General features: G+C 70.0%; 50 protein-coding genes and 1 riboswitch (1 of these 51 running past the window's edge). Of the genes, 21 read left to right on the top strand and 29 right to left on the bottom strand.

Going from position 1 to position 57671, the window contains the following annotated elements; translation table 11 throughout:
- The first annotated feature begins 120 nt into the window (after positions 1–120).
- Positions 121–1698 carry an aminopeptidase P family protein gene (locus ABD164_RS16600; RefSeq protein WP_425545960.1) on the top strand — a complete coding sequence of 526 codons (1578 nt, stop codon included), beginning with the start codon at positions 121–123 and terminating at the stop codon, positions 1696–1698.
- A 21-nt stretch (positions 1699–1719) separates the two neighbouring features.
- On the opposite strand, the gene ABD164_RS16605 is transcribed toward ABD164_RS16600, so the two are convergent.
- Positions 1720–2070 (bottom strand): TIGR02611 family protein, encoded by a 351-nt coding sequence (locus ABD164_RS16605; protein WP_344297574.1) that lies wholly within the window; start codon positions 2068–2070, stop codon positions 1720–1722.
- A 212-nt stretch (positions 2071–2282) separates the two neighbouring features.
- Between ABD164_RS16605 and ABD164_RS16610 the strand changes: the two genes are divergently transcribed.
- A complete protein-coding gene (locus ABD164_RS16610) occupies positions 2283–3719 on the top strand; it encodes a M1 family metallopeptidase (RefSeq protein ID WP_344297576.1) in 1437 nt (478 codons plus the stop codon).
- A 24-nt stretch (positions 3720–3743) separates the two neighbouring features.
- On the opposite strand, the gene ABD164_RS16615 is transcribed toward ABD164_RS16610, so the two are convergent.
- The gene (locus ABD164_RS16615) at positions 3744–4448 is read right to left on the bottom strand and encodes a YflT domain-containing protein (protein WP_344297578.1); all 705 of its coding nucleotides are present in this window, start codon (positions 4446–4448) and stop codon (positions 3744–3746) included.
- Between the two features lie 80 nt (positions 4449–4528).
- On the opposite strand from ABD164_RS16615, the gene ABD164_RS16620 reads away from it, so the two are divergent.
- From ABD164_RS16620 to ABD164_RS16635, 4 genes are read left to right on the top strand one after another with little or no spacing between them, the layout of a single operon-like run.
- On the top strand, positions 4529–5857 hold the full coding sequence (locus ABD164_RS16620; RefSeq protein ID WP_344297580.1) for a magnesium transporter MgtE N-terminal domain-containing protein: 1329 nt from the start codon (positions 4529–4531) through the stop codon (positions 5855–5857).
- Positions 5844–6368, top strand: a complete 525-nt coding sequence (locus ABD164_RS16625) for a DUF1003 domain-containing protein (RefSeq protein WP_344297581.1) — start codon at positions 5844–5846, stop codon at positions 6366–6368. Before ABD164_RS16620 ends, ABD164_RS16625 begins: the two co-directional genes overlap by 14 nt.
- Complete coding sequence (locus tag ABD164_RS16630) at positions 6355–7533, top strand: Mrp/NBP35 family ATP-binding protein (RefSeq protein ID WP_344297582.1); 1179 nt, start codon at positions 6355–6357, stop codon at positions 7531–7533. The genes ABD164_RS16625 and ABD164_RS16630 overlap by 14 nt, the downstream gene beginning before the upstream one ends.
- Complete coding sequence (locus ABD164_RS16635; RefSeq protein WP_344297584.1) at positions 7530–8402, top strand: hypothetical protein; 873 nt, start codon at positions 7530–7532, stop codon at positions 8400–8402. Before ABD164_RS16630 ends, ABD164_RS16635 begins: the two co-directional genes overlap by 4 nt.
- Before the next feature lie 152 nt (positions 8403–8554).
- On the opposite strand, the gene ABD164_RS16640 is transcribed toward ABD164_RS16635, so the two are convergent.
- Together ABD164_RS16640 and ABD164_RS16645 are read right to left on the bottom strand one after the other, a co-directional pair.
- Positions 8555–10129: a pyridoxal phosphate-dependent decarboxylase family protein gene (locus tag ABD164_RS16640; RefSeq protein ID WP_344297586.1), complete on the bottom strand. Its 1575-nt coding sequence runs from the start codon at positions 10127–10129 to the stop codon at positions 8555–8557.
- Complete coding sequence (locus ABD164_RS16645) at positions 10126–11505, bottom strand: MFS transporter (protein WP_344297588.1); 1380 nt, start codon at positions 11503–11505, stop codon at positions 10126–10128. The genes ABD164_RS16640 and ABD164_RS16645 overlap by 4 nt, the downstream gene beginning before the upstream one ends.
- Positions 11506–11560: 55 nt before the next feature.
- Between ABD164_RS16645 and ABD164_RS16650 the strand changes: the two genes are divergently transcribed.
- Complete coding sequence (locus tag ABD164_RS16650) at positions 11561–13111, top strand: succinic semialdehyde dehydrogenase (protein WP_344297590.1); 1551 nt, start codon at positions 11561–11563, stop codon at positions 13109–13111.
- 113 nt (positions 13112–13224) lie between these two features.
- Here ABD164_RS16650 and ABD164_RS16655 read toward each other — a convergent pair whose 3' ends face one another.
- Positions 13225–13623, bottom strand: a complete 399-nt coding sequence (locus ABD164_RS16655; protein WP_344297592.1) for a twin-arginine translocase TatA/TatE family subunit — start codon at positions 13621–13623, stop codon at positions 13225–13227.
- Positions 13624–13716: 93 nt separating this feature from the next.
- Here ABD164_RS16655 and ABD164_RS16660 point away from each other — a divergent pair, with 93 nt between their 5' ends.
- A complete protein-coding gene (locus ABD164_RS16660) occupies positions 13717–14349 on the top strand; it encodes an O-methyltransferase (protein WP_344297593.1) in 633 nt (210 codons plus the stop codon).
- Between the two features lie 92 nt (positions 14350–14441).
- Here the strand turns inward: ABD164_RS16660 and ABD164_RS16665 are convergent, their stop codons facing one another.
- From ABD164_RS16665 to dapE, 3 genes are all read right to left on the bottom strand, one after another.
- A complete protein-coding gene (locus ABD164_RS16665; RefSeq protein WP_067875042.1) occupies positions 14442–14615 on the bottom strand; it encodes a DUF3117 domain-containing protein in 174 nt (57 codons plus the stop codon).
- Positions 14616–14754: 139 nt separating this feature from the next.
- Positions 14755–16002, bottom strand: a complete 1248-nt coding sequence (locus ABD164_RS16670) for a hypothetical protein (RefSeq protein ID WP_344297594.1) — start codon at positions 16000–16002, stop codon at positions 14755–14757.
- 13 nt (positions 16003–16015) lie between these two features.
- A complete protein-coding gene (gene dapE, locus ABD164_RS16675; RefSeq protein WP_344297595.1) occupies positions 16016–17113 on the bottom strand; it encodes a succinyl-diaminopimelate desuccinylase in 1098 nt (365 codons plus the stop codon).
- Between the two features lie 135 nt (positions 17114–17248).
- Here dapE and ABD164_RS16680 point away from each other — a divergent pair, with 135 nt between their 5' ends.
- From ABD164_RS16680 to ABD164_RS16690, 3 genes are all read left to right on the top strand, one after another.
- Positions 17249–18436: a carboxylate-amine ligase gene (locus ABD164_RS16680; RefSeq protein ID WP_344297596.1), complete on the top strand. Its 1188-nt coding sequence runs from the start codon at positions 17249–17251 to the stop codon at positions 18434–18436.
- Between the two features lie 66 nt (positions 18437–18502).
- Positions 18503–19468: a 2,3,4,5-tetrahydropyridine-2,6-dicarboxylate N-succinyltransferase gene (gene dapD / locus ABD164_RS16685; RefSeq protein WP_344297598.1), complete on the top strand. Its 966-nt coding sequence runs from the start codon at positions 18503–18505 to the stop codon at positions 19466–19468.
- 150 nt (positions 19469–19618) lie between these two features.
- Positions 19619–22198 carry a penicillin acylase family protein gene (locus tag ABD164_RS16690; protein ID WP_344297600.1) on the top strand — a complete coding sequence of 860 codons (2580 nt, stop codon included), beginning with the start codon at positions 19619–19621 and terminating at the stop codon, positions 22196–22198.
- 36 nt (positions 22199–22234) lie between these two features.
- Here ABD164_RS16690 and ABD164_RS16695 read toward each other — a convergent pair whose 3' ends face one another.
- Complete coding sequence (locus ABD164_RS16695; protein ID WP_344297602.1) at positions 22235–22666, bottom strand: Lrp/AsnC family transcriptional regulator; 432 nt, start codon at positions 22664–22666, stop codon at positions 22235–22237.
- Positions 22667–22788: 122 nt separating this feature from the next.
- Here ABD164_RS16695 and ABD164_RS16700 point away from each other — a divergent pair, with 122 nt between their 5' ends.
- Together ABD164_RS16700 and ctlX are read left to right on the top strand one after the other, a co-directional pair.
- Positions 22789–23817: an ornithine cyclodeaminase gene (locus ABD164_RS16700; protein WP_344297604.1), complete on the top strand. Its 1029-nt coding sequence runs from the start codon at positions 22789–22791 to the stop codon at positions 23815–23817.
- A 3-nt stretch (positions 23818–23820) separates the two neighbouring features.
- A complete protein-coding gene (ctlX, locus tag ABD164_RS16705) occupies positions 23821–24765 on the top strand; it encodes a citrulline utilization hydrolase CtlX (RefSeq protein ID WP_344297606.1) in 945 nt (314 codons plus the stop codon).
- Here ctlX and ABD164_RS16710 read toward each other — a convergent pair.
- The 4 genes from ABD164_RS16710 to ABD164_RS16725 form a co-directional block, all read right to left on the bottom strand.
- Positions 24750–26060: a citrate synthase gene (locus ABD164_RS16710; protein WP_425545961.1), complete on the bottom strand. Its 1311-nt coding sequence runs from the start codon at positions 26058–26060 to the stop codon at positions 24750–24752. The genes ctlX and ABD164_RS16710 overlap by 16 nt on opposite strands.
- Positions 26061–26238: 178 nt before the next feature.
- Positions 26239–27354: a succinyldiaminopimelate transaminase gene (gene dapC / locus ABD164_RS16715; protein WP_344297608.1), complete on the bottom strand. Its 1116-nt coding sequence runs from the start codon at positions 27352–27354 to the stop codon at positions 26239–26241.
- Positions 27355–27356: 2 nt separating this feature from the next.
- A complete protein-coding gene (gene fdxA / locus ABD164_RS16720) occupies positions 27357–27677 on the bottom strand; it encodes a ferredoxin (RefSeq protein WP_344297610.1) in 321 nt (106 codons plus the stop codon).
- A gap of 38 nt (positions 27678–27715) precedes the next feature.
- Positions 27716–28150: a hypothetical protein gene (locus ABD164_RS16725; protein ID WP_344297612.1), complete on the bottom strand. Its 435-nt coding sequence runs from the start codon at positions 28148–28150 to the stop codon at positions 27716–27718.
- A gap of 138 nt (positions 28151–28288) precedes the next feature.
- Between ABD164_RS16725 and ABD164_RS16730 the strand changes: the two genes are divergently transcribed.
- Entirely contained in the window at positions 28289–29104 is an 816-nt protein-coding gene (locus tag ABD164_RS16730; RefSeq protein ID WP_344297614.1) for an enoyl-CoA hydratase/isomerase family protein, read from the top strand.
- 220 nt (positions 29105–29324) lie between these two features.
- On the opposite strand, the gene ABD164_RS16735 is transcribed toward ABD164_RS16730, so the two are convergent.
- The 6 genes from ABD164_RS16735 to ABD164_RS16760 all read right to left on the bottom strand — a co-directional run bounded on the left by ABD164_RS16735 (position 29325) and on the right by ABD164_RS16760 (position 37839).
- The gene (locus ABD164_RS16735; RefSeq protein ID WP_344297615.1) at positions 29325–30029 is read right to left on the bottom strand and encodes a M23 family metallopeptidase; all 705 of its coding nucleotides are present in this window, start codon (positions 30027–30029) and stop codon (positions 29325–29327) included.
- Positions 30030–30342: 313 nt separating this feature from the next.
- Complete coding sequence (gene typA / locus ABD164_RS16740; RefSeq protein ID WP_344297617.1) at positions 30343–32247, bottom strand: translational GTPase TypA; 1905 nt, start codon at positions 32245–32247, stop codon at positions 30343–30345.
- 240 nt (positions 32248–32487) lie between these two features.
- Positions 32488–34206 (bottom strand): dipeptide ABC transporter ATP-binding protein, encoded by a 1719-nt coding sequence (locus tag ABD164_RS16745; protein ID WP_344297619.1) that lies wholly within the window; start codon positions 34204–34206, stop codon positions 32488–32490.
- The gene (locus ABD164_RS16750; RefSeq protein WP_344297621.1) at positions 34203–35168 is read right to left on the bottom strand and encodes an ABC transporter permease; all 966 of its coding nucleotides are present in this window, start codon (positions 35166–35168) and stop codon (positions 34203–34205) included. Before ABD164_RS16750 ends, ABD164_RS16745 begins: the two co-directional genes overlap by 4 nt.
- Positions 35161–36087: an ABC transporter permease gene (locus ABD164_RS16755; protein ID WP_344297623.1), complete on the bottom strand. Its 927-nt coding sequence runs from the start codon at positions 36085–36087 to the stop codon at positions 35161–35163. The genes ABD164_RS16750 and ABD164_RS16755 overlap by 8 nt, the downstream gene beginning before the upstream one ends.
- Before the next feature lie 132 nt (positions 36088–36219).
- The gene (locus ABD164_RS16760; RefSeq protein ID WP_344297624.1) at positions 36220–37839 is read right to left on the bottom strand and encodes a peptide ABC transporter substrate-binding protein; all 1620 of its coding nucleotides are present in this window, start codon (positions 37837–37839) and stop codon (positions 36220–36222) included.
- A 208-nt stretch (positions 37840–38047) separates the two neighbouring features.
- Between ABD164_RS16760 and ABD164_RS16765 the strand changes: the two genes are divergently transcribed.
- Positions 38048–38809, top strand: coding sequence for a CPBP family intramembrane glutamic endopeptidase (locus ABD164_RS16765; protein WP_344297625.1), 762 nt, complete (start codon positions 38048–38050; stop codon positions 38807–38809).
- On the opposite strand, the gene ABD164_RS16770 is transcribed toward ABD164_RS16765, so the two are convergent.
- The 9 genes from ABD164_RS16770 to ABD164_RS16810 all read right to left on the bottom strand — a co-directional run bounded on the left by ABD164_RS16770 (position 38751) and on the right by ABD164_RS16810 (position 49030).
- On the bottom strand, positions 38751–39194 hold the full coding sequence (locus ABD164_RS16770) for a hypothetical protein (protein WP_344297627.1): 444 nt from the start codon (positions 39192–39194) through the stop codon (positions 38751–38753). The two genes, ABD164_RS16765 and ABD164_RS16770, sit on opposite strands and share 59 nt — an antisense overlap.
- Before the next feature lie 130 nt (positions 39195–39324).
- Complete coding sequence (locus tag ABD164_RS16775) at positions 39325–39816, bottom strand: COG4315 family predicted lipoprotein (protein ID WP_344297630.1); 492 nt, start codon at positions 39814–39816, stop codon at positions 39325–39327.
- Positions 39817–39891: 75 nt separating this feature from the next.
- Positions 39892–40611, bottom strand: coding sequence for an anti-sigma factor family protein (locus tag ABD164_RS16780; RefSeq protein WP_344297632.1), 720 nt, complete (start codon positions 40609–40611; stop codon positions 39892–39894).
- Positions 40608–41114, bottom strand: coding sequence for a sigma-70 family RNA polymerase sigma factor (locus ABD164_RS16785; protein WP_344297634.1), 507 nt, complete (start codon positions 41112–41114; stop codon positions 40608–40610). Before ABD164_RS16785 ends, ABD164_RS16780 begins: the two co-directional genes overlap by 4 nt.
- A 646-nt stretch (positions 41115–41760) precedes the next feature.
- On the bottom strand, positions 41761–44646 hold the full coding sequence (gcvP, locus tag ABD164_RS16790; protein WP_344297636.1) for an aminomethyl-transferring glycine dehydrogenase: 2886 nt from the start codon (positions 44644–44646) through the stop codon (positions 41761–41763).
- Between the two features lie 16 nt (positions 44647–44662).
- Positions 44663–45034, bottom strand: coding sequence for a glycine cleavage system protein GcvH (gene gcvH, locus ABD164_RS16795; protein WP_344297638.1), 372 nt, complete (start codon positions 45032–45034; stop codon positions 44663–44665).
- Positions 45035–45084: 50 nt separating this feature from the next.
- Positions 45085–46275, bottom strand: coding sequence for a glycine cleavage system aminomethyltransferase GcvT (gcvT, locus tag ABD164_RS16800; RefSeq protein WP_344297639.1), 1191 nt, complete (start codon positions 46273–46275; stop codon positions 45085–45087).
- A gap of 142 nt (positions 46276–46417) precedes the next feature.
- Positions 46418–46522: riboswitch (glycine riboswitch) on the bottom strand.
- 45 nt (positions 46523–46567) lie between these two features.
- Positions 46568–48499, bottom strand: coding sequence for a multicopper oxidase domain-containing protein (locus ABD164_RS16805; RefSeq protein WP_344297641.1), 1932 nt, complete (start codon positions 48497–48499; stop codon positions 46568–46570).
- Positions 48500–48541: 42 nt separating this feature from the next.
- Positions 48542–49030 carry a DUF6220 domain-containing protein gene (locus ABD164_RS16810; protein WP_344297643.1) on the bottom strand — a complete coding sequence of 163 codons (489 nt, stop codon included), beginning with the start codon at positions 49028–49030 and terminating at the stop codon, positions 48542–48544.
- Between the two features lie 268 nt (positions 49031–49298).
- Here ABD164_RS16810 and ABD164_RS16815 point away from each other — a divergent pair, with 268 nt between their 5' ends.
- The 6 genes from ABD164_RS16815 to ABD164_RS16840 all read left to right on the top strand — a co-directional run bounded on the left by ABD164_RS16815 (position 49299) and on the right by ABD164_RS16840 (position 56668).
- A complete protein-coding gene (locus ABD164_RS16815) occupies positions 49299–50003 on the top strand; it encodes an NUDIX hydrolase (protein WP_344297645.1) in 705 nt (234 codons plus the stop codon).
- On the top strand, positions 50000–51334 hold the full coding sequence (nadA, locus tag ABD164_RS16820; RefSeq protein ID WP_344297647.1) for a quinolinate synthase NadA: 1335 nt from the start codon (positions 50000–50002) through the stop codon (positions 51332–51334). The genes ABD164_RS16815 and nadA overlap by 4 nt, the downstream gene beginning before the upstream one ends.
- A 1-nt stretch (position 51335) precedes the next feature.
- On the top strand, positions 51336–52931 hold the full coding sequence (gene nadB / locus ABD164_RS16825) for an L-aspartate oxidase (RefSeq protein ID WP_344297649.1): 1596 nt from the start codon (positions 51336–51338) through the stop codon (positions 52929–52931).
- Positions 52931–53803, top strand: coding sequence for a carboxylating nicotinate-nucleotide diphosphorylase (gene nadC, locus ABD164_RS16830; RefSeq protein ID WP_344297650.1), 873 nt, complete (start codon positions 52931–52933; stop codon positions 53801–53803). Before nadB ends, nadC begins: the two co-directional genes overlap by 1 nt.
- Complete coding sequence (locus tag ABD164_RS16835; protein ID WP_344297652.1) at positions 53800–54945, top strand: cysteine desulfurase family protein; 1146 nt, start codon at positions 53800–53802, stop codon at positions 54943–54945. The genes nadC and ABD164_RS16835 overlap by 4 nt, the downstream gene beginning before the upstream one ends.
- A 229-nt stretch (positions 54946–55174) precedes the next feature.
- Positions 55175–56668 carry a DHA2 family efflux MFS transporter permease subunit gene (locus tag ABD164_RS16840; protein WP_425545962.1) on the top strand — a complete coding sequence of 498 codons (1494 nt, stop codon included), beginning with the start codon at positions 55175–55177 and terminating at the stop codon, positions 56666–56668.
- 98 nt (positions 56669–56766) lie between these two features.
- Here ABD164_RS16840 and ABD164_RS16845 read toward each other — a convergent pair whose 3' ends face one another.
- Positions 56767–57671: the 3' portion of a VWA domain-containing protein gene (locus ABD164_RS16845; RefSeq protein WP_344297656.1), read on the bottom strand. Its footprint extends 808 nt past the window's final position; only the last 905 of its 1713 coding nucleotides appear in the window; its start codon lies beyond the right edge, outside the window; its stop codon occupies positions 56767–56769.

A 57671-nucleotide genomic window follows, 5' to 3' on the forward strand; every position in this document is an offset into this window, starting at 1 on the left:
CTCCTCCCCCTCCCCCTCCTCCCAATCCCGCGCCTCCCCCGTGATGTCGCGCGAACGGTCGTTTCACCCGTCGCATGCGGGCGATCTGCGCGACATCACGAGTGTGGCCGCGGTGCGAGAATGGGTGACATGGCGAATTCGAGCGACACCTCCACCACTGAGACCCGGGCTGCGGCCGTCACCGACGAAGAGGCGGGTCGCAACGCCAATCGCTCGACGACGCCGAGTTCCGAGGGGTTCAAGCGGTTCATCGGCAGCGGCTGGGCCGACCGCGACGAGACGCTGCCGTCGGCGCGCGAGCAGGCCTCGTTCGCCGCGGCCCGACGTGCGAAGGTCTCGGCGGCGTTCCCCGGGCAGCGTCTCATCGTGCCCGCCGGCGACATGAAGCAGCGCGCCAACGACACCGACTACCCGTTCCGCGCGCACTCGGCGTTCGCGCACCTCACCGGCTGGGGCTCCGATTCCGAGCCGGGGGCCGTGCTCGTCTTCGAGCCCACCGCCGACGGCCACGATGCCACCGTCTACTTCCGCGAGCGCGCAGGCCGCGACTCCGAGGAGTTCTACGCGAACCCCGCCATCGGCGAGTTCTGGATCGGCGCTCGCCCGTCGCTCGCGCACGTCGCGGCCGACCTCGCCGTGGCGACGCGCGGCCTCGACGAGTTCGACCACGTGGTCGACGCCGTCGACACCGCGACCCTCGTGCTGCGCGAGGCAGATGCATCCGTCACCGAGCGGGTCGACCATGCGCGCATCCGGTTCGCCGCCGAGCAGGCGCTGTCGACGAACGCGGCCGACGCGCCGTTCTCGATCGAGGTGGGCGCGTCGCACGAGCCCGACGGCGAGCTCGCCCGGGTCGTCTCCGAACTGCGGCTCGTGAAAGACGAGTTCGAGCAGGCCGAGATGCGCGCGGCGATCGATGCAACCCGGCGCGGCTTCACCGAGGTCATCGCCGAACTGCCGCGCATCACCGCCGAGGTCCGCGGCGAGCGGGTCATCGAGGGTGTGTTCGCGACCCGAGCCCGCCTCGACGGAAACGCCGTGGGCTACGACTCGATCGCCGCGGCCGGTCCGCACGCCACGATCCTGCACTGGACCCGCAACGACGGCCCCGTCGTGCCCGGCGACCTCGTGCTGCTCGACGCGGGTGTCGAGCTCGACAGTTACTACACGGCCGACATCACGCGCACGTTCCCGGTCAGCGGCACCTACTCGGCAGTGCAGCGACAGATCTACGACGCCGTGCTCGAGGCGGCCGACGCGGCATTCGCCATCGTGAAGCCCGGGGTGATCTTCCGCGAGGTGCATGCCGCGGCCATGCAGGTCATCGCCCGCAAGACCGCCGAGTGGGGCTTTCTGCCGGTCTCGGCTGAAGAGTCGCTCGAGCCCGACAACCAGTTCCACCGCCGCTACATGGTGCACGGCACGAGCCACCACCTCGGCCTCGACGTGCACGACTGCGCGCAGGCGCGACGCGACATGTACATGGACGGCGTGCTCGAGGCCGGAATGGTGTTCACGATCGAGCCCGGGCTCTACTTCCAGCCCGACGATCTCACCGTGCCCGAGGAGTTCCGCGGCATCGGCGTGCGCATCGAGGACGACATCCTCGTCACCGCCGACGGCGCCGAGAACCTCTCGGCGGGCATCCCGCGAACGGCCGACGAGGTCGAGGCCTGGGTGCGCGGCGCAGGTCACTGAGCCGCGCCACCGCCCACCGGGTCAGGTCGAGGCTGATGCGCCGCGATCGGCACGGCGGGCTCGCCACCACGCCCAGAATCGGGCGAGCTGGCGCTTGGTGAACGCGGCGAGGCGCTTCGCCCAGGCGAACTCGGTGCCGAGGATCGCGAGCCCGAGGAACACGACGAGCCACCCCGGTCCGGGCAGCGGCACGAGCAGCAGCCCGAGCGCGGCGATGGCACCGCCGAGCAGGGCCACAACCAGGCGGTACGCGCGCCGGAGTGCCGGCGTGCCCTCGATGCGACGACGGATGACCCGCAGGAGTCGTCGAATCGGCCGGTCGGGTCGCTCGCCCTCGGCGATCGCGTGCTGAATCTCCCGCTCGGTCACCATGCACGACACGATATATCGCGAGACTGGGAGTGCGCCGAAGCCGCCGCGAGAAATGCCGGCGCGTACGAGTCGAGAGTGCACTCGCCGCCCTGCCGGAGGGCGACGAGTGCACGCTCGACCCCGGTCGTGGTCGGGACGGATCTGGCGGATGCGATCGCCTCGGTCTACATTGTGCGCAGACCTGATCTGCACCACCCGACGCTGGAGAATCCATGTCGCACCGCAAACCCGCACTCCTCGCCCTCGGCGCCGTCGGCGTCGCTGCCGCGCTGCTCGCCGCCCCGTCGCTCGCAACCGCGGCGCCCGCCGACCCGGGCGCGCCACGGTACGGTGCGGGGGCCGACGGCGCCGGCGACCCGTACTTCCCGCTCGCCGGCAACGGCGGCATCGACGTACTGCACTACGACCTCGACCTCGACTACACGCCGGCACCACCCGAACCGGCACCGATCGAGGGGAACCTGAGCGCGGTCGCGACGATCGACCTGCTCGCCATGCAGGACCTCGATCAGTTCAACCTCGACCTGCGCGGCCTGACGGCCTCGGAGGTCACGGTCGGCGGCAAGCCGATGGCCTTCACGCAGAGTGCGAACGAGCTCATCATCACGCCGCGTCCGAAGCTCAAGGCCGGAGCCGAGGCGCAGGTCGTCGTGACCTACGGCGGCACGACGATCCGGCCGAGGGACATCGAGGACGCCCTCTACGGCTGGGTCACCACGCGCGACGGCGCGATGGTCGTGAGCGAACCCGACGGCTCGGCCACGTGGTTCCCGGTGAACGACCACCCCACCGACAAGTCGACGTACACGTTCGAGATCACCGTTCCCGAGGGACTCGTCGCGGTCGCGAACGGCCTGCCCGCCGGTGAGCCCGTCACCGAAGGCGGCACGACGACATGGTTCTGGGACGCGCCAGACCCGATGGCCGCCTACCTCGCGACCGCGAGCGTCGGCGACTACGTGGTCGACGAGTACACCGCCGCGAACGGCACGCCGATCTTCGACGCGGTCGACCCGACGCGCCTCGGCGCACCCTCGGCCGGCCTCGCCCTCACGAGCGACATGCTCGTCTTCTTCGAGGATCTCTACGGTCCCTATCCCTTCAACTCATATGGCGCGATCGTCGACGACGACTCGGTCGGCTACGCGCTCGAGACGCAGACGCGCTCGTTCTTCTCCCGCAACGCACGCGAGGGCACGGTCGCTCACGAGCTCGCCCACCAGTGGATGGGCGATCACGTGAGCCCCGAGCGCTGGGCCGACATCTGGCTGAACGAGGGCTGGGCGACATACTCCACCTGGATGTGGACCGAGCACCGTGGCGGCGACTCGGCGCAGACGTCGTTCGACGACTACTACGCGATCCCCGCCGACGATCCCGAGTGGGACCTCATCGTCGCCGACCCCGGCCCTTTCGGCCTCTTCCAGAACCCGGTCTACGACCGCGGCGCCTCAACACTGCACGCGCTGCGGGTGAAGATCGGCGACCACGCGTTCTTCGAGGTGGCGCAGACGTGGGTCGAGCGCTTCGGGGGCGGCACCGCCTCGACCGCCGACTTCATCGCACTCTCGGAGGAGGTGTCGGGGCAGGACCTCGAGACGTTCTTCGACGTGTGGCTGTACACGCCCGAGAAGCCGGTCAGCTGGTAGCCCCCGACTCACCTGGCACGGCGCTCAGTCGCCGGCGTTGCGGCGCTCGCGGGCGGCGCGGCGCGCGGCGTCCTGCGCCTCGCCGTAGGTGAGACCGCGCGGCTCGTCGTCGACGGCCTCGCCGGTGGCGGCATCGGATGTCGCGGACTCGGCGTCGCCCGCCGCAGCCTCGCTGTCGGCGTGGGGGGCCGGCGTGTCCACGGGCGGTGCAGAGGGTGACGCGACCGGCGGGGCCGGGGCATCCGTCGTACCGAGCACCTGACGTGCCCTGGTGACGTGCGCCGGTTCGGCGATGATCGCGTAGCGGGTGGCGAGCACCTGCATGGTCGAGGTGAAGTCGCGGCGCCGGCGGTTGACCGAGTACGACACGAGGCCGAAGATCATGCCGAAGCCGGCGCCGAGCAGGATCGCCGAGATGAGGATGCCGACCGACGTGCCGGTCGGCGAGAAGATGAAGAACAGCAGGCCGAGGAAGGTTCCGAACCACGCCCCCGAGATCGCCCCGGCGCCGCCCGCCCGGCCCCACGTGAGCTTGCCGGTGATGCGCTCGACCGTCGTCAGGTCGGTGCCGACGATCGCGAGCTCTTTCACCGGGAACTCGGCCTTGGCGAGCGTGTCGACCGCCGCCTGCGCCTCGGGATAGGTCTCGAAGGTCGCAACGGTCTCACCCTTCGGCAGGGTGGGGTACTGGCGGCCCATGCGGCCACCGAACGGCGATTGATTCGTCACCTCGTCATTCTCCCATGACGCGGGCGGCGGGCCGCCCGTGAAGGGGCCGGGTCGGGGCGTGCGGGGTCTAAGTTGGAAGCGTGAGCGCCACGAGAGTCTTCGTCGCCCGACTCGCCGGGTCATCCGTCTTCGACCCCAACGGCGAGCGGGTCGGCAAGGCGCGCGACGTGCTGGTCGTCTACCGCAAGAACGACCCGCCACGGGTCGTCGGCCTCATCGTCGAGATCCCGGGCAAACGCCGCGTGTTCGTCTCGATCGGGCGGGTCACGTCGATCAGCGGCGGCCAGATCATCACGACGGGCCTCATCAACCTGCGCCGCTTCGAGCAGCGCGGCGGCGAGGTGCGCGTCATCGCCGAGATGCTCGGGCGCAAGGTCGCCTTCAACGACGGCTCGGGAGTCGCGACCGTCGAAGACGTCGCGATCGAAGAGCAGGAGCCCGGCGAGTGGCAGGTCGACCAGCTCTTCGTGCGGCGACCCAAGGGCGCATCTCCGTTCTCGAAGGGGCAGTCGGCCTACGTCACGTGGCGCGAGGTGCGCGAGGCAAGCGCCCCGGGTGAGGCGCAGTCGGCCGAGCAGCTGATCGCCACCTACTCCGAGCTGAAGCCCGCCGACCTCGCCAACACCCTGCTCGACCTGCCTGCGCAGCGGCGGCAGGAGGTTGCTGAAGAACTGCCCGACGACCGGCTCGCCGACGTGCTCGAAGAGATGCCCGAGTCCGAGCAGGTGCACATCCTCGCCGGGCTCGGCGACGACCGCGCCGCCGACGTGCTCGACCACATGCAACCCGACGACGCCGCCGACCTCATCGCGCAGTTGCCCGACGAGCGCGGCGAGCACCTGCTCGAGCTCATGGAGCCCGAAGAGGCCGACGACGTGCGGTTCCTGCTCTCGTACGGCCCCGACACGGCGGGCGGCCTCATGACGCCCGAGCCCATCATCGTGTCGGCCGACGCGACCGTCGCCGAGGGACTCGCGCTCATCCGACGCCACGACCTGCCGCCCGCGCTCGGCGCGGCGGTGTGCGTGACCCTGCCGCCCTATGAGCCGCCGACCGGCCGCTTCCTCGGCATCGTGCACTTCCAGCGCATGCTGCGCTACCCGCCGCATGAGCGGCTCGGCACCCTCATCGACCAGGGCCTCGAGCCCGTCAGGGCCGACACGTCGGCAGCCGAGGTCAGCCGCATCCTCGCGAGCTACGACCTCGTGTCGGTGCCGGTCGTCGACGAGAAGCATCGACTCGTCGGGGTGGTGACGATTGACGACGTGCTCGACTACCTCCTGCCCGATGACTGGCGAAGTCATCCCGAGGATTCCGATATGGGCCGCCGCGCGGCGGCGCGCGCCCAGTTGATGACCGGAAGTATCCCGATCCCACCCGGAAGGAGGGCAGGAGATGGCACGCACTGACGTCGACGACCGGCGATTCGACACCCCGAAGGGCACCCGCCGATCCGTGTCCTTCCGCGGGTCGGGCGACAACGACCGGTTCGGTCGCTTCACCGAGTGGGTCGCACGCGGAATGGGAACCCCGGGGTTCCTGCTCGCCCTCTCGGTGTTCGCGATCGGCTGGATGGTGTGGAACACGTTCGCGCCCGAGAACCTGCGGTTCGATTCGATCGCGATCGGGTTCACCGCGCTCACCCTCGTGCTCTCGCTGCAGGCGTCCTACGCCGCACCGCTCATCCTGCTCGCGCAGAACCGGCAAGACGACCGCGACCGGGTGCAGATCGAGCAGGACCGCCAGCGCGCCGAGCGCAACCTCGCCGACACCGAATACCTCGCGCGCGAGGTCGTCGCGCTGCGGCTCGCCATGAAAGACCTGGCGTCGCGGGAGTTCATCCGCTCCGAGCTGCGCGCGGTGCTCGAGGAGCTCGACCGGCGTGACGAAGACGACGAGGCGGCGAATGTCCCGCGCTGACTCGACGGCACTGGCGGCGGCGGTGCGCGCCGCACTCACGAGTGTCATCGACCCCGAGATCCGCAAGCCCATCACCGAGCTCGACATGGTCGACCGGGTGGTCGCCGGCGAAGATGGGCGGGTCGAGGTCGGCATCCGGCTGACGATCGTCGGATGCCCCGCCTCCGACCGCATCGAACGTGATGTGCGTCAGGCGGCCGAGTCAGTGGCCGGTGCCGGCAACGCCGCCGTCGAGCTCTCGGTGATGACGCCCGAGCAGCGGGCGGCCCTCACAGAGCGCCTGCGCGGTGGGCGAGCCGCGCGCACGAATCCGTTCGGCCCGGGCACGCTCACGAAGGTGCTGGCCGTGACGAGCGGCAAGGGCGGCGTCGGCAAGTCGACGATCACGGCGAACCTCGCGGTCGCGCTCGCGGCGCGCGGGCTCGCCGTCGGGCTCGTCGACGCCGACGTGCACGGCTTCTCGATCCCCGGGCTGCTCGGGCTCGTCGACGACGCCGGTCTCGCGGCACGGCCGACCCGGGTCGACGAGATGATCCTGCCGCCCGTCGCGCACGGCGTGAAGGTGATCTCGATCGGCATGTTCGTCGAACCGAGCGAGGCCGGCGGGCGGGCGTCGTCGACCGCCGTCGCCTGGCGCGGGCCGATGCTGCACCGCACGCTGTCGCAGTTCCTCACCGACGTGTACTTCGGCGATCTCGACGTGCTGCTGGTCGACCTGCCACCCGGCACGGGTGACATCGCGATCTCGCTCGGCCAGCTGCTGCCCAATGCCGAGGTCGTCGTCGTGACGACGCCGCAGCCCGCCGCGGCCGACGTCGCCGAGCGCTCGGGGGTCGTCGCGCGGCAGACCGGCCAGCGCATCGTCGGGGTCATCGAAAACATGGCTGGGTTGGTGCAGCCCGGCGGCGAGGTGCTCGAGCTCTTCGGTGCCGGCGGCGGTGTGCTCGTGGCCGAGCGGCTCTCAGCGGGTCAGCCCGACTCGGTGCCGCTGCTCGCGAGCGTGCCGCTCAGCATGGCGTTGCGGCAGGGCGGCGACGCCGGTGTGCCCGTGGTCATCGCCGCGCCCGACGATCCCGCCGCCCGAGCCATCGAGTCGGCGGCCGCCCAGCTCGCCGCACTCCCCCGAGACCTCGCCGGCCGGCGGCTCGACGTCAGCCTGCGATGACTCCCACGCCGCGCGCCCGTCTGATGAGCCGGTTCACCGTCGGCGTCGTGGTCGCGATCGTCACGGTCGGTCTCGCGGCGTGCGCGGCACCGTCGGCGCCGGCAGGCGTGCCCGACGGCATCACCGCCGAACTGCGGCAGGGCCGCTTCGACGTCGAGGCCCGGCAGCTCGTCGTGCACGTCGAGAACGGCAGCCCATCGCCCTTGGACGTCGACCGCCTCACGGTCACGGCACCCGTGTTCGCCCAGCCGCTCGAGCACGACCGTTCGTTCGACCTTTCGGCCGGCCAGGGCATCGACATCCGCATCGACCTACCCGACCCGCAGTGCGGAAGCGGCGAGGGCGAACCGCGCGTCGACCTGCGGGGCCGCATCGGTGACCAGCCATTCATGGGCGTGGTCGCCCCGACCGACCCGTTCGACACCCTCGAGCGCATCGGCGCCACCGATTGCCTCACCGCGTCGGTCGACGCCGTCGCCGCGATCACGCTCCCCGAGCACCTGCGCACGACCGGAGACGGGGCGGCGAAACGCGCCTGGATCGACGTCGTGCTCACCCCCGAGCCGACCGGAGACGCGTCGTTCACCGTCGATGTCGTACATGGCACGACCCTGCTCAATGCCGAGGACGGCCCCGAATGGCCGCTCGCGCTCGACGTCGCCGCGGGCGGCGAGCCGATCACGGTGCCGCTCGCCGTGCGCCCGGCGCGGTGCGACGCGCACGCGATCGCCGACGACAAGCGCGGCACGATCCTGCCGTTCGAGATCACGACCAGCGACGGGCTCACGGGCCGCATCGACCGGTCGTCGGGCGACACGTTGCAGGCCGAGCTGTACGACTACGTCACCGAGCGCTGCGGCCTCGGGTGACGCCCGTCGGGTAGCCGCGCTCGCGCATTCCGTGGGTCGACGAGGGCCCAAGTCAGGAGAATGGGCACGATCCCCCCTTCACACGGCGCATCGAGTCCATTCTCCTGAGTCAGGTGGCCTGGCTTGGCCGAGTGGCCCGCGCACAGAGCCTGCTACAGGCGTGGCGGCTCGACCACGCGTGCCAGCAACTCGACGAGCAGCCGCTCGGTGAGCGGCCCCGGCAGTGCTTCGACCAGCGCGAGCACGGGCGCCATGCGATCGGGCAGGGCGCCGGCGCCGCCGGCGGTGCCGCCATCGCCATCCGAAGCGGCGTCACCGCCGAGCAGCCCCGCCGCCCGCAGCAGCCCGGCGGCGCTGTCGGAGTCGAGCATCACCGCTGCCGCCTCGAGTGCTTCGGCGCCCCCCGGCAGCGCCGCCGAAAGACCCGCAGCCACGACGGCACCATCGACCGGCGGCACCCCGCGCACAGCGTCGGCCGCGGCGTCGAGCGCCGCGGCGAGCTCGGGCACCACCGCCTCGGTGACCGGCGTCACGGTGAGGTGCGTGGTGTGCGGCAGCCGAGAACCGTCGGATTGAATGAGCCCAGGCTGCAGTTGCAGGTGCCATCCCGACGCACGAGCCGCATCGGCCCAGTGGTGCGGGTCGACCCGTCGTTCGACGGGCAGCGATTCGTCGGTCGCGACGGCGAGCAGCGGCCCGACGGGCGAGCCGACGACCCGCAGGCCCTCGATACGCTCGACGCACGAGCGCAGCGCGGCTGTCGCCCGTGCCGCGCGGCCGGTGAGCTCAGCGAACCCGGGCTCGCCGAGCGCCTCGACGATGGCCCAGGCCGCGGCGAGCGGCCCGGCGGGCTTCGAGCCGGTCATGGTCGGGTTCACGACGGGGTAGCCCGGCCAGCCGGTCGTGGCGAAGTACTGGTGCCGCTGCCGGTCGCGTCCGCGCGTGAGCAGCACCGAGACACCCTTCGGCGCGTAGCCGTACTTGTGCAGGTCGGCCGAGAGGCTCGTCACCCCGGGCACCGAGAAGTCCCAGGTGGGCAGCCGGTCGGGCCAGAATGCGAGTGCGAACCCGCCGATGCACGCGTCCACGTGCAGCGCGATGCCCCGCGGTGAGGTCATCGCCGCGACATCGGCTACCGGATCGAGGCTCGCGAACGGGTACGAGGGGGCGCTGACGACGACGAGCGCGACGTCGTCGCCGAGACGGTCTTCGATCTCGGCGAGCGCGGGCACCCCTGTCGCCGGGTCGACGGGCGCGAGGTCGAGTTCGAGACCGAAGTAGTGCGCGGCCTTGTGGAACGCGGCGTGCACGGTGACCGGTGCGACGATGCGCGGCACCCGGGGCGTGCCGAGCCTGGCGGCGCGCCACGCGTCGCGCGCGGACTTCACGGCGAGCAGGCAGCTCTCGGTGCCGCCCGACGTGACCGAGCCGACCACGTCGTCGTCGCCGCCGAACACGCTCCGCGCGAAGCCGACGACCGCGGCCTCCATCGCGGCGACCGAGGTGAACGTCGTCGGGTCGAGCCCGTTGACGGGCTGCACGAGCCGAGCCGCCGCCCCCGCGAGCTCGTCGAGCTCGGCGACCCCCGAGTCGTACACGTACGAGAGCACGCGGCCGCCGTGGGTGGGCGCATCGGCGGCGCGCAGCGCCTCGAGTTCGGCGATGATGTCGGATGCCTCGCGGCGCAGGTCGATTCGGCCGAAGTCGGTACGGCGCAGGTCGGTCATGGGGTGCTCCATTCGGGCGAGGCTGCGGCATCGGCGTTCACGTCGGCCCGGCGCAGCGGGTAGGCGCGCAGCACGACGACGCTGACGAGCACGAGCACCGCCGGGACGACGCTGAACGCGACCGCGATGCCGGCGATCGCGGCGGGCGACTGCGTGACGGACTCGGCGCCGGCCGACTCGATGTAGCCCGTGAGGGCGAGCACGATCGTCAGCAGCGTCGCGCCGAGCGCCATGCCGGCCGTCTCGCCCGCCGTCCACACGCCGCCGAAGCTGCCGGCGCGGTCGATACCGGTCTGGCGTGCGTCGTGCGAGATGACGTCGGGCAGCATCGCCATCGGCAGCGATTGCATGCCCGCGTACGCGGCACCCGCCACCGCGACGGGCAGGTAGACCCACGGCCCCGGTGCCCACACGAGCACGACCATGCTGAGGGCTGCGGCGGCGAACACGAGGCTCGCGATGCGGAATCCGCGCTCCTTGCCGATGCGGCCCGCAACACGCTGCCACACCGGCGCGAGCAGCACGGCGGGCGCGATGAGGGCGATGAAGAGCAGCGTCACCGCCGCCTCGGAGTCGAGCACCCAGGTCGCCACGAACTGCGCGCCCGCGAGCATCAGTCCGGTCGCGAGCCCCTGCAGCACGAACGCGCCCAGCAGCGTGCGGAACGGCGCGCTGCGCCGTAGCGCGCGAAAGCCCTCTGCATACCCGCCGCTGAGCTTCGACGCCGCGGGCGGGGCCGGCGGCGGGACATCCGCTCGCTTCGCAGTGCCCGCGCTCACGAACATGCCGATTCCGATCACGAGGCCGGCGACGACCGCCATCACCAGGTACCCGACGTACTCGTCGTCGAACGCGCGGCGCAGCTCGGGCCCGCCCGCGCCGAACAGCAGGATCGCGATCGTGAGCACCACGACGCGCCACGTCAGCAGCCGCGTGCGCTCGTCGTAGTCGGGCGTGAGCTCGGCCGGCAGGGCGATGTATGGCACCTGGAAGAGGCTGAACGCGGTGGCCGTCGCGAGGAACGCGACGAAGACCCAGATTCCGGATGCCCCGGGCCCGATGCCCGCCGGCACCGCGAAGGTCAGTGCGAACCCGACGGGCAGGGCGATCGCGCCGACGAGCATCCACGTGCGGCGGGTGCCGGTGCGGGCGAGGGCACGGTCGCTGCGGGCGCCGATCCACGGGTCGATCACGACGTCCCACACCTTCGCCGCGGTCACCACGAGACCGGCGATCAGCGCGGTCACTCCGAGGGTGTCGGTGAGGTAGTACACGAGCACGAGGCCGGGCAGGGTCGCGAAGCCGCCAGTGCCGATCGAACCGATCGCATATCGGGCGACGACCCCGCGCGCCAGAGGTCGCTGCACTGCGGTCATTCAGGCAGTGTACTCACTCGCCGGCGAAGTGGGTCAATTGACCTAGACTGTGCTGATGCGAGCCGCGATCGCCTCCCCCGCCCTCTTCCAGCGCCTCACCGACGATGTCGTCGCGTCGGGCGATGAGACCACCGCCGTGCCGACACCGTCGACCGGCGAGGTGCTGCACGAGCTGCCTCGCTCGAGCGCCGACGACGTGCGCGAGGCCGTGGCCCGGGCGCGCCTCGCGCAGCTCGCCTGGGCTCGCGCTGGATTCGCCGAGCGTCGCCGCGTGCTGCTCGCCGCGCACGACCTCATCCTCGAGCGTCGCGAGCTGCTGCTCGACCTCGTGCAGCTCGAGAGCGGCAAGACTCGCGGGCAGGCCTTCGAAGAGGTGTTCCAGGCGGCCGGCGTCACCCGCTACAACGCGCTCACGGCACGCCGCGTACTCGGTGGCCGCCGCAAGCGGTCGGGACTGCCCACCGTCTTCACCACCCGCATGCGCTTCCGCCCGAAGGGCGTCGCCGGGGTCATCACGCCGTGGAACTGGGCCCTGAGCCTCGCGGCGATGGACGTCGTGCCCGCCCTCGCCGCCGGCTGCGCCGTGGTGCAGAAGGCCGACGACCAGGGCGCCCTGTCGATCCTTGCACTGCGCCGCGCGTTCATCGACGCCGGCGTGCCCGAGGCGCTGTGGGCGGTCGTCACCGGGCCCGCGGCCGAGGTCGGCGAGGCCCTGACCGACGAGGCCGACTACATCTGCTTCACCGGGTCGACGGCCACCGGTCGCAAGATCGCCGAGAAGGCCGGACGACGCCTGGTCGGGGCATCCCTCGAACTCGGCGGCAAGAACGCGCTGCTCGTGCTCGACGACGTCGACCCGGCGCAGGCGGCGGAAAGCGCCGCGCATGCCGCCTTCTCGACGATGGGGCAGCTCTGCGTGTCGATCGAACGCATCTACGTCGACCAGAAGGTGGCCGCGCCCTTCCAGCGCGCGCTCATCGGCAGCCTCCGCGAGGCGAAGCTCGGCTCTGCCCTCGAGTACGACGCCGACTTCGGCTCGCTCGCGACCGCGGCGCAACTCGAGCGTGTCGAGGCGCACCTCGCCGACGCCGTCGCCAAGGGCGCGACCGTGCTCGTCGGCGGGCGTCACCGCCCAGACCTGGGGCCGTGGTTCTTCGAGCCGACCGTGCTCACCGGGGTCACTCCCGACATGAAGGTGTACGCCGAAGAGACCTTCGGCGCCATCGCGTCGCTCTACCTCGTGGGCGGCGACGACGAGGCCGTGCTCGCCGCGAACGCGAGCGACTACGGCCTGAACGCGGCGGTCTTCACGCGGTCTGCGGGCCGCGCACGGCGCATCGCCGACGCGCTCGAGGCCGGCAGCGTGAACATCAACGAGGGCTACCGAGGCTCGTTCTCATCGGTCGCGGCGCCCATGGGCGGCATCAAGCAGTCAGGCCTCGGGCGCCGCAACGGCGAGGCCGGCCTGCTGCGTTTCGTCGACCCCGTCACGGTCTCGTCGACGACCGGGCTCTTGCAGCTGCCGCGCACCGCCGCCGAGTACACCACGAAGGTCGGGCTGATGGTGCTGCTCGCTCGCGTGCTCAAGGCGATCCGCCGCGCCTGACGCGTGCCACGCGTCATCCGAGTCGTACGGCTCGCGCGCTCTGCGCCACTTTCGCACCCGCTGCGCCAGCCCAGCCGGCGCAGGGGCGCCGAAGTGGCGCAACGCTGCCCGCGTCAGGTCGCTTCGGAGTCGAACGGTGCCGGTTCTTCGGCCCCGAGTGCCTCGCGCTTGCGCTTGCGCTGCAGGTAGGCGGAGTTCTCATTCACCGCGGCCCGACCGACCACGGGTGCGGGCGTCTTCTCTTCGGCGAACGGGTCGACGTCGGTGAGGGCTTCGCGGATGATGCGGCGCGGGTCGTACTGGCGCGGGTCGAGCTTCTTCCAGTCCATGTCGTTGAAGTCGGGGCCCATCTCTTCGCGCACACGGTCTTTGGCGCCGCTGGCCATATCGCGAAGCGAGCGCACGAGACGCCCGAGCTGGGCCGCGTAGTGCGGCAGTCGTTCGGGCCCGAGCAGGAAGACGGCGATGACTCCTACGATGAGGAGCTTGTCGAACGTCAGTCCACCGAACATCCTTACAGGATAGTCGGCGGCGAGGCATCCGAACGCCACGCCGCCGCACCTTTAGGCTGGGGACTCCAGAGATTCATCCGGGAGCCGAGAAACGTGACCGATCACGACCTGAACTGGAAGTATGTCGACGAGTCCGTCGTCGAGTCCGAACCCATCGCGAAGGCCCGCCAGCAGTCCCTCGAACTCGGCGTCGAGCCGATCTCGCCGGCAGTCGGCGCGCAGCTCGCGGTCATCGCCGCGGCCACTCGGGCGGGTTCGATCATCGAGGTCGGCACGGGCGTCGGCGTCTCAGGTCTCTGGATGCTGCAGGCATCGCCGCGCGCGCAGCTCACGTCGATCGACACCGAGAACGAGTACCAGCAGCACGCGCGAGCGCATTTCGCCGACGCCGGCATCACCGCGGCGCGGGTGCGGCTCATCGCAGGGCGTGCGGGCGAGGTGCTCCCCCGCATGAACGAGAGCTCCTACGACATCGTGTTCGTCGATGCCGACGCACCGTCGGTGATCGAGTACGCCGAGCACGGGCTGCGCCTGGCCAAGCCCGGAGGCAGCGTGCTCGTGGCACGTGCGCTGTGGAAGGGCCGGGTCGCCGACCCGTCGAAGCGCGACGAGGCCGCCAGTGCCTTTCGCACGCTCATCGCCGAGCTGGCGTCGTCGTCGGCGGTGGCGACGGCGATCTCGCCCGCCGGAGACGGGCTGCTGCAGATCGTCAAGCTCGGCGCCTGACCTTCGCCGGTCGAGTGGCGAAGCGAATCGAGACCCCACCCAAAACGCCACGAGCCCCGAGTCTCCTCGGGGCTCGTTGACGTACGTGTGACTCAGGCAGGGTTCACGACGCCACCGAGGACGTCGTAGAGCTCCTTGGCCTCAGCGTCGTTCACCGAGACGACGAGACGGCCGCCACCCTCGAGCGGAACCCGCACGATGATGAGTCGACCCTCCTTCACAGCCTCCATAGGCCCGTCTCCGGTGCGTGGCTTCATGGCCGCCATTGAGCTCCCCTTTCGTGGCTGAGCTTCCATTATCGGTCATCAGCGCCGTGGCTGTGAAATCGCCGCGAGTCTTCGGCGCGCCGAATTTCTCTGGACTGGTCGCGCTCTCACGGGCGACGCCAGACGTTTTCCCCTGCGATCAGGGGGGCGTCCAGTCGATGCCGTCGATGCCCCACGCGATCATCAGCCAGCCGACCTGCAGCGCGATGAACACCATCACGATCGCCCACCGGTACCATCGGGCCCGCGGCACCGCGAGCGCCCCGACGACGGGGAACATCGGCGCGAGAATGCGGAACGTGCTCGATTGCGGAAAGAACACGGCCACCAGGTACAGCCCGTAGCTCGCGAGCCACAGCCTGATGTCGACGCCGAGTCGCTTCACCGCGGGCAGGAACAGCATCGCCGCGAAGCTCACGACGAGCACGACGAGGGCGGCGATGCCGAGCCATGCCGGCAGCCGCACCCATTCGGCCCACCACGCGGCGCCTTGGAACCACGCGGTGAACGGCACGAGTTCCTGATATCCGATGTAGGCCGACCGCCACGCGAGCTCGGTGTCGGTGTACCCGTGGAAGTCGCCGGTCACGAGCCACACGATGCCCGGCCACGCGAATCCCGCGACGACCGCGAAGGCGGTGACGGCTGCCGCGACCACCCGCTCGCGCATCGGGAACGGGTCGCGCTCGCGCTGCCACCACCGCCACACCCAGTGCAACCCGAGCGTGAGGGCGAATGCCAGCGCCCCGGGGCGGGTGAACGCCCACGCCGTGAGCACGGGCACGAGCCATCCGTATCTTCGGTCGACGAGCAGCAGCAGCGCGAGCGCGAGCCACAGGAATCCGAGCGATTCGGCGTACCCGAACTGCATGATCGGCGACACCGGCGCGACGGCGAACAGCACGACCGCGAACAGGGCGCGGTCGGGTTCGAGGAATCGAGACATGAGGCGGTGCAGCACGAGGGCCGCGCCGAGGCCTGCGAGCACCGCGATGGTGACGGATGCCGCGTTCCACGGCAACCCGAGCGACGTGAGCATTCCCGACAACACGGGGAACACGGGTAGGAACGCCCACGCGTTCTCGGCGACGTGGCCGGCGTCGGTGATCGGCAGCTCCCGCGGGTAGCCGCCGATCCAGATGATCTGGTACCACCGCGCATCCCACAGGTTGGCGTACTCGAAGTATCCCGGCCTGGGGCCGGTCCACGGATTGGGGCCCTGCAGGCTCGCGAGCATGAGCACGATCGTCGTGGTGATGAGTCGGGCGCCGAGGTAGATGGCGACGACCTTGGCCCACCACGGGGCGAGCCGCCATCGCACGCGCGGCGACCAGCGCGTCGCGCGGAAAGGGTCGCGCTCGCGCGTGGCAGGCTGCGACGTGCTCATGCGGCGCGACCGGTCAGCGGGCCACGCCCGTGAGCCAGGCCCGCAGCGCGTGCTCGGTCGAGCGGATCTGGTCGAGCGCCACGCGCTCGTCGTCGGCGTGCGCCTTCAGCGGGTCGCCCGGGCCGAAGTTCACGGCGGGCACGCCGAGCGCGCTGAATCGCGCGACGTCGGTCCACCCGTACTTCGGGCGTGCCTCGGCGCCGACCGCGCGCACGAACTGCTGCGCGAGCGGTGCGTCGAGGCCCGGTCGTGCGCCCTCGGCGCCGTCGACGACGGTCACCTCGTAGTCGTCGAAGAACTCGCGCACGAGCTCGGATGCCTCGGCCAGGCTGCGGCTCGGAGCGAAGCGGTAGTTCACGTCGAGCACGGCGTCGTCGGGGATGACGTTGCCCGCGACGCCGCCCCGCACCACGACGGCGTTGAGGCCCTCGCGGTAGGCGAGCCCGTCGACCTCGACGGTCTCGGCCTCGAACTCGACGAGGCGCGTGAGCGCGGGCGCGAGCTTGTGGATCGCGTTCTCGCCGACCCAGCTGCGCGCCGAGTGCGCCCGCAGCCCGGTGGTGCGCACCTCGGCGCGCAGAGTGCCGTTGCACCCGCCCTCGACGTGCCCGTTCGACGGCTCGCCGAGGATGGCGAAGTCCGCCTCGAACAGGTCGGGCCGGTTGCCCGCGAGCCGGCCGAGGCCGTTGAGCCCCGCGGCGACCTCTTCGTGGTCGTACCACATCCACGTGACGTCGACGATGGGCTCGGTGAGCTCTGCCGCGAGCTTCAGCTGCACTGCGACGCCGGCCTTCATGTCGACCGTGCCGCGCCCCCAGAGGTGGTCGACGCCGTCGACGGTCTCGAAACGGGTCGGCAGGTTCTCGTTGATCGGCACCGTGTCGAGGTGCCCCGCGATCACGACCCGGCGGTCGCGGCCGAGATTCGTGCGTGCGACGATCGTGTCGCCGTCGCGGATGATCTCGAGATGGGATGCCCGAGCGAGCGCCGACTCGACGAGGTCGGCCAGGATCGTCTCGTCGCCCGAGACGCTCGGCACGTCGCAGATCGCCCGCGTGAGCGCGACGGAGTCGGCGGAAAGATCGAGCGAGGTCGGGGTCTCGGCGGGCATCCCCCAAGTCTATGGGCGTTGATCGGGCGTGCCATGTGGCAGTCAACCTCTTCCCCCGCCGACACAGTGGTCGCACACTGGATGGGACAGATCACGTCGGCATGCCGTGATCACGTTGGCGAGGGGTTGCGGCGCATGAGGCGCTTCGGCATCGAAGAGGAGTTCATGGTGCTCGACCGCCACCGGCTGGCTCCGGTGGCGCTGGGAGAGCGCATGGTGCACACCCTGCGTCGCGGCGCGTATGGTGAGCGCGTCACGGGCGAGTTCCTGGCCGCTCAGGTCGAATACTCGACCGCGATCCACCGACATGTACGGCAGGCCTCAGCGGAGTTGCACGGCTTCAGGAGGGAGCTCGCCGCGGTCGCACAGGACCTCGATGTCGTCGCGGTCGGCAGCGGCACGCCGTTCGATGCGTGCGACTCGTCGACGATGGTCACCGAGAAGGAACGCTACCGGCGCATCGCCCGCAACTTCGGCGGTCTCGTGGTCGACCACCAGGTGAACGGGCTCCATGTGCACGTCGAGGTCGACGATCGCGAGGCGGGGGTGCGTGCGCTCAACGGCCTGCGGCACTGGCTGCCCTGCCTGCTTGCGCTCACCGGGAACTCTCCGTTCTGGCGCGGTCGCGACACCGGGTTCGCGAGCTGGCGCACGATGATCCAGCGTCGGCTGCCGACGATGGGATGCCCACCGCAGTTCGCCGATGCGGCGGATTACTCCGCTCGCTCGCGGGCCCTGGTCGCGACGGGCGCCATCACCGACCTGCAGTCGCTCGGCTGGACTGCAAGGCTGTCCGAGCGGTTCCCCACGATCGAGGTGCGCGTCTTCGACGCACAGCTGACGGTGGCTGAATCGCTGCTGGCGGGAGCACTCACGCGATCCATCGTGACGACCGTGCTCGAGACCCCGCCACTCGCGCACCTGCCGCAGGAGATCCTCGACGGCTCGCTCTGGCTGGCGGCACGCAACGGCATGGCCGCCGAACTCGCCGACCCGTTCACCGGCGATCCGGCGCCGGCGTGGTCGGTCGCGGCTGCGCTCGTCGACTACGTCGGCCCGGCGCTCGTCGGTCATGGTGATCTCGCGTTCGTCACCGAGTCGCTCGCACGCATCCGCGCACGCGGCACCGGTGCGCAACGACAGGTCGAGGTCTTCCGGCGAGACGGGCCGATCGCCCTGCGCCGGTGGTACGCCGACACGCTCACCGAGGGTACCGGTACGACGCGCGGCGCCGCCCCGGCCTCCGAGGCCCTCCGGCGTGCCCGGATCGACACCCGCCCTCGGCTCGCGCCAGCCGACGAGCAGAGCACGGTGGCGGGCTGAGCAGGTCCGCGAGCGGCGTGACGTCGCCCCGCGTCATACTCGAGCGGCCATCGCTACCCTTGACGTATGCCCGCGAACGATGCCGCCACCACTCCTGCCCGCACCGCCCACGGGGCCGGTCTCGCGACCGTCGCGGCCGACGGCACGGTGCTCGACGCGTGGTTCCCGAACCCCGCGCTTGTGAGCGAGGGCTCGGCCGAGCCATCCGTTCTCGCCCCTGAACACGCCGCGCTCGCCGGGCCCGACGAGCGACGCAACGTCACCGTCGAGGCCGTCGACCTCACGATCGACCTCGACACCGCCCCCGCCGGCACGGCCGACGCATACCTGCGGCTGCATCTGCTCTCGCACCTCGTCGTGCGCCCGAACACGATCAACCTCGACGGCATCTTCGCGCACCTGCCCTCGGTCGTGTGGACGAACGCGGGGCCGGTGCATCCCGACGACTTCACGCGTCTGCGGCCCGCCCTGCAGCGCGCTGGAATCCATGCTGAAGGGCTCGACAAGTTCCCGCGCCTGCTCGACTACGTCACACCCGACCGCGTGCGCATCGCCGACGCCGCCCGCGTGCGCCTCGGTGCGCACCTCGCACCCGGCACCACCGTCATGCACGAGGGCTTCGTGAACTTCAACGCCGGCACGCTCGGCGCCTCGATGGTCGAGGGACGCATCTCGCAGGGCGTCGTCGTCGGCGACGGCAGCGACATCGGCGGTGGCGCCTCGATCATGGGCACGCTCTCGGGCGGCGGCACGCAGCGCATCGAGATCGGCGAGCGGGCGCTGCTCGGCGCGAACTCGGGCATCGGCATCTCGATCGGCGACGACAGCGTCGTCGAGGCGGGCCTCTACGTCACGGCCGGAACCAAGGTCGTACTGCTCGGCGGCAAGGGCGAACGGCCGAGCACGGTCAAGGCCGTCGTGCTCTCGGGAGTGCCGAACCTGCTGTTCCGACGCAACTCGCTGAACGGCCAGGTCGAGGCGCTGTCGCGGTCGGGCGAGGGCGTCGCACTGAACGCGGCGCTGCACGCCTGAGGGTAGGCCTCGACCGACGGGTCTCGATACGGCGCTGGCGCGCCTACTCGACCGACGGAAGGAGGCGCTGGCGCGCCTACTCGACCGACGGAACCACCGCCGCTTCTCGGCTACAGTGGTGCTTCCGATCACGCATCACGAAGGAGTGACGTGGGTACCGACGCACCCAGAACCCGCAGGCACCGAGGGCTCAGCTTTCTCATCGGCCTGCTCGTCACCGTGCTCGTACTCGCCGTCGTCGCCGCGGGTTTCGGATGGTGGACCGTGCAGCGCTCGTTTCCCACGACGAGCGGTCGCGTCGACGTGCCTGGGCTCACCGCGTCGGTCACCGTGTACCGCGACGACGCTGGCATTCCGCAGCTGGTCGCCGAGACCGACCACGACCTCTTCTTCGCGCAGGGCTACGTGCACGCCCAGGATCGCTTCTGGGAGATGGACTTCCGTCGCCACGTCACCGCCGGTCGCCTCGCCGAGCTGTTCGGCCAGTCGCAGGTCGGCACCGACGCGTTCATCCGCACGCTCGACTGGCGCGGCATCGCCGAGCGCGAGTACGAGCTGCTCGACCCCGAGTCGAAGGCCTATTACGACGCCTACGCCGACGGCGTCAACGCCTACCTCGACGAGCGCGGGGGCGCCGACCTCTCGCTCGAGTACGCCGTGCTCGGGCTGCAGAATCCCGGCTACTCCCCCGAGCCGTGGTCGCCCATCGACTCGATCGCGTGGCTCAAAGCCATGGCCTGGGACCTGCGATCGAACCTCGGCGACGAGATCGACCGGGCGCTGCTCGCCACCGAGTTGACTCCAGAGCAGATCGACTTCCTGCACCCCGAGTACGCGTGGGGCGAGATGCCAACGATCGTCGGGGGGCCGCTCGCCGCGGCGCCCGCCGCGACGTCGATCGAGCCGCTCGCCGAGACAACGGCGACGGCGACGGCAACGGCAACGGCGGATGTCTCGTCCGACGGCGTCGCCGACGCCCTCACCTCGCTCAGCGCGGCGATCGACGGGGTGCCCGAACTGCTCGGCCCCGAGGGCGGCGACCTCGGGTCGAACTCGTGGGTGATCTCGGGGGCGCTCACCGAGTCGGGCCGGCCGCTGCTCGCGAACGACCCGCACCTCGGGCCCGCCATGCCCTCGATATGGACGCAGATGGGCCTGCACTGCGCCGAGGTGCGCGACGACTGCGCCTTCGACGTCGCGGGCTACACCTTCTCGGGACTGCCTGGCGTCATCATCGGGCACAACGACCGCATCGCCTGGGGGTTCACGAACCTCGGGCCCGACGTCGCCGACCTGTTCCTCGAGCGCGTCGACGGCGACACCTACGAACTCGACGGCACCCAGGTCCCTCTCACTGTGCGCGAAGAGACCATCGACGTCGCCGGCGGCGACCCCGTGACGATCACCGTTCGCTCCACCGGGCGCGGCCCGATCGTGACCGACATCCGCGACGATTTCGGTGACGTCGCGGCCGAGTACCCCGCGGCATCGGGCGCCCCCGAGGGTGAGTACGAGGTTTCGCTGCAGTGGACGGCGCTCACCGCCGGCACCACGCCGCAGGCGATCTTCGCGCTCAACAAGGCACGTGACTGGCAGGGTTTCCGCGACGCTGCCGCCCTCTTCGACGTTCCCTCGCAGAACCTCATCTACGCCGACGACTCGGGCAATATCGGCTACCAGGCGCCCGGCGACATCCCGGTTCGCCTCTCGGGCGACGGCACGGTGCCGCTGCCCGGGTGGACCAGCGCGAACGGCTGGTCGGGCAGCCTCGCCTTCGATGAGCTGCCGTCGGTGTTCAATCCCGCTGCCGGGTACATCGTGACCGCGAACAACCCCGCGGCCGGCCCCGACGGCCCGTTGCTCACCGAGGACTGGGACTACGGCTACCGCGCCGTGGGCATCGACCGCCTCATCCGCGAGCGCATCGCCGACGGCGGCAAGCTCACCGCCGACGACCTCGCGCAGATGCAGCTCGACACCGCAGACGCCAACGCCGCGATGTTCCTGCCGCTCATCGCCGAGCTCGACCTCGACGGCGACGCCGCCCGCGGCGCGGCACTGCTCGACGGCTGGAACGGCCACGCCGACGCCGACAGCGCCGAGGCGGCCTACTTCGCCGTGTTCTGGCGAACGTTGCTCGACGACCTGTTCGCATCGCTGCCCGAACCCACGCGACCGCAAGGCGGAGACCGCTGGTTCAACGTCGTCGGCACCCTGCTCGGCCAGCCCGATTCCCCATGGTGGAGCAGCACCGCCTCTGGCGCCACCGGCCGCGACGCCGTCGTCGCCGAGGCGCTCGCCGCCGCCTGGTCGGAGGCCTCCGAGCTCATGGGCGACGACTCCGACGCCTGGCGTTGGGGCGAGCTGCACACGCTCACCCTCACCAACGCGAGCTTCGGCGAGTCGGGCATCGGGCCGATCGAGTGGCTCTTCAACCGCGGGCCCTACGAGCTCGGCGGCGGATCGTCGATCGTGAACGCCATCGGGTGGGACGTGAGCCTCGGCTACGGCGTCGACTGGGTGCCGTCCATGCGCATGGTCATCGACCTCGACGATCTCGACGAATCACGCTGGATCAACCTGACCGGTGCCTCGGGTCACGCGTTCAACCCGCACTACGACGACCAGGCGCCCCTGTGGCAGCGCGGCGAACTGCGGCCCTGGCCGTTCACCGTCAAGGCCGTGCAGGAGGCCGCGAGCGACACCCTGCAACTGCGCCCCGCGGGCTGACGCCGGGCCACCCCGCGATGACGCCCAGCTGACCACTCAGCGCAGCACCGAACTCAGCAGCAGGCTGGTCTCGCTGTTGACGACGCCCTCGATCGACCTGATGCGCCCCAGCACACGGTCGAACTCGGCGAGACTCTCGGTTCGCAATTCGGCCACGAGGTCCCAGCCGCCGTTCGTCGTGTGCAGCGCAATCACCTCGGGCAGCCCGCGAAGCCCGCGGATGACGTCATCGGTCGTGCGCCCCTCGACCTCGATGAGCGAGATCGCGTGGATCGCGAGCGGTTCGAGTTCGTCGCGCACGCGCACCGAGAAGCCGACGATGATTCCGGATGACACGAGCCGATCGATGCGGCTGTTCACGGTCGCCCGGGCCACGCCGAGGGTGCGTGCGAGGCTCGCCACCGGTGCGCGCCCGTCTTCGCGCAGCGCAGCGAGCAGCCGCCGGTCGAGATCGTCGAGCACCGCCATGCACAGATCGTACATCGGGGCTCTACGTTCTGCGAGGTCCTATGACGATTCGTGCACGCTTCGGGCGTTGCCGTTGTATATCGCCGAAATCTAGGCTCGATGGCAACACCGAGAGGATCACGATGACGAGTTTCGTCGATGTACGCAGCATGGCCGCCTGGGTGGCGAGCACCGGGCCCGAGCATGTGATCGCCGGGCTCGTCGACGAACTCGACCGCGACTTCCGGCGCTGGGAGTCGTTCGACAAGTCGCCTCGCGTGGCGAGCCACACGCCGTTCGGCGTCATCGAGCTGATGCCCACGAGCGACCACGAGACCTACGGGTTCAAGTACGTGAACGGACATCCGTCGAACCCGGCACGCGGCTACCAGACGGTGACCGCGTTCGGCGTGCTCGCCGACGTGCACAACGGCTACCCGACCTTCCTCGCCGAGATGACGATCCTCACGGCGCTGCGCACCGCGGCCACGTCGGCGCTCGCCGCCCGCGCGCTCGCCCGCCCCGACTCGCAGGTGATGGCCATGATCGGTGCCGGCAGTCAAGCCGAGTTCCAAGCGCTGGCCTTCCGCACCGCGCTCGGCATCGATCGCCTGCGCGTGTTCGACGTCGACCCCGACGCGGTCGCCAAGTTCGCCCGCAACCTGCTGCCGCTCGGCTTCACGATCGAGGTGACCGGCAGTGTCGCCGAGGCCCTCGACGGCGCCGATATCGTCACCACGTGCACCGCCGACAAGGCTCGCGCCACGGTCCTCGCCGACGAACTCGTGCGGCCCGGCATGCACCTCAACGCGATCGGCGGCGACTGCCCCGGCAAGACAGAGCTCGACGCCGCGATCCTCGACCGCAGTGCCGTGTTCGTCGAGTACACCCCGCAGACCCGCATCGAGGGCGAAATCCAGCAGCGCGGCGACGACTTCGCGGTCACCGAGCTCTGGGAGGTGCTGACCGAGCGGGCGCCCGGCCGTGCCGGCGACGAACAGGTCACGGTGTTCGACTCGGTCGGCTTCGCCATCGAGGACTTCTCGGCGCTGCGCTACGTGCGCGACCGCGTGGTGGGTACGCAGTACGCACAGCAGATCGACCTTGTCGCCGACCCCGATGACCCGAAGGACCTCTTCGGACTCGTCGGCGCATTCTCGCCGGTCGGCTGACCCGTGGCGGTGCAGGCACCCGAGGCGGTCGTCATGGTGCGGCCGCACCGTTTCCGCCCCAACGAGGCGACGCTGGCCGACAACGGCTTCCAGACCGACGGCGGCGGCGTCGATCTCGCCCGTGTCGCTGCATGCGCATTCGACGAGGCCACGCGCGCCGCCGAAGCGCTCGAGGCGGCCGGTGTCACCGTGCACCTCTTCGAGGACGAGCGGGACGATCGGCCCGACAGCGTCTTTCCCAACAACTGGATGTCAACGCACTCGGGCGGGCACGTCGCGGTCTACCCGATGTTCACCCCGAACCGCCGCAGTGAGCGGCGCGGCGACATCATCGACACCTTGAAGGCGCGCTACCGGGTGCAGGACGTCATCGACTACTCGGGCCTCGAGTACGACGACGTGTTTCTCGAGGGCACCGGTGCGATGGTGCTCGACCACGAGTTCCGCATCGCCTATGCGACGCGGTCGAACCGCGCCGACCCCGTCGCGCTCGAGCGGTTCTGCACCAACTTCGGGTACGAGCCGATGGTGTTCGAGGCGTCCGACGCGCGCAGCATCCCGATCTACCACACCAACGTCATGATGTGCGTGGCCACCGAGTTCGCGCTCGTCGGCCTCGATGCGATCACCTCACCGATGCGCCGCAACGAGGTGGCCGAACGACTCGCGGGCCGCAACCGCCGCTCGGTCATCGAACTCAGCTCCGCGCAACTCGATGAATTCTGCGGCAACGCGATCGAGCTCGAAGCGCAAGACCGACGCGTGCTCGCGCTGTCGCGCCGCGCGTTCGATGCGCTCACCGGCGAGCAGCGTGCGGTCATCGAACGCAGCGCAGAACTGCTGCCGCTCGACGTGCCGACGATCGAGCTCGCCGGCGGATCGGTGCGGTGCATGCTCGCGGGCGTGCACCTCGACCCGCGACCGCAGCGGAGTCAGACGCCGGGGTAGTGCCGTTCGGGCTCGCCGATGTACAGCTGCTGCGGGCGACCGATCTTGGTGGCCGGGTCGAGATTCATCTCGCGCCAGTGCGCCATCCACCCCGGCAGGCGCCCGATGGCGAACAGCACCGTGAACATGCGGGTCGGAAAGCCCATTGCCTTGTAGATGACGCCGGTGTAGAAGTCGACGTTCGGGTACAGGCGCCGCTCTTTGAAGTAGTCGTCTTGCAGGGCGAACTGCTCGAGCTCCTGTGCAATGTCGAGCAGGGGGTCGCTGACGCCGAGCCCGGCGAGCACCTCGTTGGCCGACTGCTTGACGATCTTCGCGCGGGGGTCGTAGTTCTTGTAGACGCGGTGCCCGAAGCCCATGAGCTTCACGCCGTCTTCTTTGTTCTTCACGCGCTCGACGAACCTGCCGACACCCTCGCCCGAGTCGCGGATGCGTGCGAGCATCGAGAGCACGGCCTCGTTGGCGCCGCCGTGCAGGGGGCCTGAGAGTGCCTGGATGCCCGCCGAGATCGACGCATAGAGGTTGGCGCCCGTCGACCCCACGAGGCGCACCGTCGACGTCGACGCGTTCTGCTCGTGGTCTTCATGCAGGATGAGCAGCCGGTCGAGCGCGCGCGCGAGGGTGGGGTCTTCGACGTATCGTTCGGCCATGTTGCCGAAGTTCAGCCGCAGGAAGTTCGGCACGAAGTCGAGCGAATTGTCTGGGTACAGGAACGCCTGACCCACGCTCTTCTTGTGTGCGTAGGCAGCTATGACGGGAAGCTTGGCGAGCAGTCGCACCGTCGTGAGCTCGACGTGCTCGGGGTCGTGCGGGTCGCTCGAGTCTTCGTAGTAGGTCGACAGTGCCGACACCGCGCTCGACAGCACCGACATGGGGTGCGCCGTGTGCGGCAGCGCCGAGAAGAAGCGCTTGAGGTCTTCATGCAGCAGCGTGTGACGGCGCACCTTCTCGTCGAACTCGGCGAGCTCGTCGGCGGTGGGCAGCTCGCCGTAGATGAGCAGCCAGGCCACCTCGAGGAACGTCGAGTGCTCGGCGAGCTCTTCGATGGGGTAGCCGCGGTAGCGAAGGATGCCCTGTTCGCCATCGATGTAGGTGATCGCCGACCGCGTCGATGCGGTGTTCACGAAGCCGTAGTCGAGGGCGGTGAGCCCGGTCTGACGCGTCAGTGTGCCGAGGTCGAGACTCGAGTTGCCGTCGATCGCCGGCTGGATCGGGAACTCGGCACGCCCGCCGGGGAATGAGAGCGTTGCAGCTGCGGGGTTCTGCCCCTCTGCACTGTTCACGACGTCGCTCACGGCGCCTCCTGTGATCGTCACTTGCGCGGTCACCTGCCTTCTGGCGGCGCGCCGGTCGGCGCACGGCCCGGGTTACAGCCTAGACGTGCCATCGGCACACTGTTGCATCTGCCAAGACAATCGGCCATTCGTTGGAGACGTTCACAATCGGTGCCAGACGGCGGGCGACGAACGGATGCTACGCGGGTGCGGCGGCCCGCAGCCTCGAGGCCGCGGCCTGCACCCGCTCATCGGTCGCGGTGAGTGAGAGCCGCACGTGCTCGGGGAAGTGCACGCCGTAGAAGTGGCCCGGGCCGCCGACGATGCCGAGGTCGGCGAGACGCTCGATCGACTGCCACGCGTCGCGGCCCTCGGTCGCCCAGAGGTAGAGCCCCGCCTCACTGTGGTCGATGCGGAACCCCGCCGCCTCGAGCGCCGGCTTCAGCAGATCGCGGCGCGCGCGGTAGCGCTGCTTCTGCTCGGCGACGTGCGCGTCGTCGCGAAGCGCCGCGATCATGGCCTGCTGCAACGGCTGCGGCAGCATGAGCCCCGCGTGCTTGCGCACCGTGGTGAGCCGGGCGATCACGGTGCGACATCCGGCCACGAACGCCGTGCGGTACCCCGCCATGTTCGATTGCTTCGAGAGCGAATAGATGACGAGCGTGTCGCGGCGGCTGTCGCCGACGACGCGCGGATCGAGCAGGCTCGGCGCGGGAGCGTCGGCCCACTCGCCCTGCCAGCCGAGCTCGGCGTAGCACTCGTCGCCGACGATCACGGCGCCGAGCTCGCGCGCGCGCTCGCGCGCCGCGCGCAGCTCGTCGATGGTGAGCACACGCCCGTCGGGGTTGCCCGGGCTGTTGAGCCACACGAGCTTCGTGGCCGCGGGCCATGCCGCGGGGTCGTCGGATGCCATCGCGGTCGCACCGGTGAGCACGGCACCCATCTCGTAGCTCGGGTACGCTGCGCGGGGATGCACCACGACATCGCCCTCGCCGAGGCCGAGCAGGAAGGGCAGCAGCGCGACGAGCTCTTTCGAGCCGATGGTAGGCAGCACATGCGCCGGCGTCAGGCCCGTGACGCCGCGGCGCCGTGCGAACCACTCGACGATCGCCGCCCGAAGCTCATCGGTGCCGACGGTCTGCGGATAGGCGTGCGCGTCGGTGGCCGCGGCGAGCGCCTCGCGCACGATGGCCGGCGTCTGGTCGACCGGCGAACCTATCGACAGGTCGACCACGCCGCCGGGGTGCGCGGCGGCGCGCTCGCGGAAGGGCGCCATCAGATCCCATGGGTAGTCGGGAAGTGCCGCACGCCCCACGATCAGTGCGCCTGGGGCGGCAGGGCGGCGATGACCGGGTGGTCTTTGGCGATCACGCCGACCTTCGCCGCACCGCCCGGCGAGCCGATGTCGTCGAAGAACTCGACGTTGGCCTTGTAGTAGTCGGCCCACACGTCGGGAAGGTCGTCTTCGTAGTAGATGGCCTCGACCGGGCAGACCGGCTCGCACGCACCGCAGTCGACGCACTCGTCGGGGTGGATGTACAGCGAGCGTTCACCCTCGTAGATGCAGTCGACCGGACACTCGTCGATGCAGGCACGGTCTTTGACGTCGACACATGGGAGGGCGATCACATAGGTCACGGCAGTTCGACGCTCCTTCGGAAGGCTGGGATTCCAGTCTAGGCGCCTGCGCGACCGTCGGCGTCGGCCTGGCCCGCGCGGACGTCGACATCGCCGCGTCGCCGGGGCGGCAGCTCGGGCCAGGCCACCACGAGCACGGCGATGAGCGCGGGCGCGATGCTCCAGATCGTGCCCGAGAGGTCGCCGACGACGAGCACCGAGCCGCCGGGGCCAGGAAGGGTGAGCAGGGCGATGACGACCACGATGCCCGCGGCCGCCGCAGCCGCCGTCGCGCGGCCCGGCATGACCAGGCGGATGCCGACCAGCAGGGCTGTGACGCCCACGAGCGCCGCCGCAAGCCCCCACGGGATCGTCACCTCGCCGATGCGTAGCGTCGCGCGATGACCGATTGTCGCGAGCGCGCCGTAGACAGCACCGATGAAGAAGGCGACCAGGATCGTTCCGATGCGGGCGCCGAATGCGGTGGTTGGCATGCCTGCTCCCTCGTCGATCCCGGCTGCGGCTCCGAGCGATGCCGGCCCGCTGCCGATCCGAGTCTACCGACGTTGGGCGAGTTGAACTCATGCCGTAGCGTGGTGCCGACGCCCCGCCGACCGAGAGGATCGATGACGATGACCGAGGCCACGACCGATGGCACGACCGACTCGAACGACGTGCGCATCGAGCGCGACGGCGCGATCGCGACGGTGACCATCGACCGTCCGAACGCCCTCAACGCGCTCTCCCCCGCCGTGCTCACCTCACTTGCCGAGGCCTTCGAGTCGCTTGCCGCCGAGGGCCCGGCCGTGCGGGGCGTGTTGCTGGTCGGCGAGGGCGGGCGGGCGTTCGTCGCCGGCGCCGACATCCGCGAGCTCGCGGGCTTCACGCCCGAAGCGGGCGAGGCCACGGCGCTGCTCGGCCACCGTCTCGCCGCGCTCATCGAGGCGCTCCCGGCGCCCGTCATCGCGTGCGTCGACGGGTTCGCGCTCGGCGGCGGACTCGAGCTCGCGCTCGCCTGCGACTTCATCTACGCGACCGATGCCTCGGGTTTCGGCCAGCCCGAGGTGAAGCTCGGCCTCATTCCCGGCTTCGGTGGCACGGTGCGACTGCCCCGGGCGGTCGGCCTCGCCCGTGCGAAGGAGCTCATCTACACGGGGCGCCGCATCGGCATCGACGAAGCCGTCGACATCGGACTCGTGGTGCGCCGGTTCCCCGACCGTGAGTCATTGCTCGCCGGCGCGCGCGAGACCCTCGACCTCGTGGCCACGAACGCGGCACCGGCGGTGGGCCTGGCCAAGCGGGTGCTCGTCGCCGCGACGGGCACCCCGACCGAGGCCGCGAGCGCACTCGAGGTCGAGGGGTTCCGCGACGCGTTCCGCACCGATGACATGCACGAGGGAGTCGCCGCGTTCCTCGAGAAGCGCGAGCCCTCGTTCACCGGAAAGTAGGCCCGCCTCCGCCGGTCGAGTAGCGAGCGCAGCGAGCGTATCGAGACCCGGTCACCAGGTCTCGATACGCGTGCTCCTTCGTCGCCCACTACTCGACCGACGAGGAGTCACCAGGTCTCGATACGCGTGCTCCTTCGTCGCCCGCTACTCGACCGACGAGGAGTCACCAGGTCTCGATACGCATGGTCCTTCGTCGCTCGCTACTCGACCGACGAGGCGATCAGCCGATGCGTTCCGAGAGCCAGGCGAACCCGTCGAAGCGCACGCCGTCGCCGCGGAAGATCTCGAAGTGAAGGTGCGGTCCGGTCGACTGGCCGGTCGTGCCGACCAGGCCGAGCTGCTGGCCCGCGGTGACGCGCTGCCCGACCGACACCGCGAGCGATCCGTACTGCATGTGGCCGTACGAGGTCGTGATGAGCTCGCCGCCGATGTTGTGCTGCACCTCGACGTTCACGCCGAGGCCGCCGCCGTTCTCGGTCGAGAGCACCACGACGCCGTCGGCGATCGACATGACCGGGGTGCCGTCGCCGGGGTTGAAGTCGATGCCGTCGTGGAACGTCGAGCATCCGCCACAGGGGGCCTCTCGGGGACCGAAGCCCGAATAGCGCTTCTCCCAGGTGACCACGGGCCACACGATGGCGTCGCCCTCGGCGATCGACACGGAGCCGACGTTCGCCACTTCAGAGACGATGGGCGGCGGGGCTGCCTCGACGTCGTAGGTCTCGGCGGCGAGCGTCGAGATCACGGCCTCTTCGCTCACCTCGACGCTCTGCGGCGCGTAGGTCACGGTGTCTTCACCGGCCGGGGCATAGACCGAGGCGGTATCGACACCGTCGGTCGCGGTGACCGCGAGCGCGGGCACGCTCGTGGCAAGCATCATCGCGGCCACGAACGACATGGCGAGGGCCGAGAACTTCGGACGCACGGCGCGGCCGGAGCGAGCGGGGCGAGCGGAGCGGCGCTTGAGTCGGGGACGGGCAGGGGCGGGGGCGGCCGCGCGGCGGCCATGCAAGGGGGAAGTCATCACAGCGTTACGTATCTGAGTTTCGGGTTTCGGGGCAGGGAACTGTTACGAGATCGAGACAATCTCAGCTACCGTACGCAGTGATTCTGGGAGGTTCATCCGTGGAGCATGCGTTTTCCCCGTGCATCCGTGAGAGCGATCTCTGTCAGCAACGGCGCGGGAACAGCGAAGCGGATGTCGCGGGCTCGGCCCGCGACATCCGCTTCGAGGTTGCTCAGCCCTGCTTCTTGAGACGCGACGTCGCGCGCGCACGGGCCGTCGCGTCGAGCTCGACCTTGCGGATTCGGACCGCCGCCGGGGTGACCTCGACGCACTCGTCTTCGCGGGCGAACTCGAGGCACTCCTCGAGCGAGAGCTGGCGCGAGGGCGTCATCGACTCGAAGGTGTCGGCCGTCGAGGACCGCATGTTCGTGAGCTTCTTCTCTTTGGTGATGTTCACGTCCATGTCGTCGGCACGCGAGTTCTCGCCGATGACCATGCCCTCGTACACCTCTTCGGTCGGGTTCACGAAGAACGTCATGCGCTCTTGCAGGGCGATGATCGCGAAGGGGGTGACGACACCGGAACGGTCGGCGACGATCGAGCCGTTGTTGCGGGTGACGATCTGGCCGGCCCATGCGTCGTAGCCGTGCGAGATCGCGTTCGCGATGCCCGTGCCGCGGGTGGTGGTCATGAACTCGGTGCGGAAGCCGATGAGGCCGCGGCTCGGCACGATGAACTCCATGCGCACCCAGCCGGTGCCGTGGTTCGACATGTTGTCCATGCGACCCTTGCGCGAGGCGAGCAGCTGGGTGATCGCGCCCAGGTACTCCTCGGGCGCGTCGATCGTGAGGTGCTCGTAGGGCTCGTGCGTCTTGCCGTCGACCTGCTTCGTGACCACCTGCGGCTTGCCGACGGTCAGCTCGAAGCCCTCACGGCGCATCTGCTCGACGAGGATCGCGAGCGCGAGCTCGCCGCGGCCCTGCACCTCCCAGGCGTCGGGACGGCCGATGTCGAGCACCTTGAGCGACACGTTGCCGACGAGCTCGCGGTCGAGGCGATCTTTCACCATGCGCGCCGTGAGCTTGTGTCCCTTGACCTTGCCGACGAGGGGCGAGGTGTTCGTGCCGATGGTCATCGAGATCGCCGGCTCGTCGACCGCGATGATCGGCAGAGGGCGCACGTCGTCGGCATCGGCGAGGGTGTCGCCGATCATGATGTCTTCAAAACCTGCGACCACCGCGATATCACCGGGGCCGGCACTCTCGGCGGGGTACCGGTCGAGCGCCTTCGTGAGGAAGAGCTCGGTGACACGCACGTTCTGCACGGAGCCGTCGTGCTTGACCCACGCGACCGTCTGGCCCTTCTTGATGCTGCCGTGGAAGACGCGCAGCAGCGCAAGCCGGCCGAGGAACGGCGACGCATCGAGGTTGGTCACGTGCGCCTGCAGGGGGTGCTCGTCGTCATATGTCGGCGCGGGGATGTGCTGCAGGATCGCCTCGAACAGAGGCTCGAGGTCGTCGTTGTCGGGCAGCTCGCCGTTCTCGGGCTTGTGGTGGCTCGCGGCCCCGTTACGGCCCGAGGCGTAGACGACGGGAACGTCGAGGATCGCGTCGAGGTCGAGGTCGGGCACATCGTCGGCGAGGTCGGATGCGAGGCCGAGCAGCAGGTCTTGGCTCTCGGCCACGACCTCGTCGATGCGCGCGTCTGGACGGTCGGTCTTGTTGACCAACAGGATCACGGGCATGCGCGCTTCGAGCGCCTTGCGCAGCACGAACCGGGTCTGCGGCAGCGGGCCCTCGCTCGCGTCGACGAGCAGCACGACGCCGTCGACCATCGAGAGACCGCGCTCGACCTCGCCGCCGAAGTCGGCGTGACCGGGGGTGTCGATGACGTTGATCGTGATCGGGCTGCCGTTCGAGTGCACGCCGTTGTACGAGATCGCCGTGTTCTTGGCGAGGATCGTGATGCCCTTCTCGCGCTCGAGCTCGTTGGAGTCCATCGCACGCTCTTCGACGTGCGCGTGTTCGGCGAACGAGTGCGTCTGGTTGAGCATCGCGTCGACGAGCGTGGTCTTTCCGTGGTCGACGTGAGCGACGATCGCGACGTTGCGCAGGTCGTTGCGGGTGGCGTTCGCCATGGTTCGGTCCTCTGGGCTGGTGGGCTTCGCGCGACGCCCCGGTGGCCGCGAATGGCGGCACGACGGGAGCGCTGGAAGCGCTGTGGGTGAAGGTCTGTGGGAGAGCGCGAGACGCCGAATCGACGGCGCGCGCCGGTACAGCCTACCGTGCCATCGGGTGAGAAGCCTGCGAACGCCGAACGCCCGGCATCCGAAATGATCGGATGCCGGGCGTTCGTGCGCGAGCTGATGCGCCGAGAACTACGCCCCGAGCGGGATGTTCGCGCCCGGAATGGCCGCGAGCAGGTCTCGGGTGTACTGCTCTTTCGGGTTGTCGAACACCTCGTCGGTGGTCGCCGCCTCGACGACGCGCCCCCGCTGCATCACGCAGACGTTGTCGGCGATGACGCGCACGACCGCGAGGTCGTGGGTGATGAAGAGGTACGTCAGGTTGAGCTCGGCCTGCAGGTCGGCGAGCAGGCGCAGGATCTGCGCCTGCACGAGCACGTCGAGCGCCGAGACCGCCTCGTCGAGGATGACGATCTCGGGCTTCAGGGCGAGCGCACGCGCGATCGCGATGCGCTGACGCTGGCCGCCCGAAAGCTCGTTCGGGTAGCGGCTCACGAGCGTGCGCGGCAGCGACACCTGGTCGAGCAGCTCGAACACCCGCTCACGACGCGACGCCTTGGTGCCGACCTTGTGCGTCGACATCGGCTCGGCGATGGTGTTGCCGATGTTGCGCAACGGGTTGAGCGAGCCGTAGGGGTCTTGGAAGACCGGCTGCATGCGGCTGCGCAGCGCGAACATCTCTTGGCTGCTCACCGACGACAGGTCGTTTCCGCCGACGACGATCTTGCCGCTGGTGGCATCTTCGAGCTTCAGCAGCATCTTGGCCACGGTCGACTTGCCCGAGCCCGACTCGCCCACGAGCGCCGTGGTGGTGCCCTTGGCGATCTGGAACGAGACATCGTCGACCGCCGTGAAGTCGCCCGCACCACGGATCTTGTAGACCTTGGTGAGATTCTCGACGACGATGGCCGGCGGCTGGGCCGCGGCGGCCTCGAGCGCCTCGGCGCGCGCCTCGGCGGTCGCGATCAGGTCGATCGTGTCGCCGGCCGCGGTTGCCGCACCGCTCGACATCGCCGTCTCGGCGGCGGCGATGCTGCCCGACGCCTGGATGCGACGCGAGGCGAGGCTCGGAGCCGCGGCGACGAGCCGCTGCGTGTACGGGTGCTGCGGGTTCTGGAGGATCTCGACCGACGGGCCGGCCTCGACGACCTGGCCCTTGTACATGACGAGCAGCTGCTCGGCACGCTCGGCCGCGAGGCCGAGGTCGTGCGTGATGAACAGCAGCGTCGTGCCGAGTTCGCGGGTGAGCGATTCGAGGTGGTCGAGGATGACCCGCTGCACGGTGACGTCGAGCGCCGAGGTGGGCTCGTCGGCGATGAGCAGCTGCGGGTTCGCCGCGAGGCCCATGCCGATGAGCACGCGCTGGCGCATGCCGCCCGAGAACTGGTGCGGGAACTGCTTCAGGCGGCGGTCTGCGTCGTGCAGTCCCGCCTCTTTCAGCACCTCGATGGCCCGCTTCTTGACGGCCTTCCTGCCGGTGGCGATGCCGTTCGCGCGGATCGCCTCTTCGACCTGGAAGCCGATCGACCACACCGGGTTGAGGTTCGACATCGGGTCTTGTGGGACGAACCCGATCTTGCGACCGCGGATCGACTCCATCTCGTGCTCATTGGCCTTGGTGAGATCTTGCCCGTCGAGCAGGATCTGGCCGCCGGAGATGAAGCCGGTGCCGGGCAGCAGGTTGATGATCGCGTGCGCGGTCGTCGACTTGCCCGAGCCCGATTCGCCCACGATCGCGAGGCTCGAACCACGCTCGAGGCTGAAGCTCACGCCGCGCACGGCCTGCACGAGGCCGTCTTGGGTGCGGAACGCGACTTCGAGGTCTTTGACTTCGAGAAGTGGGGTGCTCATCGCTGTGCCCTCGCCTTCGGGTCGAGGGCGTCACGGATGACTTCGCCCATCATGATGAACGAGAACACCGTCAGCGAAAGCGCGATCGACGGGTAGAGCAGCACCTGGGGTGCCGTTCGCAGCGTCGTCTGCGCCTGCGCGATGTCGTTGCCCCACGACATGAACGTCGAGGGCAGGCCGACACCCAGGAACGAGAGCGTCGCCTCGGCGACGATCGCACCCGCGAGCGCGATCGTGGTGATGACGATGACCGGCGCGATCGAGTTCGGCACGACGTGTGCCCACATGATCTTGAACCGGGGAACGCCGATCGCCGTGGCCGCGGTCACGTAGTCGGATTGCTTCACCCGCAAGATCTCGGATCTGAGCACGCGAGCCGTGACCGGCCATGCGAAGAGGCCGATCGCAAGCGAGATGACCCACACGTTCCGGTAGTCCGCGAGGACCGACATGATGACGACGGCCGCGAGGATGTAGGGGATGGCGAAGAAGATGTCGCCGATGCGCGAGAGCAGGCCGTCGACCCATCCGCCGTAGAATCCGGCGAATGCACCGAAGAGCACTCCGAGGGTGAACACCAGGATGGTCACGATGATGCCGACACTCAGCGACGTGGCGGCACCGTGCACGATGCGCGACCAGACGTCGCAGCCCTGACGGGTGAACCCGAGCGGGTGCCCGTCGGTGGGCGCGCCGTTGCTGTTGGCGAGCTGGCAGTTCGAGTTCGGCGGCTCGCTCGTGAACAGGCCGGGGAACAGGGCGACGAACACGATGATGAGGATCATCGCCGCCGAGATCCAGAACATCGGCCGACGACGCAGGTCGGCCCACGCGTCGATCCAGAGGTTCGACGGCTTGCCCTCGGCCTTGATGGTGTCGATCGCGTCGAGCGGCGTCTCTTCGAGCGGAGCGACGTAGTGCCCGGGCTGGGGCTTCGATGTGGTGGTGTCGATATCAGGCATAACGGATCCTCGGATCGAGTACGGCGTAGAGAAGATCGACCAGGAGGTTCACGATGAGGTACAGCAGCACCATGACCGTGACGAACGACACGATCGTGGGCCCCTCACCGCGAAGGATCGCCTGGAAGAGCGTGCGACCGACCCCGGGCACGTTGAAGATGCCCTCGGTGACGGTGGCTCCCACGAGCAACGTGCCGAAGTCGGTGCCCAGGTAGGTGACGACGGGGATCAGCGAGTTGCGCAGAATGTGCACGGGGACGATGCGTCGTCGCGTGAGCCCCTTGCTGTATGCCGTGCGCACGAAGTCGAGGCCCGCGGTCTCGATGACCGACGAACGGGTCAGTCGCACGATCTGCGCGAAGCTGATGCTCGCCAGCACGAGGGCCGGCAGGATCAGGTCTTCGAGCGGGGCGCCCGCGCCGACCGTGGGGCTGAACCAGCCGAGCTGGATGGCCAGGAAGTACTGCGCCACGAAACCGATGACGAAGATCGGCAGCGAGATGAGCACGAGGCTCACGCCGAGGCCGGTCGCATCGAAGATGCCGCCCTTGCGAAGTCCGCTGATGAGGCCGACGAAGATGCCGGCGACCATCTCTATGAAGATCGCGAGCAGTGCGAGGCGAATGGTCACCGGGAAGGTGCGAGCCAGGACATCGTTGACTGACTGACCCGAGTAGGTGACACCGAAATCGCCTTGGAAGATGCCGATGAGGTAGTGGAAGTACTGCACGATGAACGGATCGTTCAGGTGGTACTGCTCACGGATCTGTTCGATCACACCGGGCGCCGGCGGGCGGTCACCGTAGAGCGCCGCGATCGGGTCGCCCGGCATGGCGAAGACCATGAAGTAGATGAGGAAGGTTGCTCCGAGGAGCACAGGGATGACTTGGAGGAGACGCTTACCGGTGTACCAGAGCATCAGCTCTCCTCAGTTGTTGTCGCTGAGAGCATTAGAACCGCAATCACAAGAATCGAGCATAGATCAGCAAGATGTCCGGGGCGTCACCGCCCCGGACATCTTGCCTCAGGGATTATTCAGACGGGTCGCGTCTCAGCCCTTGGTGATCTGGTGGTACAGCGGGACCGAGTCCCAGCCGAACACCACGTTGTCGACCGTGTCGGCCGATGCGCCGGTCACGTTCGAGTACCACAGCGGGATGGCGGGGAGGTCCTTGAGGAGCACCTCTTCAGCCTGCTGGTACTTGGCGGTCGCCTCTTCGACGGTCTGGGCGACAGCGCCCTCGTCGAGCAGCGTCTCGAACTCTTCGCTCGAGTAGCCCTCGTAGTTCGACCCGGCGCCGGTGCGGTACAGCGGTGCGAGGAAGTTGTACATCGAGGGGTAGTCGCCCTGCCAGCCGGCGCGGGTGGCACCGGTCAGCTTCTCGTTCTCGCGGTCGTCGAGGGCCGCAGCGAACGTCGGGTACGGCTTGCCGACAGCCTGGATACCCAGGGTGTTGGCGATGCTGTTCGCGACTGCGTCGACCCAGGCCTGGTGGCCGCCGTCGGCGTTGTAGGCGATGTCGAAGACGGTGTCGCCGTAAGGAGCGATCGCCTCGGCCTCGGCCCACTTGGCCTGCGCCTCTTCGGGGTTGTACGCGAGGACCTCGGCGCCTTCGAGGCTGTCCGACCAGCCGGCGATGACCGGCGAGGTGAAGTCGGAGGCCGGGGTGCGCGTGCCCTGGAAGATCACGTCGGTGATCTCGTCGCGGTTGATCGCCATCGAGATGGCGGCGCGGCGGAGTTCGCCCTCTTCACCGCTCCAGTGAGGGAGGTAGTACGGCATGTTGAAGCCCTGGAAGATGGCTGCCGGCTGGTTGACCGCGCGGTCGCCGAACTCGTCTTCGAAGGTCGCGAGCGCCGAGTCGGGCACAGCGTCGAGCACGTCGAGGTTACCCGCCTGCAGGTCGGCGTACGCCGTGTCCTGCGAGGTGTAGAAGACGATCGTGAGGCCGCCGTTGGCGGGCGTGCGAACACCGTCGTAGTCGGGGTTCGTCACGAGGTCGATCTTCTCTTCATGCGTCCAGGCGTCTTCGCCGGCGAACATGTAGGGACCGTTGCCGACCGGGTTCTGGCCGAACGCCTCGATGTCTTCGAAGGCGACCTCGGGCAGCGGGAAGTAGGCCGTGTAGCCGAGGCGCAGCGGCCAGTCGGCCTCGGGCGCGACCAGGTCGACCGTGAAGGTCAGGTCGTCGACCACGTTGAGGCCGGTGAGCTCGCTGTCTTCGGTGTAGCTGAAGCCCTCGATGTTGTCGAAGAAGTACGAGGCGCTCTGGGCGTTGCTGTACAGCGCGCCGTAGTTCCACGCGTCGACGAACGAGTTCGCGGTGACGTCGGTGCCGTCGGTGAAGGTCTGGCCTTCCTTGAGCTTGACGGTCCAGTGCTGCGAGTCGTCGGACTCGATCGAATCGGCGACGTCGAGCTCGATGTCGCCCTCGGCGTTGTACGAGACGAGGCCCGCGAAGAGCGACGTCACGATCTTGCCGCCACCGGTCTCGGTGGTGTTCGTCGGGATCAGCGGGTTCTGCGGCTCGGAGCCATTGGTCGTGATGATCGCCTCAGGGTCGCCGGCCGGTGCCGAGGGCTCCGATCCACCGCTCGTGCAGCCGGTGAGCACAAGCGCGCCCGCAGCGGCAAGAGCAATGGCGGCAACGCCGTATCTCTTGGTCTTCAATGTTCCTCCTGTGAGATGTGCGCGAGAGCAGAACGGCTCGTGGCCGCCTGAGCGCTTAGTGCCTACGACAATACGAACCGATCCTGAGACTTGCCAACTCGAGTCGGAAACCGTTACCGATGCGCAACCTTGCCGCAGCACGCCCGGCGGATTCCGTCGCCGAAACGCACGATTGTTGCGTTCTGAGCCGCCGTGCGATGATTGCGGCATGCGATCCGACCGTCGACTGCGGCTCGAGGTGGGCATCATGCTCGGCCTGTCGCTCGGGGCATCCGCGGTGTACTCGATCGTCTCGATCGTGGCTCGTGTCACCGACGAACGTCCGCTCGCCGAGCAGTCGGCCGCCATCAACCAGTCGCGATCGAGCCGCGAGTGGCTCGACTTCACATACCAGTTGCTCGACGTGTTCTTCGGGCTGTTCGTGGTCGCGCTCGCACTCTACCTGCTCTGGCAGCCGGGGCGCAGCCCGTTCCGCCGCATCGGCCTCGACTTCACGCGACCGGGCCGTGACGCGGCATCCGCTCTCGCGCTCGTCGCCGTCATCGGCATCCCCGGAATCGCGCTCTACGCCATCGGCCGGCTCGCCGGCTGGACGGTCGCGGTGGTCGCCTCACCCCTCGACGCGCACTGGTGGACCGTGCCGATCCTGGTGCTCGCGGCGCTGAAGGCGGCGCTCACCGAAGAGGTCATCGTGGTGGGCTACCTGTTCACGAGGCTGCGGGAACTCGGTGTCGGCCCGTGGTCGACCATTCTCTCGAGCGCGCTCCTGCGCGGCACGTACCACCTCTACCAGGGCTTCGGGCCGTTCGCCGGCAACGTCGCGATGGGAATCGTCTTCGGCTGGTGCTACCAGCGCTGGGGGCGCACGATGCCGCTCGTCGTCGCGCACTGGATGCTCGACATGATCTCATTCATCGGATACCCGCTGGCGGTCGGCTGGTGGCCCGAGCTGTTCGCGCCGCCCGAGTAGTCAACAGGCGTCGGATGCCCCGGGCGAGGCGCCGTGGCGGTCGCGCGCCGCGCGCGACGACGTGACGGCCCTGTGGCGTGGACGCGACGGCCACGGTCGGCACTGGCCGCGCGTTCACGGGTTCGACGTACTCCTCGTCGCCGCTGAGGTGCAGATTGCGGCGCGAGGGCGTGCACACGATCGCCATCGACTCGAGCCCGAAGAACCCGCCGCGGGCGAGGTCGGTGACAGCTTGAGCACGACGCACCGCGTCGGCGGTGGCGGGGTCGCCCCGGTCGAGGCTCCGAAGGCGTTTCTCGATGCCGGTGACGTCGGCCGTGGCGGCGCTCACGCCGATGAAGGCCGCGACGAATCCGATGACCGTGAGGACGTCGAGGGTGAGCATGCGGCACCTCCCTGTGCGAATGATCCTCAGTTTATCGCGCGAGGGCGTGCGGCGACATGGGTTCGGGCTCGCGTGGCCCGGCGCGTGCCGCGCCGCGCCGGGCCTCACGAGCGGTCAGCCGTTGAGCCGGTCAGGGCCCGATCTTCTCACCGGCAGGGCTCAGCACCCACCAGACGTCCTGCACGCCCTGGCCGTTCGTGTCGCCGGCGGCCTCGTCGCCGATGTACGAGTAGAGCGGCCATCCGTTGAGCGTGAGCTGGGCGGAACCGTCGACGCCGGTGATGGTGCCGACCTCGCCGGTCACCCCTTCGACCTCGGGGCTGTCGGAATCCGTGGTCACCGCCGGCCAGTTCGTCGCGCACTCGCCCTCGCAGACGCTCGCATCGGCTCCCTGGGTGTCGTTGTCGAACATGTAGACCGTCATGCCCTCACCGTCGACGACGATCTCGCCGAGCGACGACTGGGCCGTGGTGAGGGCTGCCGACATCGACTCGGCCGGCGCCTCTGTCTCGGTCGCGGTCGGTGCTTCGGCAGGCGGTTGCTCGGCCGCTGGTGTCGTACAGCCCGTGAGTGCTACGGCGAGTGCCGCGACGGCGAGTCCGGCTGCAATGCGCAGTTTCATGCGAAGATCCTTCTCTCGTGCTCGCGACCGCCGTGCGCGGCCACGTCGGGTACACGAGAGGACGGCTCGAATGGTTCACCGGCGCTGCAGCTCGTCCGAGACGCCGCGCATGAGCACCTCGCCGCTGGCGATCGCCCGGATCTCGAGGGAGGCGATATCGTCGAGGTCGGCGGCGGTAGCTGCAGAGAGGCGTGCCCCCGTACCGGGACTCGCCCGCCAGCTCGAGACCTCGCTGCGCGTGCCATCGCGTTCGATGACGACGAGCGAGTACGGCCACCCGCCGGGCGGCACGTCGGCGTCGGCGTCGGCATCGCCGTAGCGGCAATCGAGTTCGATCCGGGTTCCCCACCCGACCTGGGTGAGCATGGCCGTGGCGGTGAGCGGAACGTCGACGACCGCCTCGAACGCGACCGCCTCCCGCGCCGTGGCGGGTTGGCCCATGCTCAGCGGCAGCACGACCGCGAGCACGGCGACCGCCGCCGCCGCGGCCACCGCGCCCCACCAGTACCGCGTGCGCCGCGTGCGGCGACGTCGGTCGGCGAGGCGCACCGCGTCGAGCAGGTCGTCGCGAGGTGCCGGTGCGGATGCCCCGTCGGGGTCCTCTGCGATAGCGCTCGCCCGCTCGGGCGCGAGCCGGGCGAGCAGCCCGGGCATGGCGGCGAGCTCTGCGACCGCCCGCGAACACAGTTCGCAGGACTCGAGATGCTCCTCGAACTCGCGCCGTTCGACGGGTGACAGCGCCCCGAGTACATAGGCCGAGTCCCATTCCGCGAAGCGCGCGTGATTCGGGTTCATCGCGTCACTCCCTTCTCTTGCAGCGCGAGCCGCAGGGCGCGAAGACCGTAGTGAAGCCTCGACTTGACCGTGCCCTCGGGAATGCCGAGGCGCCGCGCGACCTCGGCCACGCTGCATCCGCCGTAGTAGGCGTGCACGATCACCGCACGATGCTCCACCGACAGCGTCACCAGCGCCTCCTCCACCAACAGGCTCTCGAACAGGGCGTCGGTTGCGTCGTCCTGTACGCGTTCGGGCAATTCGGCAACTCCGATCTCGTGGCGGCGACGGGCGCTTCGCACCTCGTCGATCACGAGATTGCGGGCGACCGTGAACATCCACGACCTGGTCGACGTAGGCTCCTGGGCGAGGATTCGGGGGCTCCTCCACGCCCGCAGCAGGGTCTCCTGCACAATGTCGTCTGCGCCGGCCGGGTCACCGGTCAGGTGCACGACGTACCGCCACACCGACGGGCCGTGCGCGTCGTACAACGCGGTCAGGCGGCTGTCGTCGTCGGGCGGCATCCGTCACCTCCTGTCTTTCACAACGAGGTAGGGCTGCGATCGGTTCACCGATGCCCGATCGGCCTGCCGGTGAGCCGAGAGCGGGTCGAGCATCGTGTCGGTTCGGATGCCGCGGACCTCGGCCTGGTCGTCGTGCTTACACCGCTCACGGTACTCGCCCTGCTGCTCGGCACGTTCTGGCCGGCCACGCGACGCCGTCTCGGCATCGTGACGGCGCTCGGGGCGTTGCTCGTGCTCGTGATGGTGCCGGTGACGGTCGCGGCCGGAAAGTGGCTCGCCCCCGTGCTCGGACCCATCCCCACGGTCGAGCGGCACGAGGCCTCGGCGAGAAGCTGCCGTCGTCGAGGATCGGCCTGTTCGTCGTGGCCGCGGCCCAGTGGGCGTGGCCCGGTCCACCCGCGACGTCCGGACTTCCCGGGGCACGCAGCCGTGGGCCGCCGGCGACCCCCGAGGACCCAGGTGACCCCCGAGGACCCAGGTGACTCCCGAAGATTCGGGTGACTCCTGAAAACAAGGACGCCGCCCGGTCGAAGGAGTGTCCTTGTTTTCAGGAGTCAACAGCCCGAGGACCCGCGTCGCGGCACTCAGCGGGGCTGGGTAGGGCAGCAGGCGGCTGTGCCTCGTCGAGGGTTCGCGGGGTGCTCGGTCACGCGAACGCCTCCACCGGCGGGCAGGCGCACACGAGGTTGCGGTCGCCGTAGGCCTGGTCGATGCGTCGCACGGGCGCCCAGTACTTGTTGCGCACGAGCGAGTGCACCGGGTACACCGCCTGCTCACGCGTGTACGGGTGCGTCCACTCCCCCGCGATGACCGACTCGGCGGTGTGCGGGGCGCCCCGCAGCGGGTTGTCGTCGACGGGCCACTCGCCGCGCCCGACCGCGTCGGCCTCGGCCTTGATGGCGATCATCGCCTCGACGAATCGCTCGAGCTCGGCGAGGTCTTCGGACTCGGTCGGCTCGACCATGAGGGTGCCCGCGACGGGGAACGACATCGTGGGCGCGTGGAACCCGTAGTCGATGAGACGCTTCGCGACGTCGTCGACCGTGACCCCGGTCTCGGCGGTGAGCGGGCGCAGGTCGAGGATGCACTCGTGCGCGACGAGCCCGTTGTCGCCGGTGTACAGCACCGGGAAGTGGTCGCGCAGGCGCGACGCGACGAAGTTCGCCGAGAGCACCGCGGCCGCAGTCGCCTGCTTGAGGCCCTCGGCGCCCATCATGCGCACGTACGCCCACGAGATCGGCAGGATCGACGGACTGCCATAGGGCGCAGCCGAGACGGGACCGCCGTCGTGCGTGACTCCGCCCGAGTGGTCGGCGCGCTGGGCCATCGGGTGCCCGGGCAGGTAGGGCGCGAGGTGCGCCTTCGCCGCGACCGGTCCGACGCCGGGGCCGCCGCCACCGTGCGGGATGCAGAACGTCTTGTGCAGGTTCAGGTGCGACACGTCGCCGCCGAAGTCGCCGAAGCGCGCGAAGCCGAGCAGCGCGTTGAGGTTGGCGCCGTCGACGTAGACCTGGCCGCCCGCGTCGTGCACGGCCTGCGTGATCTGCTTCACCTCGTGCTCGTAGACGCCGTGCGTCGACGGGTACGTGATCATGAGCGCGGCGACGCGGTCGGCGTGCTCGGCGATCTTCGCCCGCAGGTCGTCGAGGTCGACGTTGCCGAGCTCGTCGGTCGCGACGACCACGACGCGCAGCCCCGCGAGCACCGCCGATGCGGCGTTCGTGCCGTGTGCGCTCGACGGAATGAGGCAGATGTCGCGCTCGGCCTCGTCGTTGGCGAGGTGGTAGCCGCGAATCGCGAGCAGGCCGGCGAGCTCGCCCTGGCTGCCCGCGTTCGGCTGCAGCGACACGGTGTCGTAGCCGGTGACCTCGGCGAGCCAGGTCTCGAGCTGCTCGATGAGCGCGAGCGATCCGACGACGTCGGCCTCGGGCGCGAACGGGTGCAGGTTCGCGAAGGCGGGCCACGTGACCGCCTGCATCTCGGTGGCGGCGTTGAGCTTCATCGTGCACGACCCGAGCGGAATCATGCCGCGGTCGAGCGCGTAGTCGCGGTCGGCGAGCTGCTTGAGGTAGCGCATCATCTGCGTCTCGGAGTGGTGCGTGTTGAACACCGGGTGCTCGAGGTACGGCGACGTGCGACGCAGCGCCTCGGGGATGGCGTTCTGCGTGATCGGACCGTCGAGGTCGCGCTCCTCGGGGCCGCCGAAGGCGCGGGTCACGAGGTGCAGGTGCTCGATCGTGGTGGTCTCGTCGACCGAGACCAGCACCGTGGCCTCGTCGGCCTCCCAGAGCAGCACGCCGAGTTCGCGTCCGCGCGCGACGACGTTCTTCGCGAGGCCCGGCACGTGCACCGCGAGGGTGTCGAAGTACGCGTCGTGGGCGACGTGCTGGCCGAGGTCTTCGAGCCAGCCGGCGAGCAGCCTCGCCTTTCCGGCCGCCTGCGTCGCGATCGCGCGGATGCCCCGTGGCCCGTGATAGACGGCGTACATCGACGCCATCACGGCGAGCAGCACCTGCGCGGTGCAGATGTTCGACGTCGCCTTCTCGCGGCGGATGTGCTGCTCGCGTGCCTGCAGGCTGAGGCGGTAGGCGGGGTGGCCGGCGGCGTCCTGCGAGACGCCCACGAGGCGTCCGGGGAGCTGCCGTTCGAGTCCGGCGCGCACGGCCATGTAGCCGGCGTGCGGACCGCCGAAGCCCATGGGCACGCCGAAGCGCTGCGACGTGCCCACGGCGACGTCGGCGCCGAGTTCGCCCGGGCTCGTGATGAGGGCGAGGGCGAGCAGGTCGGCGGCGGCCACGACGAGGGCACCCTGCGCCTTCGACGCGGCGATGACCGACGACGGGTTCCAGACCCGGCCCGAAGCGCCGGGGTACTGCACGAAGAGACCGAAGTGCTCGCCGAGTGCGGCGACGTCAGTGGTCTCATCCAGCTCGGCGACCACGAGCTCGATGCCGACGGCCGCCGCCCGCGACTCGAGTAGCGCGTGCGTCTGCGGCAGCGCGTCGGCGTCGACGACGAAGCGGTTCGAGGCCGACTTCGACGCACGACGCGTCAGCAGCATGCCCTCGACGACGGCGGTCGACTCGTCGAGCATCGACGAGTTGGCGGTGTCGAGCCCCGTGAGGTCTGAGACCATCGTCTGGAAATTGATGAGCGCCTCGAGCCGCCCCTGGCTGATCTCGGGCTGGTACGGCGTGTACGCGGTGTACCAGCTGGGGTTCTCGAGCACGTTCCGCTGGATCACGGCGGGCGTCACGGTGCCGTAGTACCCGAGGCCGATCATGGGCGTGCGCACGGTGTTCTGCGAGGCGAGCGCGGCGAGTTCGTCGAGCGCCTCGCGCTCGGTGGCCGCGGCGGGGATGGCCGAGTTCAGCACCTCGTGCATGCGGATCGAGGTCGGCACGGCCGCCGCCATGAGGGCGTCGAGCGAGTCGTAGCCGAGCGCGGCGAGCATGAGCCCGTGGTCGTCGGGGGTGGTGCCGATGTGGCGGCGCCCGAAGGCGTCCACGTCGAAGGCGGAGGAGACGGTCATGTGGTTCTGTGGTTCCTTACTCGCCGACGAAGGCGCGGTATTCGTCGTGCGTGAGCAGCTTGGGCATGCTCGACGTGCGCACCTTGAGCAGCCAGCCCTCGCCGAACGGGTCGCTGTTCACGAGCTCGGGCGTGTCGACGACGGCCTGGTTGGCCTCGACGACCTCGCCGTTGACCGGCGCGAACAGCTCGCCGACCGACTTGGTGGACTCGATCTCGCCGACGACGGTGCCCTCGGTGACGGTCGTGCCGGCGGCCGGCAGGTCGACGTAGACGACATCGCCGAGCTTCTCGGCGGCGTAGTCGGTGATGCCGACGGTGGCGACGTCTCCGTCGACGTCGATCCACTCGTGTTCTTCGGTGTACTGCAGTGCGCTGGGCTCGGTCACGGTGTGCTCCTCGAGGTCGGTGATGCGTTGGTGGCGGTCGTGGGAATCGGTCAGGCGTCGCGTTTGTAGAACGGCGGCTTCACGACGGATGCGGCGATACGCGTGCCGCGCACGTCGACGAAGAGCTCGCGCCCGAGCTCCGAGGCCTCGGGCGACACGTAGGCCATCGCCACGGGGTGTCCGAGCGTCGGCGACAGCGCGCCGCTCGTGATCTCGCCGATCTTGGCCGCATCGGCGCCGTCGCCGTCGTACACGTCGTAGTGCGCCCGGGCGGCTCGCCGGCCCTCGGCTGCGAGGCCGACGAGCACCGGCGCATCGGCCGCTTGTCCGGCCTCGATCGCGGCGCGGCCGACGAAGTCTCCCTCTTTCGCGAGTGCGACGACGCGACCGAGACCCGCCTGGGCGGGTCGGATTTCGCGGCTCAGCTCGTTGCCGTAGAGCGGCATTCCCGCCTCGAGGCGCAGGGTGTCGCGGCTCGCGAGCCCGCATGGCACGACGCGGGATCCGCCGGTCTCGCGCAGGGCCTCCCAGAGGCGGCCGGCCCGTTCGGGGGCGAGGTAGAGCTCGAAGCCGTCTTCGCCGGTATAGCCGGTGCGGGCCACGAGCACCGGCTCGCCCTCAAAGGTCGCGGGGAACGCGCGGTAGTACTTGAGCGCGCCGATGGCCGTGTCGAAGTCGTCGGCATCGTTGCCGGGCCCGTCGACGCCGAAGCCTGGCGTCTCGAGCAGCACGGCGCGCGCGTCGGGACCCTGAAGCGCGATGAGCGCGACGTCGTCGCTCTCGTCGGAGACGATCGTGTCGAACGCGGCGGCGCGGGAGCGCAGCTCGGCCGCGACGACGCCGGCGTTCGATGCGTTCGCGACCACCATGTACCGGTCGTCACCGGTGCGATAGACCACGAGGTCGTCGATGATGCCACCGTCTTCGGCGAGCAGCAGCGAGTACTTCGCCTGGCCGACCTCGATCGCCGAGAGTTTGCCGGCGAGCGCGTAGTCGAGCGCCGCGGCGGCCTCGGGCCCGATGAGCACGATCTCGCCCATGTGCGACAGGTCGAAGAGACCCGACGTGGTGCGCACGGCGTGGTGCTCGGCGAGGTCGCTCGAGTACCGCACCGGCATCTGCCATCCGGCGAAGTCGGTGAAGCTCGCGCCGGCGGCGCGGTGCACGGCATCGAGCGGGCTGAGCCGCTCGACCGCCGCGGCGGATGCCTCAGGGGTGGTGGTACCGGGTTCGGGGGTCACGAGTTCTCCAGACGTGCCTGTCGTGCGGCGGGCGCCGCATGAGAACTCCCCCTCTGTCATGAGCCTGAGAGTTTCACGCGATGGGTCGCGCTTTCACCTTGGGCGGAGTGTCGCTCACGCGACGCTCGCTTTTCAGAGCGGCCTCGTCGTCGCGGTGTGAGACCTGAGAGATTGGCAGGGAGGCTTGCTCCTTCGGTGCCGGCCAGTGCTCAACTCGAGTACTGGCCGGCTCTCCCGCGACGCGTCGATGGCCCGGTATGAGGTTGTACGCCGATCCTAGCAGCGCCGATTGCTACTCTGGACGGTTGCCGTGGGCGCCGGCGTGCTCGAACGGGGTCGTGACGCCGTCGTACGCGAGCGTCATCATCATGCCCTGCGCGGCGTGTTCGAGGTCGTGGCAGTGGTCCATCCAGATGCCGGGATTGTCGGCGACGAGCGCGAGCTCCCACACCTCGCCGGGGCGCACGTCGACCGTGTCGAGCCAGAGCGGCGCACCGGTCGCAGCCACGCCGTCGCGCGAGAGCACGAGCACATGGTGGCCGTGCACGTGCATGGGGTGCACGTCGAATCCGCGGTTCGCGACGGTGACCTTCACGACGTCGCCCTCACGCACCTCAATCGGCGCGACGTGCGGGAACACCGCGCCGTTCACGGTGTACGCGTACGACGGGGCGCCGCCGAGGAACCGCGGCATGCGGTCGAGCACGAGCGTGCCCTCGGCCGTGAACGGGCCGAGTTCGGGCCGTTCGCCGCCGCCGTATGCGAGCAGGTCGAGCTCCGGGACATCCGTCACCGCACGCGGCAGATCGCCGACCGACGCACCGGCGGGCGCGATGGCGACGACGGATGCCTCGGACAGGTCGGTCTCGAATCGCGCGCCGTTCAGCGGCACCGTGAACACGAGGTCGGCGCGCGCGCCCGCGCCGAGTCGTACCGAGCGACGTTCGATCTCGGTCGCGCCCTCGAGGGAACGCCCATCGACCGCGGCGACCGTGAACGGCGCACCCGCGACGGTCACCCGCACCGGCGTCTGCTCGGTGTTCGCAACCCGAAGGCGCACGACCTCGCCCTCGGCGGCCTCGAACGACTGGGGCCCATCGGTCGCGCCGATCACGACCTCGCCGCCGATGCGGTGCACGGGCAGCGCGAGGTCGAGCGACTCGGCCACGCCGCCCTCCGGCTCGACGACGAGCATGCCGTAGAGCCCCCGGCGCACGCCCTCCGAGGCGGCCTGGTGGGTGTGGTACCAGTACGTGCCGGGCTGGTCGGCGGTGAAGCGGTAGGTGAACCGGTCCCCGGGCGCGACGGAGTCCTGGGTGACGCCCGCGACGCCGTCTTCGCCGTTGGGGACGTCGTAGCCGTGCCAATGCAGGGTGACGCCGTCGTCGATGTCGTGGTTGACGAGGGTGACCTCGACGAGCTCGCCCTCGGTGACCCGCAGCTCGGGACCGGCGACCCCGTCGCCGCCGAAGCCCCACGCCTCGACCGTGTCGCCCGAGGCGAGCGTCACGTCGTGCCGCGCCGCGGTCAGCTGCACCGCATGCACCTCGCCCGGGGAATCGTCGGGCGTGCGCAGCGCGGTCACCGGGATCGCGGGCGCGCCGATCTCTGCGGCGGTGAGCGCATCGCCGTGGTCGTGGGCGCCCGACGCCTCGATGCTGGGCGCGGCCATGTCGCTCAGCCACGACCACGCGACGCCGCCGGCGAGCAGCACGGCGAGCATCCCGGCGAAGCCCGCGACGGCTCTGCGGCTGCGATGCGCGAGCAGCGCCCACGTGAGGCCCGTCACGAGCACCACGATGCCGAGGAGCACGATCGCGGCGATCGGCTGCGGCGGATAGCCGACGAGCCACGTGGCGAGCACACCCGCCGCCATGGCGTAGCCGCCGCCGAGCATGAGCGTGCGTGCGAGGCCCGCCCGGATGTCGCGAAGCCACCACGCGCAGCCGAGCCCGCCCGCGACGAGGCCCAGGATCTGGAAGGGAAGGCCTACCGTGACCTTCTCGCCCGCGAACCACCAGCCTCGACCCGCGAGCAGGGCGGTGAGCGCCCCGGCGGCGAGGAGCCCGAGCGTGCCGCCCGCGGCGAACGCGAGTACGGTCATCCGCTCATTTCGGGTGCGTCGATCGGCAGCCGACCCGGCCGCGAATCCGGCCGCGAGCCAGAGGCCGGCGCCGGCGACTGCGGCGGCGGCCTGCAGCAGCAAGAGGGCGGCGGTGGTCATCGCGCCCTCCTCACTGCTCGACCGGATTCGGCTGAAGTGCGGTCAGGCACCCGGCACTGCGGCGGGCGTCTCGTCGGCCTCGGGCGCGGTCGATGCCTCGACCGGCTTGGCGGGCGGGCCTTCGCGCACGAGCCGGCGCGCCCGCACGATCATCAGCACGCCCATGAGCAGGATCGCTGCGCCGTTGACGGCGTGGAGGGAGATGAACAGCGTTGCGGCGAGCGGCGGGCTCGCGTGGTCGTCGGGGCCGAGGCCGAAGATCACCCCTGTGAGGATGAACAGCGCCGTCTGGAACAGGATGAGCACGAGCGGCAGCACGCTCAGCCAGATCGTGCGCTTACCGGCACGGGCCAGCGCAGCGGTCACGATGAGCAGCAGGGCCAGGATCGGCAGCGCGAAGCGGCCGTTCATGCCGTGCCAGGCGAACAGTTCGTCCTCGGGGTTCGAGAACACGCCGACGGCGGCGAAGTAGAGCTGGAGCACGACGGCGGCGGTGAACAACCACGCCACGGTCAGAAACAGTTTGCGCATGGGGGGATCCTCTCGGGAGCGCCGACGCACGCCTTGTGGGCCGGGACGGCACCATGTTGGCGCCCGGTGAACGGCGTCACATCAGTGCCAGTACTCAACTCGTCGTCGGGGCAATCCCCCTGCTCGGTGCACAGCCGGCGCTCGCGGGTGACGCGCGGGTGACGCACAGCCTCGGTGGCGTAACGCAGTTGGTGTTCAGGTCAGTGTGACTGTAAGCTGCGTTCGTTGACTGTTCGAGTCATCCTGACTCGAAGATCGGAGGTGCCGGATGACGCTACGTGACGGCGCACCCGTGCGCCTCGCGGTCTCGACCGTGATCTTCGCCCTGCGTCCCGATCACGCCGGGCATCCGGTGCTGTGGACTCCGCTCGTGCGGCGCACGCGCGAGCCGCAGCGCGGGCTCTGGGCGCTGCCCGGCGGCTGGCTGCCCCCGAACGAAGCGCTCGAGGCCGCTGCCGCCCGCACGCTGCGCTCGACGACCGGCCTCGCGCCGAACTACCTCGAACAGCTCTACACCTTCGGCGAAGTCGACCGCTCACCCGACGAACGCGTCGTCTCGGTCGTGTATTGGGCGCTCGTGCAGAGCGACGAGGCCGCGCAGGCCACGGTCGGCCCCAACGTGCGCTGGGTTCCGGCCGACACCATGCCCGAGCTCGCGTTCGACCACAACCGCATCGTCGAGTACGCCCTGTGGCGCCTGCGCACGAAGGTCGAGTACGCCGAGCTCGCGCACGCGTTCCTCGGCGCGACGTTCACGCTCGCCGAACTGCGTGAGGTATACGAGATCGTGCTGCAGCGCCGCCTCGACCCCGCGAACTTCCGGCGCACGATGCTCGCCTCGGGCCGGTTGCTCGAGACGGGCGAGCGCGCCTCGGGCGCTCCGCACCGACCCCCGAAGATCTACCGCTACGAGACCACCACCGCAGCAGCCCAGACCCGCGAACCGTTCATGAGAGAGAGGCCAGCATCATGAACCCCACGATCGTAGAGACCCGAGCAGCGGCATCCGTCGACCGCACCATTCAACTCATCGCCACCGGTGCGACGCCCGGCGAGGCGTGCACGCCCGACCTCGCGAAGGGGCCGTGGCAGTTCGACTCCGGCCCCGCCACCTATGGACCCGGGTCGTCGATGGGCGACGTCATCCCCACCGGCTCGCCGCGCCAGAGCGCCCTGCCCGAGGCGTACCGCACCGCCTCGAACGACGAACTGCACGCGCGCATCCGCGCCGCGAAGGCCGCGCTCGCCGACCGGGTCGTCGTGCTCGGCCACTTCTACCAGCGCGACGAGGTCATCGAGCACGCCGATTTCGTCGGCGACTCGTTCCAACTCGCGAACGCCGCGCTCTCGCGGCCCGACGCCGAGGCCATCGTCTTCTGCGGCGTGCACTTCATGGCCGAGACGGCCGACCTGCTCTCGACCCCCGCGCAGGCCGTGATCCTGCCGAACCTCGCCGCGGGCTGCTCGATGGCCGACATGGCCGACGAGTCGAGCGTCGAGGAGTGCTGGGAGCAGCTCGCCGACGTGTACGGCGACCTCGACGCCGTCGATGCCGACGGGCGCGTGCCCGTGATCCCCGTGACCTACATGAACTCGAGCGCCGCGCTCAAGGGCTTCGTCGGCCGGCACGGAGGCATCGTCTGCACCTCGTCGAACGCGAAGACCGTGCTCGAGTGGGCGTTCGAGCGCGGGCAGCGCGTGCTCTTCTTTCCCGACCAGCACCTCGGCCGCAACACCGCGAAGGCCATGGGCGTGCCCCTCTCGCAGATGCCGATGTGGAACCCGCGCCGCCCGCTCGGCGGCAACGACGCCGCGGCGCTCGACGACGCCCGCGTCATCCTCTGGCACGGCTTCTGCTCGGTGCACCGGCGCTTCACGGTCGACCAGATCGCGCAGGCGCGGATCGACCACCCCGGCGTGCAGGTCATCGTGCACCCCGAGTGCCCGATGCCGGTCGTCGATGCGGCGGATGCCTCGGGGTCGACCGATTTCATCGTGAAGGCCATTCAGGCCGCGCCGGCCGGGTCGACCTTCGCGATCGGCACCGAGATCAACCTCGTGCAGCGGCTCGCGGCCGAGTACCCCGAGCACACGATCTTCTGCCTCGACCCGGTGGTCTGCCCGTGCTCGACGATGTACCGCATCCACCCGGGCTACCTCGCGTGGGTGCTCGAAGAGCTCGTCGCGGGCCGCGTCGTGAACCGCATCACCGTGCCGGCCGACGTCGCCGACCCCGCCCGGCTCGCGCTCGAGCGCATGCTCGCGGCCAAGCCCACCCCCGTCGCGGCACCGACCGGAGCCTGAGATGAGCCGCGTGCTGGTCGTCGGCGGCGGCATCGGCGGCCTCTGGACCGCGGTGAAGGCGGCCGATTCCGGCTGCGAGGTCGAGCTCGTCACGAAGACCGAGCTCGCCGAGTCGAACACGAGGTATGCCCAGGGCGGCATCGCCGCGGCCCTGTTCCCCGACGACTCGGCCGACCGGCACTTCGCCGACACGCTCGAAGCCGGGGCCGGGCTCGCCGACCCCGCCGCGGTGCGGGTGCTGTGCGACGAGGGCCCCGCGCGCGTGCGCGACCTGATCCGTTTCGGTGTCGCATTCGACCGCGGCGAGTCGGGGCTCGAACGCGGCCTCGAGGCGGCCCACTCGCGGCCGCGCATCCTGCATGCGGGCGGTGATGCCACCGGTGCCGCCATCGAGTCGGCGCTCGTGGCGACGGTGCGGCGCCGGGCAGTGCATATCGCCGAGCGCACGATGCTCGTCGACCTCGTCGTCGAGCGCGGCGACGTCGTCGGCGCCGCGCTGCTCGACGAGCACGGCTCGATCACCGAGCATCGAGCCGACGCGGTCGTACTCGCGACCGGCGGCAGTGGATGCCTCTACCGGCATACGACGAACCCCGCGGTCGCGACGGGCGACGGAGTGGCCGCAGCGTGGCGCGCCGGAGCTCGCGTCGCCGACCTCGAGTTCACCCAGTTCCACCCCACGGCGCTGGCGGCGACAGGCACTCCCCTGATATCCGAAGCGGTGCGCGGCGAGGGTGCGGTGCTGCGCGACCACCACGGCCGTCGGTTCATGCTCGACGTGCACCCAGACGCCGAGCTCGCGCCTCGCGACGTCGTGGCCCGTGCCGTCTGGCGGCAGATGACCGCACAGGGCGGTGCGCCCGTGCTGCTCGATGCCACGGCGCTCGGCGCCGAGTTCCTCGCCCAGCGCTTCCCCGGCCTCAACACCGTCGTGCGCAATGCCGGGTTCGACTGGTCGCGCGAGCCCGTGCCGATCACGCCCGCGGCGCACTACGCCATGGGCGGCGTGGTCACCGACCTCGACGGGCGCACGAGCCTGCCCGGGCTGTACGCGGTCGGCGAGACCGCCCGCACGGGCGTGCACGGCGCGAACCGCCTGGCCTCGAACTCACTGCTCGAAGCCGCCGTATTCGCCGACCGCGCGGCCCGGGCGCTCTGCTCCGACACCGGACTCCCCCACGCGGGTGGCTCGGCCGATGCAGGAACTTCGACCCGACACGCCGTGATGAGCCACCCGGCCGGCGGCGCGTCGCGCGGTTCTTCCTGCACTGCGCGCGGGGTGGGCGGGGTCGGCGGCGACGGCGCGACGGTGACGGTCGACCGCGAGCAGTTGCAGGAGCTCATGTGGCAGGCGGTGGGGCTCGAGCGCGACGCGTCGGGGTTGGCAGCGGCATCCGCTCGCCTCGACGCGTGGCACGCACCCGACGTGCGCGACCGGCGCACGGCGGAGGATCGCAACCTGCTCGACCTCGCGCGCATCACCGTCACGGCCGCGTCAGCGCGCCGCGAGAGCGTCGGTGCGCATTTCCGAACGGATGACCCGGCGCTGACCACATCGTCGGCCGCACCCGTCGCACCCGAACTGGAGGCCGCCTGATGACCGACGCCCGCGAGATCGACCGCATCGTCGGAGCCGCGCTCGACGAGGACGCCCCGTGGGGCGACCTCACCTCCGAGACACTCATCCCGGCCGACGCGAGCGCGACCGCCGAACTCGTGGCGCGCGAGCCGGGCGTGCTGAGCGGCATCGACGTGTTCGCGGCGGCGTTCCGCCTCGTCGATCCGCGCATCTCGGTCGAACCGCTCGCGCGCGACGGCGAGCCCTTCGAAGCCGGCGCGACGCTCGCCCGGGTCGAGGGCCCCGCGCGCGGCATCCTGCGCGCCGAGCGCATCGGCCTGAACCTGCTGCAGCGCATGTCGGGCATCGCCACGCTCACGGCGACGTACGTGGCCGCGGCGTCGGGCACGCGCGCCCGCATCGTCGACACCCGAAAGACGACGCCGGGCCTGCGCAGCCTCGAGCGGCAGGCAGTGCGCGACGGCGGGGGGCGCAACCACCGCCGGTCACTCTCCGACGCGGTCATGGCGAAGGACAACCACCTCGCCGTGCTCACCGCGGGCGGGCAAGACCTTGCGACCGCCCTGCGCGCAGCGCGAGAGCGCATGCCCCACACGGCGCATCTCGAGGTCGAGGTCGATCGGCTCGACCAGGTCGAGGCGGTGCTCGCCGGCGGAGCCGACACGGTCATGCTCGACAATTTCGGGCTCGACGACCTGCGGCGCGGCGTCGAGCTCATCGCGGGCCGCGCGGTGGTCGAGGCGTCGGGCGGCGTCACCCTCGACACGGTCTCCGCGATCGCCGCGACCGGGGTCGACGTCATCTCGGTCGGCGCCCTCACGCACTCGGTGCGGTCGCTCGACCTCGGGCTCGACGTCGTCGTCGCGGCGAAACCTGTGAGGCACGCGTGATCTTCCTCGACCACGCCGCCACCACGCCCGTGCGCCGCGAGGCGCTCGAGGCGATGTGGCCGTTCCTGTCGGGTGCGTTCGGCAATCCGTCGAGCAGTCACGGGCTCGGCGACGAGGCGGCCCGGGCGCTCACGGCGGCCCGTGCCGAGGTCGCCGCCGTCGTGGGCTGCCGGCCTGGTGACGTCGTGTTCACGAGCGGCGGCACCGAGGCCGACAACCTCGCCGTGAAGGGGCTCGCGCTCGCGAACCCGCGCGGCCGCCACCTGGTCGTCTCGCCCATCGAGCACGAGGCGGTGCTCGAGTCGGCCTCGTACCTCGCGCGGGTGCACGGTTTCGAGGTAGCCGAGGTCGAGGTCGACGCGACAGGGGTCGTGCGCCCCGAGGCGCTCGCCCGGGTCATCCGGCCCGACACCACGCTCGTCTCGGTGCAGCTCGCCAACAACGAGATCGGCACGGTGCAGCCGATCGCCGAGCTCGCCACGATCGCCCACGACGCGGGCGCGCTCATGCACACCGATGCGGTGCAGGCCGCGGGCTGGCTGCCCCTCTCGATCGACGCGCTCGGGGTCGACGCGCTGTCCCTCGCCGGCCACAAGGTCGGCGCGCCGAAGGGCACCGGCGCGCTCATCGTGCGCGGCCGCCTTGCGCTCGAACCCGTGCTGCACGGCGGCGGGCAGGAGCGCGGCCGCCGCTCGGGTACCGAGAACGTCGCCGGTGCGGTGGCGTTCGCCACGGCGCTGCGGCTGGCCGAGCACGAGCGAACGGATGCCGCGACGCGGGTCGGGGCGCTGGGCGCACGCCTCACGCGCCTGGTCATGAGCGGCGTGCCCCGCGCGATGCTCACGGGCGACCCCGTCGACCGGCTGCCGGGCACCGTGTCGTTCGTCTTCCCCGGCACGAGCGGCGAGGCGGTGCTGCTCGAGCTCGAGCGCGACGGCGTCGTGTGCTCGAGCGGGTCGGCGTGCGCCGCCGGCAGCGACGAGCCCTCGCACGTGCTCACCGCGATCGGGATTCCGGGCGAACTCGCGCAGACCGCGGTGCGGTTCACGCTCGGCGGCGAGACCACTGCCGACGAGATCGACGCGGCCGGGGCATCCGTCGCCCGTGCCGTGTCGGCGGTGCGCGGTATCGTCGCCACCTGACGCGTTGCGAGGCAGCGCCACGAGCTGCGAGATCCATTCATGTCGATGGAAACGGCAATCCGGGAATAGCGGATCCCGTGGCTCGGGTTGACCCATCTATTCGACTGACATCGACGCTCTCCCGGCGCAGCCGTGCGCCGAAACCGATTGGACCCATTCCGTGACCGAACGCGCCCTTCCCGACCTCGAACCACCAGGCACCGCCGATCGTGGCATACCCGGTGACGGCATCATCGACTCCCCCGCCGACGCCGCCGCGCAAGACGCCGCCGTCGTCGCCCACCAGCCCGACCACGGTGCACGCAACAACCGCGTCATCTGGCTGCTGCTCGGCGCAACATTCGTCGTCTTCCTCAACGAGACGATCATGGGCGTCGCGATTCCCCACCTCGTCACCGACCTCGACATCACGCTCTCGCTGGCGCAGTGGCTGACCACGGCCTTCATGCTGACCATGGCCGTCGTCATCCCGATCACGGGCTTCCTGCTGCAACGCATCGCGACCCGGCCGATCTTCATCACCGCGATGAGCCTGTTCTCGGCCGGCACCCTGCTCGCGGCGCTCGCCCCGGGCTTCGAGGTGCTGCTGCTCGCGCGCGTCGTGCAGGCCACCGGCACCGCGATCATGATGCCGCTGCTCATGACGACCCTCATGACGCTCGTCGCACCGAGTGATCGAGGCCGATTCATGGGTCGCGTGTCGATCGTGATGTCGGTCGCACCCGCGATCGGGCCGACCATCTCTGGGCTCATCCTGAGCTTCCTGTCGTGGCGGTACATGTTCTGGCTCGTGCTGCCGATCGCGCTCGTGATGCTCGTCATCGGCATCCGCCGCGTCGAGAACGTGAGCGAGACCCGCGTGCTGCCCATCGACCTGTTCTCGGTCATCCTGTCGGCGTTCGGCTTCGGAGGGCTCGTCTACGGACTCAGCCTCGTCGGCGGCGTCGTGAGCGGGCGCTCGACGGCCGATGCACCGGCCATGTGGATCGCACTCGCGGTCGGCGTGCTCGGCATCCTCGGGTTCATCGTTCGGCAGCTGATGCTGCAGCGCCGAGACCGAGCGCTGCTCGACCTGCGCACGTTCCGCTCGCGCAACTTCTCGGTGTCGGTCGCGCTCATGGTCGTCATGATGGCCGCGCTGTTCGGCACCATCATCCTGCTGCCGATCTACCTGCAGAACGTGCTCGGGCTCGACCCGCTCTTCACCGGCCTGCTGCTGCTGCCGGGCGGGCTCATCATGGGCCTGTTCGGCCCCACCGTCGGCCGCCTCTACGATCGCTTCGGGCCGACGCCGCTGCTCGTGCCGGGCAGCATCGTGGTCTCGTTGGTGCTGTGGTCGCTCACCATGGTCTCCGAGAGCACGCCGCCGTACATGATCCTCATCGCGCACGTGGTGATGTCGACGGCGCTCGCGTTCATGTTCACCCCGCTGTTCACCTCGGCACTCGGGTCGGTCGAGCCGCGGCTGTACTCGCACGGCTCGGCCATCGTCGGCACCATCCAGCAGGTCGCCGGCGCCGCCGGCACCGCGCTGTTCATCACCGTGATGACGGCACGCACCGCAACCGAGACGGCCGCGGGCACCACGGCCCTCGCCGCCGAGGCCGCGGGCATCCGCACCGCGTTCCTCGTCGGGGCGATCCTCTCGATCTCGGCCGTCGTCGGTGCATTCCTCGTGCGCCGGCCCGCCGACATGATGCAGGGCGCACCCGTGGGTCACTGATCCGCCAGACGGCGAGCGCGCGGCATCCGTGCGAACGCGAACGAAGGGGCCTGGCGCAGATCGCGCCGGGCCCCTTCACTCGTTCTGGCAGGGTTTCGTCAGCCGCAGTTCGGGCGGCAGGTGCGCTGCGAGAGCGCGTCGACGAGCACGATGCCGAGGTCTTCGGGCTTCGAGGCCGAGTACGCGGCGCCCTTGGTGACCTGGGCGATCTGCTGCATCGCGGGCACGTCGGTGTCGGGACCGAACCCGATCATGATGACGGGCACGGGCTTCGTCGGGTCGTCCATCTTCTTGAGCTCGGCGAGCAGCGCCTCGAGCGAGATGCCGTTCTCGTCCTCGTTCTTGCCGTCGGTGATGAGCAGCACGGAGTTGACCTTCTCGGGGTCGTAGCTCTCGCGCACGCGCTTCACGGCTGCGAGGGTCGAATCATAGAGGCCGGTGGCGCCACCGAGGCGGTCGGGCAGCGACTGGATGATGCCGGCGATCTGCTGCTTGTGCGCGAGGTCGGCGAGCGGCGCGATCGGTGCGAGGTCTTCGTAGTCGAGTTCGCCGTTGCGGGCCGTCGAGAAGATCCACACGCCCAGTTCGACCTCGCCCGAGAACTTCTCCATGGCGCCGACCGCGGCCTGCTGGAAGATGTCGATGCGGCGCAGGCCGCTCTCTGCCGGTTCCTCCATCGAGCCCGAGACGTCGATGACGGCGAGCATGCGCGAACGCAGCGTGAGCACGCCCCACGCGCGAAGGATCTCGAGCTGTGCAGCGCCGTCGAGCGCGGTCCCGGCGATGGGAGCCTCGACCCCCACACCAGCGAGATCGAGCTTGCCGGTGCCGTCGGCGGCGCGGAAGCCGGCGGCGGTGAGCACCTCGGTGTCGGCGCGGATCGCGGCCTCGAAGTCCTCGAGCAGCTCGGCCTTCGTCTTCACCCCGTCGGGCTCGGGGTCGGCCGACGCGGTCTCAGTCTGCTGCGATGCCGCCTCGGGCAGCACGACGAACGGGTAGTCGA

The organism is Agromyces neolithicus (assembly GCF_039529735.1).
Taxonomy (GTDB): Bacteria; Actinomycetota; Actinomycetes; order Actinomycetales; family Microbacteriaceae; genus Agromyces; species Agromyces neolithicus.

What these genes read in the sequence shown, in the direction of transcription:
- ABD164_RS16600 (WP_425545960.1), top strand. Translation starts at nt 121, where the DNA reads ATGGGTGACATGGCGAATTCGAGCGACACCTCCACCACTGAGACCCGG.
- ABD164_RS16605 (WP_344297574.1), bottom strand. Translation starts at nt 2,070, where the DNA reads ATGGTGACCGAGCGGGAGATTCAGCACGCGATCGCCGAGGGCGAGCGA.
- ABD164_RS16610 (WP_344297576.1), top strand. Translation starts at nt 2,283, where the DNA reads ATGTCGCACCGCAAACCCGCACTCCTCGCCCTCGGCGCCGTCGGCGTC.
- ABD164_RS16625 (WP_344297581.1), top strand. Translation starts at nt 5,844, where the DNA reads ATGGCACGCACTGACGTCGACGACCGGCGATTCGACACCCCGAAGGGC.
- ABD164_RS16630 (WP_344297582.1), top strand. Translation starts at nt 6,355, where the DNA reads ATGTCCCGCGCTGACTCGACGGCACTGGCGGCGGCGGTGCGCGCCGCA.
- ABD164_RS16635 (WP_344297584.1), top strand. Translation starts at nt 7,530, where the DNA reads ATGACTCCCACGCCGCGCGCCCGTCTGATGAGCCGGTTCACCGTCGGC.
- ABD164_RS16640 (WP_344297586.1), bottom strand. Translation starts at nt 10,129, where the DNA reads ATGACCGACCTGCGCCGTACCGACTTCGGCCGAATCGACCTGCGCCGC.
- ABD164_RS16645 (WP_344297588.1), bottom strand. Translation starts at nt 11,505, where the DNA reads ATGACCGCAGTGCAGCGACCTCTGGCGCGCGGGGTCGTCGCCCGATAT.
- ABD164_RS16650 (WP_344297590.1), top strand. Translation starts at nt 11,561, where the DNA reads ATGCGAGCCGCGATCGCCTCCCCCGCCCTCTTCCAGCGCCTCACCGAC.
- ABD164_RS16655 (WP_344297592.1), bottom strand. Translation starts at nt 13,623, where the DNA reads ATGTTCGGTGGACTGACGTTCGACAAGCTCCTCATCGTAGGAGTCATC.
- ABD164_RS16665 (WP_067875042.1), bottom strand. Translation starts at nt 14,615, where the DNA reads ATGGCGGCCATGAAGCCACGCACCGGAGACGGGCCTATGGAGGCTGTG.
- ABD164_RS16670 (WP_344297594.1), bottom strand. Translation starts at nt 16,002, where the DNA reads ATGAGCACGTCGCAGCCTGCCACGCGCGAGCGCGACCCTTTCCGCGCG.
- dapE (WP_344297595.1), bottom strand. Translation starts at nt 17,113, where the DNA reads ATGCCCGCCGAGACCCCGACCTCGCTCGATCTTTCCGCCGACTCCGTC.
- ABD164_RS16680 (WP_344297596.1), top strand. Translation starts at nt 17,249, where the DNA reads ATGAGGCGCTTCGGCATCGAAGAGGAGTTCATGGTGCTCGACCGCCAC.
- dapD (WP_344297598.1), top strand. Translation starts at nt 18,503, where the DNA reads ATGCCCGCGAACGATGCCGCCACCACTCCTGCCCGCACCGCCCACGGG.
- ABD164_RS16695 (WP_344297602.1), bottom strand. Translation starts at nt 22,666, where the DNA reads ATGGCGGTGCTCGACGATCTCGACCGGCGGCTGCTCGCTGCGCTGCGC.
- ABD164_RS16700 (WP_344297604.1), top strand. Translation starts at nt 22,789, where the DNA reads ATGACGAGTTTCGTCGATGTACGCAGCATGGCCGCCTGGGTGGCGAGC.
- ABD164_RS16725 (WP_344297612.1), bottom strand. Translation starts at nt 28,150, where the DNA reads ATGCCAACCACCGCATTCGGCGCCCGCATCGGAACGATCCTGGTCGCC.
- ABD164_RS16730 (WP_344297614.1), top strand. Translation starts at nt 28,289, where the DNA reads ATGACCGAGGCCACGACCGATGGCACGACCGACTCGAACGACGTGCGC.
- typA (WP_344297617.1), bottom strand. Translation starts at nt 32,247, where the DNA reads ATGGCGAACGCCACCCGCAACGACCTGCGCAACGTCGCGATCGTCGCT.
- ABD164_RS16745 (WP_344297619.1), bottom strand. Translation starts at nt 34,206, where the DNA reads ATGAGCACCCCACTTCTCGAAGTCAAAGACCTCGAAGTCGCGTTCCGC.
- ABD164_RS16750 (WP_344297621.1), bottom strand. Translation starts at nt 35,168, where the DNA reads ATGCCTGATATCGACACCACCACATCGAAGCCCCAGCCCGGGCACTAC.
- ABD164_RS16755 (WP_344297623.1), bottom strand. Translation starts at nt 36,087, where the DNA reads ATGCTCTGGTACACCGGTAAGCGTCTCCTCCAAGTCATCCCTGTGCTC.
- ABD164_RS16765 (WP_344297625.1), top strand. Translation starts at nt 38,048, where the DNA reads ATGCGATCCGACCGTCGACTGCGGCTCGAGGTGGGCATCATGCTCGGC.
- ABD164_RS16770 (WP_344297627.1), bottom strand. Translation starts at nt 39,194, where the DNA reads ATGCTCACCCTCGACGTCCTCACGGTCATCGGATTCGTCGCGGCCTTC.
- ABD164_RS16775 (WP_344297630.1), bottom strand. Translation starts at nt 39,816, where the DNA reads ATGAAACTGCGCATTGCAGCCGGACTCGCCGTCGCGGCACTCGCCGTA.
- ABD164_RS16780 (WP_344297632.1), bottom strand. Translation starts at nt 40,611, where the DNA reads ATGAACCCGAATCACGCGCGCTTCGCGGAATGGGACTCGGCCTATGTA.
- ABD164_RS16785 (WP_344297634.1), bottom strand. Translation starts at nt 41,114, where the DNA reads ATGCCGCCCGACGACGACAGCCGCCTGACCGCGTTGTACGACGCGCAC.
- gcvP (WP_344297636.1), bottom strand. Translation starts at nt 44,646, where the DNA reads ATGACCGTCTCCTCCGCCTTCGACGTGGACGCCTTCGGGCGCCGCCAC.
- ABD164_RS16805 (WP_344297641.1), bottom strand. Translation starts at nt 48,499, where the DNA reads ATGACCACCGCCGCCCTCTTGCTGCTGCAGGCCGCCGCCGCAGTCGCC.
- ABD164_RS16810 (WP_344297643.1), bottom strand. Translation starts at nt 49,030, where the DNA reads ATGCGCAAACTGTTTCTGACCGTGGCGTGGTTGTTCACCGCCGCCGTC.
- ABD164_RS16815 (WP_344297645.1), top strand. Translation starts at nt 49,299, where the DNA reads ATGACGCTACGTGACGGCGCACCCGTGCGCCTCGCGGTCTCGACCGTG.
- nadA (WP_344297647.1), top strand. Translation starts at nt 50,000, where the DNA reads ATGAACCCCACGATCGTAGAGACCCGAGCAGCGGCATCCGTCGACCGC.
- nadB (WP_344297649.1), top strand. Translation starts at nt 51,336, where the DNA reads ATGAGCCGCGTGCTGGTCGTCGGCGGCGGCATCGGCGGCCTCTGGACC.
- nadC (WP_344297650.1), top strand. Translation starts at nt 52,931, where the DNA reads ATGACCGACGCCCGCGAGATCGACCGCATCGTCGGAGCCGCGCTCGAC.